The 57,033-nt window shown below is 35.9% G+C and carries 66 protein-coding genes and 1 pseudogene; 43 read left to right on the top strand and 24 right to left on the bottom strand.

The genetic code is table 11. The features are described 5' to 3' along the window. Nucleotides 1-117: 117 nt before the first annotated feature. The 7 genes from ACJ2A9_RS12125 to ACJ2A9_RS12095 all read right to left on the bottom strand — a co-directional run bounded on the left by ACJ2A9_RS12125 (nt 118) and on the right by ACJ2A9_RS12095 (nt 6,834). Complete coding sequence (locus tag ACJ2A9_RS12125; protein ID WP_441421925.1) at nt 118-249, bottom strand: DUF3941 domain-containing protein; 132 nt, start codon at nt 247-249, stop codon at nt 118-120. A 119-nt stretch (nt 250-368) separates the two neighbouring features. After that, complete coding sequence (locus ACJ2A9_RS12120; protein WP_441421924.1) at nt 369-542, bottom strand: hypothetical protein; 174 nt, start codon at nt 540-542, stop codon at nt 369-371. 146 nt (nt 543-688) lie between these two features. Continuing rightward, entirely contained in the window at nt 689-859 is a 171-nt protein-coding gene (locus ACJ2A9_RS12115) for a hypothetical protein (RefSeq protein WP_441421923.1), read from the bottom strand. A 16-nt stretch (nt 860-875) separates the two neighbouring features. After that, entirely contained in the window at nt 876-3,926 is a 3,051-nt protein-coding gene (locus ACJ2A9_RS12110) for a DEAD/DEAH box helicase (RefSeq protein WP_441422185.1), read from the bottom strand. Further along, nucleotides 3,919-5,544 (bottom strand): SWIM zinc finger family protein, encoded by a 1,626-nt coding sequence (locus tag ACJ2A9_RS12105; RefSeq protein ID WP_441421922.1) that lies wholly within the window; start codon nt 5,542-5,544, stop codon nt 3,919-3,921. The genes ACJ2A9_RS12110 and ACJ2A9_RS12105 overlap by 8 nt, the downstream gene beginning before the upstream one ends. Nucleotides 5,545-5,747: 203 nt before the next feature. Beyond that, nucleotides 5,748-6,056, bottom strand: a complete 309-nt coding sequence (locus ACJ2A9_RS12100) for an AzlD domain-containing protein (protein WP_441421921.1) — start codon at nt 6,054-6,056, stop codon at nt 5,748-5,750. Nucleotides 6,057-6,108: 52 nt separating this feature from the next. Further along, on the bottom strand, nt 6,109-6,834 hold the full coding sequence (locus ACJ2A9_RS12095; RefSeq protein ID WP_441421920.1) for an AzlC family ABC transporter permease: 726 nt from the start codon (nt 6,832-6,834) through the stop codon (nt 6,109-6,111). A gap of 288 nt (nt 6,835-7,122) precedes the next feature. Here ACJ2A9_RS12095 and ACJ2A9_RS12090 point away from each other — a divergent pair, with 288 nt between their 5' ends. Beyond that, nucleotides 7,123-7,380, top strand: coding sequence for a DUF6154 family protein (locus tag ACJ2A9_RS12090; RefSeq protein ID WP_441421919.1), 258 nt, complete (start codon nt 7,123-7,125; stop codon nt 7,378-7,380). 50 nt (nt 7,381-7,430) lie between these two features. Here ACJ2A9_RS12090 and ACJ2A9_RS12085 read toward each other — a convergent pair whose 3' ends face one another. From ACJ2A9_RS12085 to ACJ2A9_RS12075, 3 genes are all read right to left on the bottom strand, one after another. Then, nucleotides 7,431-7,976, bottom strand: a complete 546-nt coding sequence (locus tag ACJ2A9_RS12085) for a hemerythrin domain-containing protein (RefSeq protein WP_441421918.1) — start codon at nt 7,974-7,976, stop codon at nt 7,431-7,433. A 17-nt stretch (nt 7,977-7,993) separates the two neighbouring features. Further along, entirely contained in the window at nt 7,994-8,284 is a 291-nt protein-coding gene (locus tag ACJ2A9_RS12080) for a CGCGG family putative rSAM-modified RiPP protein (RefSeq protein ID WP_441421917.1), read from the bottom strand. A 119-nt stretch (nt 8,285-8,403) separates the two neighbouring features. Next, nucleotides 8,404-8,667 (bottom strand): hypothetical protein, encoded by a 264-nt coding sequence (locus ACJ2A9_RS12075; RefSeq protein WP_441421916.1) that lies wholly within the window; start codon nt 8,665-8,667, stop codon nt 8,404-8,406. A gap of 176 nt (nt 8,668-8,843) precedes the next feature. On the opposite strand from ACJ2A9_RS12075, the gene ACJ2A9_RS12070 reads away from it, so the two are divergent. Beyond that, nucleotides 8,844-9,038, top strand: coding sequence for a hypothetical protein (locus ACJ2A9_RS12070; RefSeq protein WP_441421915.1), 195 nt, complete (start codon nt 8,844-8,846; stop codon nt 9,036-9,038). Here the strand turns inward: ACJ2A9_RS12070 and ACJ2A9_RS12065 are convergent, their stop codons facing one another. The 7 genes from ACJ2A9_RS12065 to ACJ2A9_RS12035 form a co-directional block, all read right to left on the bottom strand. Next, nucleotides 9,039-9,398, bottom strand: coding sequence for a DUF1360 domain-containing protein (locus ACJ2A9_RS12065; RefSeq protein WP_441422184.1), 360 nt, complete (start codon nt 9,396-9,398; stop codon nt 9,039-9,041). Between the two features lie 141 nt (nt 9,399-9,539). Further along, nucleotides 9,540-9,809 (bottom strand): NifU N-terminal domain-containing protein, encoded by a 270-nt coding sequence (locus tag ACJ2A9_RS12060; RefSeq protein WP_441421914.1) that lies wholly within the window; start codon nt 9,807-9,809, stop codon nt 9,540-9,542. 77 nt (nt 9,810-9,886) lie between these two features. After that, nucleotides 9,887-10,483: a hypothetical protein gene (locus tag ACJ2A9_RS12055; protein ID WP_441421913.1), complete on the bottom strand. Its 597-nt coding sequence runs from the start codon at nt 10,481-10,483 to the stop codon at nt 9,887-9,889. 249 nt (nt 10,484-10,732) lie between these two features. Further along, on the bottom strand, nt 10,733-11,188 hold the full coding sequence (locus tag ACJ2A9_RS12050) for a GNAT family N-acetyltransferase (RefSeq protein ID WP_441421912.1): 456 nt from the start codon (nt 11,186-11,188) through the stop codon (nt 10,733-10,735). Between the two features lie 139 nt (nt 11,189-11,327). Then, entirely contained in the window at nt 11,328-11,549 is a 222-nt protein-coding gene (locus tag ACJ2A9_RS12045; RefSeq protein ID WP_441421911.1) for a DUF3813 domain-containing protein, read from the bottom strand. Continuing rightward, entirely contained in the window at nt 11,539-11,706 is a 168-nt protein-coding gene (locus tag ACJ2A9_RS12040) for a hypothetical protein (protein ID WP_441421910.1), read from the bottom strand. The genes ACJ2A9_RS12045 and ACJ2A9_RS12040 overlap by 11 nt, the downstream gene beginning before the upstream one ends. Before the next feature lie 59 nt (nt 11,707-11,765). Further along, entirely contained in the window at nt 11,766-12,578 is an 813-nt protein-coding gene (locus ACJ2A9_RS12035; protein ID WP_441421909.1) for a Cof-type HAD-IIB family hydrolase, read from the bottom strand. A gap of 168 nt (nt 12,579-12,746) precedes the next feature. Here ACJ2A9_RS12035 and ACJ2A9_RS12030 point away from each other — a divergent pair, with 168 nt between their 5' ends. The 6 genes from ACJ2A9_RS12030 to moaD all read left to right on the top strand — a co-directional run bounded on the left by ACJ2A9_RS12030 (nt 12,747) and on the right by moaD (nt 16,501). Further along, entirely contained in the window at nt 12,747-13,361 is a 615-nt protein-coding gene (locus ACJ2A9_RS12030; protein ID WP_441421908.1) for an SCO family protein, read from the top strand. A 24-nt stretch (nt 13,362-13,385) separates the two neighbouring features. Continuing rightward, on the top strand, nt 13,386-13,826 hold the full coding sequence (locus tag ACJ2A9_RS12025; RefSeq protein ID WP_441421907.1) for a FixH family protein: 441 nt from the start codon (nt 13,386-13,388) through the stop codon (nt 13,824-13,826). A gap of 189 nt (nt 13,827-14,015) precedes the next feature. Then, on the top strand, nt 14,016-15,281 hold the full coding sequence (locus ACJ2A9_RS12020) for a molybdopterin molybdotransferase MoeA (protein WP_441421906.1): 1,266 nt from the start codon (nt 14,016-14,018) through the stop codon (nt 15,279-15,281). Then, nucleotides 15,266-15,805 carry a molybdopterin-guanine dinucleotide biosynthesis protein B gene (gene mobB / locus ACJ2A9_RS12015; protein WP_441421905.1) on the top strand — a complete coding sequence of 180 codons (540 nt, stop codon included), beginning with the start codon at nt 15,266-15,268 and terminating at the stop codon, nt 15,803-15,805. The genes ACJ2A9_RS12020 and mobB overlap by 16 nt, the downstream gene beginning before the upstream one ends. Continuing rightward, nucleotides 15,798-16,268, top strand: coding sequence for a molybdenum cofactor biosynthesis protein MoaE (locus ACJ2A9_RS12010; protein WP_441421904.1), 471 nt, complete (start codon nt 15,798-15,800; stop codon nt 16,266-16,268). The genes mobB and ACJ2A9_RS12010 overlap by 8 nt, the downstream gene beginning before the upstream one ends. Continuing rightward, the gene (gene moaD / locus ACJ2A9_RS12005) at nt 16,265-16,501 is read left to right on the top strand and encodes a molybdopterin converting factor subunit 1 (protein WP_441421903.1); all 237 of its coding nucleotides are present in this window, start codon (nt 16,265-16,267) and stop codon (nt 16,499-16,501) included. Before ACJ2A9_RS12010 ends, moaD begins: the two co-directional genes overlap by 4 nt. A 65-nt stretch (nt 16,502-16,566) precedes the next feature. On the opposite strand, the gene ACJ2A9_RS12000 is transcribed toward moaD, so the two are convergent. From ACJ2A9_RS12000 to ACJ2A9_RS11990, 3 genes are read right to left on the bottom strand one after another with little or no spacing between them, the layout of a single operon-like run. After that, a complete protein-coding gene (locus ACJ2A9_RS12000; protein WP_441421902.1) occupies nt 16,567-16,881 on the bottom strand; it encodes a metal-sulfur cluster assembly factor in 315 nt (104 codons plus the stop codon). 19 nt (nt 16,882-16,900) lie between these two features. After that, nucleotides 16,901-18,187, bottom strand: coding sequence for a hypothetical protein (locus ACJ2A9_RS11995; protein WP_441421901.1), 1,287 nt, complete (start codon nt 18,185-18,187; stop codon nt 16,901-16,903). A gap of 4 nt (nt 18,188-18,191) precedes the next feature. Beyond that, complete coding sequence (locus tag ACJ2A9_RS11990) at nt 18,192-18,770, bottom strand: DUF2249 domain-containing protein (RefSeq protein WP_441421900.1); 579 nt, start codon at nt 18,768-18,770, stop codon at nt 18,192-18,194. A 241-nt stretch (nt 18,771-19,011) separates the two neighbouring features. Here ACJ2A9_RS11990 and ACJ2A9_RS11985 point away from each other — a divergent pair, with 241 nt between their 5' ends. The 8 genes from ACJ2A9_RS11985 to argF all read left to right on the top strand — a co-directional run bounded on the left by ACJ2A9_RS11985 (nt 19,012) and on the right by argF (nt 29,327). Continuing rightward, nucleotides 19,012-19,332 (top strand): hypothetical protein, encoded by a 321-nt coding sequence (locus ACJ2A9_RS11985; RefSeq protein WP_441421899.1) that lies wholly within the window; start codon nt 19,012-19,014, stop codon nt 19,330-19,332. Between the two features lie 164 nt (nt 19,333-19,496). Next, nucleotides 19,497-20,534 (top strand): N-acetyl-gamma-glutamyl-phosphate reductase, encoded by a 1,038-nt coding sequence (gene argC, locus ACJ2A9_RS11980; protein WP_441421898.1) that lies wholly within the window; start codon nt 19,497-19,499, stop codon nt 20,532-20,534. A 29-nt stretch (nt 20,535-20,563) separates the two neighbouring features. Further along, on the top strand, nt 20,564-21,796 hold the full coding sequence (gene argJ, locus ACJ2A9_RS11975; protein ID WP_441421897.1) for a bifunctional ornithine acetyltransferase/N-acetylglutamate synthase: 1,233 nt from the start codon (nt 20,564-20,566) through the stop codon (nt 21,794-21,796). 139 nt (nt 21,797-21,935) lie between these two features. Further along, nucleotides 21,936-22,727, top strand: a complete 792-nt coding sequence (gene argB, locus ACJ2A9_RS11970; protein ID WP_441421896.1) for an acetylglutamate kinase — start codon at nt 21,936-21,938, stop codon at nt 22,725-22,727. A gap of 19 nt (nt 22,728-22,746) precedes the next feature. Beyond that, nucleotides 22,747-23,886, top strand: coding sequence for an acetylornithine transaminase (locus tag ACJ2A9_RS11965; RefSeq protein ID WP_441421895.1), 1,140 nt, complete (start codon nt 22,747-22,749; stop codon nt 23,884-23,886). A gap of 81 nt (nt 23,887-23,967) precedes the next feature. After that, entirely contained in the window at nt 23,968-25,047 is a 1,080-nt protein-coding gene (locus ACJ2A9_RS11960) for a carbamoyl phosphate synthase small subunit (RefSeq protein ID WP_441421894.1), read from the top strand. Further along, nucleotides 25,040-28,234 (top strand): carbamoyl phosphate synthase large subunit, encoded by a 3,195-nt coding sequence (locus tag ACJ2A9_RS11955; protein ID WP_441421893.1) that lies wholly within the window; start codon nt 25,040-25,042, stop codon nt 28,232-28,234. The genes ACJ2A9_RS11960 and ACJ2A9_RS11955 overlap by 8 nt, the downstream gene beginning before the upstream one ends. A 139-nt stretch (nt 28,235-28,373) precedes the next feature. Next, the gene (argF, locus tag ACJ2A9_RS11950; RefSeq protein ID WP_441421892.1) at nt 28,374-29,327 is read left to right on the top strand and encodes an ornithine carbamoyltransferase; all 954 of its coding nucleotides are present in this window, start codon (nt 28,374-28,376) and stop codon (nt 29,325-29,327) included. Nucleotides 29,328-29,493: 166 nt separating this feature from the next. On the opposite strand, the gene ACJ2A9_RS11945 is transcribed toward argF, so the two are convergent. Next, nucleotides 29,494-30,267: an Mrp/NBP35 family ATP-binding protein gene (locus tag ACJ2A9_RS11945; RefSeq protein WP_441422183.1), complete on the bottom strand. Its 774-nt coding sequence runs from the start codon at nt 30,265-30,267 to the stop codon at nt 29,494-29,496. 735 nt (nt 30,268-31,002) lie between these two features. Here ACJ2A9_RS11945 and ACJ2A9_RS11940 point away from each other — a divergent pair. From ACJ2A9_RS11940 to ACJ2A9_RS11910, 7 genes are all read left to right on the top strand, one after another. After that, a complete protein-coding gene (locus tag ACJ2A9_RS11940; protein ID WP_441421891.1) occupies nt 31,003-31,449 on the top strand; it encodes a c-type cytochrome in 447 nt (148 codons plus the stop codon). Between the two features lie 19 nt (nt 31,450-31,468). Then, nucleotides 31,469-33,334, top strand: a complete 1,866-nt coding sequence (gene nosZ / locus ACJ2A9_RS11935) for a Sec-dependent nitrous-oxide reductase (protein ID WP_441422182.1) — start codon at nt 31,469-31,471, stop codon at nt 33,332-33,334. A 68-nt stretch (nt 33,335-33,402) separates the two neighbouring features. Then, nucleotides 33,403-33,966: a hypothetical protein gene (locus ACJ2A9_RS11930; protein ID WP_441421890.1), complete on the top strand. Its 564-nt coding sequence runs from the start codon at nt 33,403-33,405 to the stop codon at nt 33,964-33,966. After that, the gene (gene nosD / locus ACJ2A9_RS11925) at nt 33,963-35,270 is read left to right on the top strand and encodes a nitrous oxide reductase family maturation protein NosD (RefSeq protein ID WP_441421889.1); all 1,308 of its coding nucleotides are present in this window, start codon (nt 33,963-33,965) and stop codon (nt 35,268-35,270) included. Before ACJ2A9_RS11930 ends, nosD begins: the two co-directional genes overlap by 4 nt. Continuing rightward, nucleotides 35,267-36,064 carry an ABC transporter permease subunit gene (locus ACJ2A9_RS11920; RefSeq protein WP_441421888.1) on the top strand — a complete coding sequence of 266 codons (798 nt, stop codon included), beginning with the start codon at nt 35,267-35,269 and terminating at the stop codon, nt 36,062-36,064. The genes nosD and ACJ2A9_RS11920 overlap by 4 nt, the downstream gene beginning before the upstream one ends. Beyond that, a complete protein-coding gene (locus tag ACJ2A9_RS11915) occupies nt 36,061-36,729 on the top strand; it encodes an ABC transporter ATP-binding protein (RefSeq protein ID WP_441421887.1) in 669 nt (222 codons plus the stop codon). The genes ACJ2A9_RS11920 and ACJ2A9_RS11915 overlap by 4 nt, the downstream gene beginning before the upstream one ends. Then, on the top strand, nt 36,730-37,656 hold the full coding sequence (locus ACJ2A9_RS11910) for a FixH family protein (protein ID WP_441421886.1): 927 nt from the start codon (nt 36,730-36,732) through the stop codon (nt 37,654-37,656). It begins immediately after the preceding gene. 69 nt (nt 37,657-37,725) lie between these two features. Here the strand turns inward: ACJ2A9_RS11910 and ACJ2A9_RS11905 are convergent, their stop codons facing one another. After that, nucleotides 37,726-37,959, bottom strand: a complete 234-nt coding sequence (locus ACJ2A9_RS11905; protein ID WP_441421885.1) for a DUF2535 family protein — start codon at nt 37,957-37,959, stop codon at nt 37,726-37,728. Nucleotides 37,960-38,197: 238 nt separating this feature from the next. Continuing rightward, complete coding sequence (locus ACJ2A9_RS11900) at nt 38,198-38,440, bottom strand: DUF2249 domain-containing protein (protein WP_441421884.1); 243 nt, start codon at nt 38,438-38,440, stop codon at nt 38,198-38,200. Nucleotides 38,441-38,814: 374 nt separating this feature from the next. On the opposite strand from ACJ2A9_RS11900, the gene ACJ2A9_RS11895 reads away from it, so the two are divergent. The 6 genes from ACJ2A9_RS11895 to cyoE all read left to right on the top strand — a co-directional run bounded on the left by ACJ2A9_RS11895 (nt 38,815) and on the right by cyoE (nt 43,472). After that, complete coding sequence (locus ACJ2A9_RS11895; protein WP_441421883.1) at nt 38,815-38,958, top strand: hypothetical protein; 144 nt, start codon at nt 38,815-38,817, stop codon at nt 38,956-38,958. Between the two features lie 9 nt (nt 38,959-38,967). Next, a complete protein-coding gene (locus ACJ2A9_RS11890; RefSeq protein WP_441421882.1) occupies nt 38,968-39,435 on the top strand; it encodes a cytochrome c oxidase subunit II in 468 nt (155 codons plus the stop codon). Between the two features lie 59 nt (nt 39,436-39,494). Next, on the top strand, nt 39,495-41,129 hold the full coding sequence (locus tag ACJ2A9_RS11885) for a cbb3-type cytochrome c oxidase subunit I (protein ID WP_441422181.1): 1,635 nt from the start codon (nt 39,495-39,497) through the stop codon (nt 41,127-41,129). A 103-nt stretch (nt 41,130-41,232) separates the two neighbouring features. Then, nucleotides 41,233-41,865 carry an SCO family protein gene (locus ACJ2A9_RS11880; RefSeq protein ID WP_441421881.1) on the top strand — a complete coding sequence of 211 codons (633 nt, stop codon included), beginning with the start codon at nt 41,233-41,235 and terminating at the stop codon, nt 41,863-41,865. A 3-nt stretch (nt 41,866-41,868) separates the two neighbouring features. After that, nucleotides 41,869-42,426, top strand: a complete 558-nt coding sequence (locus tag ACJ2A9_RS11875) for a hypothetical protein (RefSeq protein WP_441421880.1) — start codon at nt 41,869-41,871, stop codon at nt 42,424-42,426. A gap of 98 nt (nt 42,427-42,524) precedes the next feature. Further along, nucleotides 42,525-43,472, top strand: a complete 948-nt coding sequence (gene cyoE / locus ACJ2A9_RS11870) for a heme o synthase (RefSeq protein ID WP_441421879.1) — start codon at nt 42,525-42,527, stop codon at nt 43,470-43,472. Between the two features lie 177 nt (nt 43,473-43,649). Here cyoE and ACJ2A9_RS11865 read toward each other — a convergent pair whose 3' ends face one another. Then, the gene (locus ACJ2A9_RS11865; protein WP_441421878.1) at nt 43,650-44,336 is read right to left on the bottom strand and encodes a Crp/Fnr family transcriptional regulator; all 687 of its coding nucleotides are present in this window, start codon (nt 44,334-44,336) and stop codon (nt 43,650-43,652) included. 304 nt (nt 44,337-44,640) lie between these two features. On the opposite strand from ACJ2A9_RS11865, the gene ACJ2A9_RS11860 reads away from it, so the two are divergent. From ACJ2A9_RS11860 to ACJ2A9_RS11795, 14 genes and pseudogenes are all read left to right on the top strand, one after another. Continuing rightward, nucleotides 44,641-45,747: a TIGR04053 family radical SAM/SPASM domain-containing protein gene (locus ACJ2A9_RS11860; protein WP_441421877.1), complete on the top strand. Its 1,107-nt coding sequence runs from the start codon at nt 44,641-44,643 to the stop codon at nt 45,745-45,747. A 138-nt stretch (nt 45,748-45,885) separates the two neighbouring features. After that, nucleotides 45,886-46,293, top strand: coding sequence for a hypothetical protein (locus ACJ2A9_RS11855; RefSeq protein WP_441421876.1), 408 nt, complete (start codon nt 45,886-45,888; stop codon nt 46,291-46,293). A 31-nt stretch (nt 46,294-46,324) separates the two neighbouring features. Continuing rightward, a complete protein-coding gene (locus tag ACJ2A9_RS11850) occupies nt 46,325-46,507 on the top strand; it encodes a DUF542 domain-containing protein (RefSeq protein WP_441421875.1) in 183 nt (60 codons plus the stop codon). 284 nt (nt 46,508-46,791) lie between these two features. Beyond that, entirely contained in the window at nt 46,792-47,253 is a 462-nt protein-coding gene (locus ACJ2A9_RS11845; protein WP_441421874.1) for a hypothetical protein, read from the top strand. Between the two features lie 190 nt (nt 47,254-47,443). Continuing rightward, entirely contained in the window at nt 47,444-48,718 is a 1,275-nt protein-coding gene (locus ACJ2A9_RS11840; protein ID WP_441421873.1) for a 4Fe-4S binding protein, read from the top strand. Nucleotides 48,719-48,741: 23 nt separating this feature from the next. Then, nucleotides 48,742-49,131, top strand: coding sequence for a c-type cytochrome (locus ACJ2A9_RS11835; RefSeq protein WP_441421872.1), 390 nt, complete (start codon nt 48,742-48,744; stop codon nt 49,129-49,131). A 24-nt stretch (nt 49,132-49,155) separates the two neighbouring features. Then, nucleotides 49,156-50,571: a cbb3-type cytochrome c oxidase subunit I gene (locus tag ACJ2A9_RS11830; RefSeq protein ID WP_441421871.1), complete on the top strand. Its 1,416-nt coding sequence runs from the start codon at nt 49,156-49,158 to the stop codon at nt 50,569-50,571. Nucleotides 50,572-50,892: 321 nt separating this feature from the next. Next, nucleotides 50,893-52,041, top strand: coding sequence for an ABC transporter permease (locus tag ACJ2A9_RS11825; protein WP_441421870.1), 1,149 nt, complete (start codon nt 50,893-50,895; stop codon nt 52,039-52,041). Nucleotides 52,042-52,054: 13 nt separating this feature from the next. After that, nucleotides 52,055-52,723, top strand: coding sequence for an ABC transporter ATP-binding protein (locus ACJ2A9_RS11820; RefSeq protein WP_441421869.1), 669 nt, complete (start codon nt 52,055-52,057; stop codon nt 52,721-52,723). 4 nt (nt 52,724-52,727) lie between these two features. Then, nucleotides 52,728-53,885 (top strand): ABC transporter permease, encoded by a 1,158-nt coding sequence (locus ACJ2A9_RS11815; RefSeq protein WP_441421868.1) that lies wholly within the window; start codon nt 52,728-52,730, stop codon nt 53,883-53,885. Nucleotides 53,886-53,907: 22 nt separating this feature from the next. Further along, the gene (locus ACJ2A9_RS11810; RefSeq protein ID WP_441421867.1) at nt 53,908-54,156 is read left to right on the top strand and encodes a hypothetical protein; all 249 of its coding nucleotides are present in this window, start codon (nt 53,908-53,910) and stop codon (nt 54,154-54,156) included. 222 nt (nt 54,157-54,378) lie between these two features. Next, complete coding sequence (locus ACJ2A9_RS11805; RefSeq protein WP_441421866.1) at nt 54,379-55,620, top strand: hypothetical protein; 1,242 nt, start codon at nt 54,379-54,381, stop codon at nt 55,618-55,620. A 191-nt stretch (nt 55,621-55,811) separates the two neighbouring features. Beyond that, entirely contained in the window at nt 55,812-56,462 is a 651-nt protein-coding gene (locus tag ACJ2A9_RS11800) for a Crp/Fnr family transcriptional regulator (protein WP_441421865.1), read from the top strand. Nucleotides 56,463-56,829: 367 nt separating this feature from the next. Further along, nucleotides 56,830-57,033: pseudogene (locus ACJ2A9_RS11795) on the top strand (hypothetical protein); the annotation flags it as partial.

Raw genomic sequence — 57,033 nt, 5'->3', positions numbered from 1 at the left:
TAAAATGTAAAATTAAAGTGGGACAACTCAAAGTAGAAATAGTAAAGCAGCTTAACGTAAATCGTTAGCTGCTTTTTTTTTCTTCTTTGATTAGCTTCGAAGTCAATTTTAAATTTTTTAGAGGTGATCTGTTTTTTTGGAAAATTGTCTTTCGCCGCGTTGAGCATTTTTTTCTCTTAGTTCATTTTTTTGCTGAAGCTTAGCGTTGTTATCTTTCTTCTTTTTATCATCATCTTTTGTAACCGGCATAAGATTGAACCTCCTCTAACATCGAAATCATTATATAGAATAAGCAGCATTGAGTGTCACTATACGAGGGAATTCATAAACAAATAAGAAAAAAATGCTTCCATCTGGAAGCATTTTTTTTATCCGTTAAAATGGTATTCTGACTTGGGGTCGGCAACATAATCGATCTCATCAATTTGTTTTTGAAGGCTTAACATAATTTCAAATGAATCACATTCATCATTGTTGACGGGAACATTTGTAATAATAACCTTTTTTCCGCTACGATGATAGACTTCAATTGATTTTTTCAAAAAGAAATCCTCCCTTAATAAGAATTCTTTTACATGACCTTCTATCAGTTGCAGACAGTTCACAAGTTGTTCACATTTCTATTATTATAATAATTTTCTGAAAAGTCAAGATCAAGCCTCCACATTTTTGAAATGTAGAGGTTAAATCATTTCCAATTTTTGTTAGCTGCTTCATGGATCGATTGTAAAAATTGTTTCCAAGGATCACTCATATTTTCATGAATTGTTAGTTTGTGATGCTTTTTCACTGGCCATTCTTTGTTTTGAGATTGCCAAAACTGTTTAAAGCGAGGAGGCATGTCTTCAGCTTTTTTCATTTCAACTCACCTTTCGTTATGCATCAACGGTTCTTAGCATTAACAACTGCTCGAGTTGTTTTGTCGTTAATTCTGAGATTCTTGTATCATTGGCGTTAAGTATTTGTTCTGACAGGTGCTGTTTTCGCTCAAGCATTTCATCAATTTTTTCCTCCAAAGTTCCAACTGTTACCATTTTATGAACGGTAACATCCTGTGACTGACCGATACGGTAGGCACGGTCTGTTGCTTGATTTTCAACAGCGGGGTTCCACCAACGATCATAATGGATAACATGATTTGCTGCTGTTAAATTCAAGCCTACGCCACCAGCCTTTAATGACAAGATAAAGAGGTTAGGTCCGTCTTTGTCCGCAAATTGATGAATGAGTTCCTCTCTCTTCAATGGGGGCAAGCTACCATGAAGAAAAGGCACTTTTTTATGAGAAAAATCATTAAGGCCTTGCTGCAGTAACATCCCCATTTGCTTATATTGGGTGAATAGTAACGCTTTTTCATTTTTTGCTTGAATCTGATCGAGCAATATGAGCAGCTGTTCCCATTTTTCTGAACGATGCCGAAGGGGTGCGTTTTCTTTCAAGAATTGTGCTGGATGATTACAAATTTGTTTTAATTTTGTTAAGCTGCTTAAAATAAGTGCTCTCCGTTCCATTTCTGATACCGCATCGACCTTTGTTAACAGATCATTTACAACAGCTTGATAGAGACTTGCTTGTTCAACTGTTAAGCCAACACGATAAGTGATTTCTTGCTTGCTCGGTAATTGTAAATTTAATGATTGGTCAGACTTGCTTCTTCTCAGTAGAAATGGTGATATCACCTTCTGCAATAGCTCCATTTTTTCATCACTTTTTTCATTGCCTTCTATAGGTTTAATAAAGTTTCTCTGGAATTCTTGATAACTCCCTAAATAATGATGGTTCAACAAATCGATAATTGACCACAGTTCTTTTAGGCGATTTTCGATTGGTGTTCCAGTTAGAGCAATTTTGTGTAGAGCATGTATTTTTCGTATCGCTTTTCGTTGTTTTGTTTCTACATTTTTTGTTTGCTGAGCTTCGTCAAAGATAAGTGCATTCCATTTTACTTCTGTGAACAATTTTTCATCCCTGACAATAAGCTGGTAGGTTGTAATGACAATATCATATTCATTTATTTCTTGTAAAAACTGTTCCTCATCTAACCTTTGTTTTCCATGATGTATAAAGACTCGTAACGAGGGTGCAAAGCGACTAAATTCTTGGTGCCAGTTCCCCAGTAATGACGTAGGGCAGATGAGCAAAAATGGAGAGGAGCCGTTATTGTTTTGATTTTTTGCCTCTTTGACGATTAGCAGATAGGCAATGGTTTGAATTGACTTGCCAAGCCCCATATCATCAGCTAAACATGCTCCAAATCCAGCCCGACGCATTTGAATAAGCCAAGAAACTCCCTCTTCTTGATAGGGTCTTAATTGTCCGTTTAGAGATGGAGGAATGCTGATTGTTTTCGTTTCTTTATTTTGCAGCTCTGTCAATAATGTTTCAATTTTTTCATTCCAGCTTATTTTTAACTGAACAAACTGATCATCGCTATCCAACGAGTTGTGAGCTTGTTTTATATCCATTTGCAACGCATCAAAATATGAGACAGATTCTTTTTGAGAATCTAATTGTTCTTTTAGTTTTTTTGCTTGTTTAGGATCCCATACTAACCATTTTCCATGAATTTGAATAATACCTTGTTTTCGATTGACTAACTCTGAAAATTCCTTTTCCGATAAGTGATTATCACCAATTGAAATAGAATAATCGAAATCGATAATTTTTTCCCAATTAAGAATAGGATCGACCGTGTTAGCAGACATGGCGGAATCTTCAGAGATTTGGTACTCAACAGTAACTTCCTGTTGTTTAAGATTCCACCAGGAAGGGACTAGGACGGTTAAGCCAGCTTCTTCCAGACGCGAACTGTCATGGGATAAAAATGAATACACTTCTTCTAACGTTACATGTATAGCCGGATTTGTTAATGTTAATTTCTGCAACAGTGGAACAGCAGCTTTTGCTTTTTGTAAATCCTGCTTTAGTTTTACGATTGGATTTTCTCTCCAAGGGTGATTTCCATGCTGTAACTCAGCTACAGAAAACATAATGGAAGGGTCATAGCGATCTTTAATAAATAATTGCAAAGACCATGTACCTTCCGCGTGTTTTGGCTCCTGAACAGTAATACCTGTTTGAAAAGGTGATGTAGCAACTGCTCCAATTTCTTCAAGCAGATTGGTAGTAATGCCTTTTTGAACAGCAATTGGGCGTTTTTTCTCGAGATGATTTAGTAATGAACGAGTTGTGCCCGTGACCGTTTTTCTTACGTTTTTAAAGGATTCTTTCACTTTCGATTCACGGTTCAGTAAATCCCTGATTAACGCATCAGCGATCTCATTACCGATCTGTGTAATATACTGTATTTTGTTAACTTGTTCTTTTTGTTGTTGCAGTGGTTTTAGTGGGAGATTAGGGTTTTCAAGTGCTAAACTAGCATTCGGAAGAGATGCTGCCCATAACTCCCAATCCATTTTTGTTAGTTCCCATTTACCAAGTTGATTTGGTACAATTCGTCCTGCTCGAATTTCTTCTTGAATTTGCTTAATAAAGGAAATCCAAAAAGATAGGTCTGAGCTAATAATCCATTCACTCGTCTCATTTTCCCATGCTGCCATCGTATTTAAGTGTTGAGGTAATTCCTCCAGCGTAATTCCAATGCCTTGTAAAGGGAAGAGGTAGTACTCTTTCTTAGGTGAAGCATGATAAACCGGTACACTTCCTACTTCAGAATAGAACATCCTGTCTTGGAGCGGAACTTCAAGCGAGGCTTCAATTGTATTAATAAACGTACCGTAATAGGAAGGGCGGTCAAACCGAAATAACGCCAACTTTAATTCGAAAGGTGAGAAGAGAAAAGGGTAGCTGAAATTAATAATGTCACGATATCGTTTTTGTTCTTTTCGTTCACCCCAAATGAATAAAGTTAATGAATCAAGGTCTAACCAGCCACCGTGAACGATGATTGGATTAGGATTATACATGTAGTTCAATCTTTTTCAACTCCTGTATTAAAGCACGATACGATTTGTATTGTTTTCTTAAACGTTCGACATAGGTTATAAATTGATCATCTTTTTGCAGTTTATGATAAACGCCTTTTAATTCTTTAATATAACTTACAGCATCTTGATAATGGGTGCGAGATTTTTTCTGAATAAGTCTTTCAATCATTTGATGATAGAAAGGAAGCAATGCTTCAGGTTCGATTTTTTTGGCTGCATTTATTATTTTCTTTTTTTCTTCGTTTAGTAAGTGCGGTTCATTTTCTCGTAACAATAAAGAATAAATGGCATCGTTATATTTTTTCTCATGATGAAGAATCTGATAATAAACTTTTTCAATACTTGGATTATAGAGCTGTTCCTCAAGTTGAGTTAATAAATAATTGATAGTGATCTCTTTTTCTTCATGTGTTGATAACATTTCCATCCTTTGCTCATAGATAGTAAAAGTGGGATGTTGTAACCAAGAATCCCAAATTTCTTTCATATAGATGGCAGCGTCCTTTTTTGTTTTAATAAGCATCTCTTCATAGAAGGGTTGGATATCTTGCAGGTCCTTTGATGTCCATTTCGGAAGAAAGAGATCAAACCAATGTTTCATCATCTCCCAATCATGTCGATCCTTTAATATTTGAAAATGAGGCGCCAAGTCATTGGGTCTTATAGGGTGTTTTAGTTGACGAATGAGCGCCAGTGACTTAGCTCCTTCCTCACAGTGAAGGGCGATAATACTTGCCAAATAAAGAAGAGGATAAGGAGTCTTCTTTCTCTCAATTTCTTCTATAAATTTCACCAAGTATTTTTTTTTGTAAGTTTCATCTTTCTCAGCAAAAATCCATGTCATTAGTAACTGTTCCCAAGGATTAAATTTTGCTTTGAGTGCTTCGAAAAAATTCTTCTCAATTTTTGTTGAAAACCAATGATGGAAAATCGGATGATGATTAGCTGACTCTTCTGTAATGATTTCACTATGCAGTTCGATTGCCCGTTTAAAAATAAGAGTATACCTTCTTGAAAAGGATTGCAGAGTTTCAAATCTTTGAGCTAACGCATAGATCTGTTCGATAAATAATGTCAATATAATTAATTGCTCATAGACCGATAACTTTCGTTCATTTTTTATAATCGGTAAAGTTTGTACAATTCTCTCAGCACTATGATGATTAAAAAATTGATTACTTGTTACTTTTCGATAACAATGGATGAAATATGGCTCTAGAGCTTGTCTTAATTGTGCATCAACACTATCAAGATTTGAAAGAGATTGATCAAGTGGAGCGATTTCCTTTTGACAGGCTGTTTGAATAATCTTCGCGTGTTCTTTTATTTCAAGTAACACAGCCACAATATGCTTACAAGTGTCCTCATAGGGACAAGTACAAGTACTGTATTCAAATGCGTTCAAGTCGATGATGGCTTGATAATCTTCTGTTCCCTCTACAATGGCCTCAACCGTATCATTAGGCAGGAAATGTAAAGATTGAACGGTTCCTTTTTCAAAATATTGATTCCCTCTGTGAATAATTCGTTCAAGAACATAGTCTTTAAGAAACAGGTCGATTTTATTTGAAGCGTCAGCTATTAAAGTTCTCTTCATAATATCCCTAACCTTCTTTTCATAGTTCATCCCTTTATTGTACAACTGTAGAAGCTAGAAAACCAATCTTTGTAAGAAAAAATTTACATTCATCGATTGATCTTGATTTTTAACTTGCTCGTGTGAATTTATAACATCAGTCAAAAAATCAACCAGATTAATAAATAAAAAACCAACAACTAGCGTTGTTGGTTTTTACTTAGTTATCCTATTAAATATGAATAAAGGGTGAGTACCACGATTGAACTTAAGACAACAAAGATGAGATTGGCACCAAAGTAAGCAACGATTAAAGCTACGAGTCCACCAATAATCCCGAACCAAATGTCTTCATTGACTAAAAGTATACCGGGAAAAATTAATGCACCTAATGCTGCATAGGGAACATTTCTAAGTATCGCCTGCAAACGTGGTGGGATTTTTTTTGCATCAAAGGCTACTAACGGCATCATTCTTGGAATATATGTAACGACTGCCATTCCGGCAATGATCCAAAACATCGTCGTATTCATGGTATTTGCTCCTTTCAGGAAACCCTAGTTAATTATTTAATGAGTGTTTTCTTTAAGCTGCAGAACTAGAGTTATCGGTTTGTTTAGGGGCAATTAATTCAATGGCTATTGCAGAGCATAGTGTAGCTAATATAATTGACCACCCACTTGCAAACCAAAGTTGGAATAAACTATTTAACAGGGCAGAAAAGATCGCTAGTGAGACAATTTTGCGATGTTTTTTTAATGATGGCATAAGTAATGCGATAAACATAGCATATAGTGCTATGGCCATACTTTGCTGCAGCATTTCTGGTAAAGCTGTACCGATGGCAAAACCCAAGCCTGAATTAATAACCCAACTTCCGTAAGCCATTGTTCCTACTCCAAGGATAAAACTAGTCGATAATTTACCTTCTCTTGTAGCTGTTACAGCAAAGACCTCATCAGTAATACCAAATGCAGTGATTGCCTTCTTAAGTGGGTGTTCATCTTCGAGTTTTTCACTTAAGGCTGCACTCATTAGTAAATGGCGGATATTTACAATAAATGTTGTGAATATAATTTCTAAAGCTCCTGTACCAATCGCAATAAGATTTAAAGCCATATATTGTGCTGCTCCGGCAAAGACAAATACACTCATCGCTACAGTCTCGATAAAGGTGAGACCGGTTGCCTTTGCTAACAGTCCAAATGTTAAAGCAGCAGGGAAATAGCCTATAGCAATACTAACCCCGGCGATGATCCCTCGTGAATAATCTGACTTGGCTTGGAGGACTGATGTAGTGATCACTCTCATTTACTCCTTTCTTTCTGTCTTACTTTCTATTTTACTATCTATTATCCAAAATAATAATATATGAAAATAGTATATATTTTTTTATCTAATTGTATGGCATAACTGAAAATTGGGCAAGAGTGTGTATAAGGTATTTACCATTTTGATTCTAGCAGATTATTGGAAAAGATTGCTACTTTTTTTATGATGATTATTTATGAGCAATAATGATATTTTCATTTTGTATGAAAGATACTACTGTTAGTAACCTGTTTGTGTTCTTATTGTATTAGCAAGGAGGAGAGTCTGTTGAAATTGATTAATGAGTTGTTTCAATTATATCGTCATCATTTTACTGGTGACGAAGAGGATGCTGCAGTCATTGTATATGGAATCTTACAAGATTATGATCAGGAAGACTTAATTGATCTTGTAAAAGAAATGGACGTAGAACAACAATTTGAAATGGTATCTGTCTATTTAACGATAAAGCTAAAGGAGAAAATGGATGAAGAGGGGATAGGACAAACAACAATGGAGGATGAGTTTCCTAAATTTATTAATTAGGGAGTACTAATTGAAAGAATGTCCAAACAAAAAACCGCATTTTTGCGGTTTTATATTTGTTGCATTTTCTTTAACAGCTCTTGTTTTTCCTCATCGGATAGCAGCTCTTCAGCCATTGGGAACAGAATTCTTTCTTCTTTTAAAAAGTGGTTAATTAACGTAATATAAGCAACATGTAAGCTGGTTAATAATGATGTAGCTTCATTTTTATCAATTGGGTCATCTAATTGTTCTGCACCGTTCATAAAGACAGTCAAATTGTCCTGGGCTAATCCATGTTCAAATTCCATGACCATTAAAGGTTTATTATCATAGCCAAGATGCTTTGCCATTAATGGGAAGAGAGCATCATCTTCTTTACTTGCATGAAGCTCGAGCTCTTTTACAAAAACGGTAAGCTTATCATAAATTTGCTTTATTGGTTCATTCCAGTTTTCTATGAAAGGGGTATTTTGGACATCTAATACCATTTCATTTAATTCATGCAATTTTTCTCTTAATGGGATATGCTCTTCAAATAATCTTAAAATCGCAGGACAAAAGGTCATATTTGAGATGTCATATCCACCTTCATGTTCACACTCGTGAGTTTGCATCATTGTACCTCCCCAGATTAGCATGTGATCCTTGTAACATAGCCGCCGCAGCCGCACATGTCAATAAATCGAATTTCAGTTATTTGCTTGCTTGCTGCAGTCAGCCTGTTTGTTAGCTCTGGAATAAACCATTCATGCGGATCGCCGCATTGTTCAGGAGTAATAATGTTCACATAGCGTCCTGCTTTTGTTTGATTTATGGCTGATAGAGCCTCTGCAAATAATTCATTTCTATTTTCTGCATATTCTTCATCCTCAAGGCTTAATGACCAATCCCCTTCTTTCAACTGTGTAGGGTTGATATCCATCTACAGCACCTCCTACAGTAAGTGTACAAAAATCACCAGAAAACTGCGGTGATTGATATCACTAAAAGAAGGAAGAAAACTGTTGCTTTACAGGCATTTCAGAAAAGCGCAAATATTGATCAAGGGAAGTATAATTCTACTTTTGAAAGTTCATTCTCGAAAGCATAATAATGATTAAAGTCATCCAAAACTTTAAATTGATACATTGAACTGTCAAAAGAAAAAATAATTATGTCGTCTTTAATAAGTTGGACTTGATCGGAGAGGATAGTAATCTTATCGAATGCAAATCCTTCTTTCTCTATTAAGCATTCCTCTTCATACGTATTAATAATGACTTGTCTGTTATAATAATTGGTTAACAAAGTTTTAGTTAGAGTCATACGATTTTCCCCTTATAAAATTAACATTACCTTTACAATAATTTTACGTATGTAGGCTTAACAAAACAAGGTAAAGTTCAAGGGCTCTTATTTTAAAACTTTAGATAATCTAAAAGGGAAAAAGTAACTGCATCATAAATATGAGCTAGGGTAAAATGTAGTTGAGGTGATTCTAAATGGATAGAAGTGATTATCTTAAAGAAAAGCTAAAGCAATCGTTAGAAAACGAAGAAGATTTAATGAGATCGTATTTAATTATTGCTGAGAAAGTTCATAATAACGAGGAGTTACAAACAAGGCTTAGAGAGTTTGCAGAAGGAAATGCAAAACGTTCACAGCAATTGATACATGAATTAAACCAATTCCATTAATTATTTACCGTCATGACGTGCCAAGAAGGCAATTGCTTTTGTACCGACTCCAACGAATGTTTCAATGATGGTTTGAGCACCTGCAATGGCAAAAATAAAGATGACAGGTACAGCAATTTGTGGAATAAATAAGTAGCCTAAACCTAAAATAATTGCACTCCATACACCTGCACACCAATAACAATTTAATAAGTAACCAAACATTGAAGAGGGTACTTTTTTTGTTTTTGTATGTCCTTCATCATCTAGTGGTACCATTTTTTTCTTCATAAACGGATCTCGAATAAATTGTGTGATTTTATCAAACACAATTAAGTGAGTAAAACGATAACTTGCTAAAATTAACATAATAAACGTCATCCAGTTAATCTCAATGTATGGCAAATTAATTCCTCCCGAACCTTAGTCACTATCCATTTGTTTACAATTGATGACTGTTTCATACTTCGGGATATGAAAAAAAAGTCGAGGCAAAATTGCTCGACTTTTTCGGTATTCAATTTACTCATAAACTTCTTCAAATGCTTTTTGTGCATCAGCTAAGATTTGGTCCCAATTTCCGTCAGCGGTCTTGTTGATTGTTACAAAATCATTGAAGCCAAAGATGTTATCTACGCCGTCTATTTTGAGTAGGGCGTTTGCTAAAGGATGATCAGTTTCTTGACCTTGGCGTACAGAGGTACTTCCAGAACCCTCAAACAGGGTGCGATTCGCTGTGAGTTTCATTGCGTTTGGATTCGGTGTTGGATCAATAGTTATATCGATTGGCATATATATCCTCCTAGTAATAAAAAATTCCTTTTTACTATCATAGCATGTCTCGTTTAAATTTTAAAATGCATGTTGTTTTACAATAGTTGTTCGACTTGTCTTCGGCGTCTTATAAGTTTTTGCAAACGTTTTTTGTGTTTCGTTACTTTCTGCTTGTCTGAATTTGTGAGTGCCTCATAAAGCTCCATGAGCTCGTAATCAATCTCCATATTCATAATGTTATAGATTGTCTTTGGTTCAAGGTTATGGTCATAGTCCGTGTACTCAACAATCGCTCCGTTTTGATTCATCATTATTTTTTCACTCCCATCAATTTCAATAATGGATTGAATCGTTCCCGTTTTGTAGGACGTGATGTAGAGGGGACCACCGGTAAACTTCTTTACAATTCCATTGCCACTAAATTGTGAAATAATAATCTCAATTGCTTCCCCAATTGCTTCATCGTTAACGATTAAATGATCTAAATTAATTGTCAGTGTTTTTCCTTTTTTTGAAAAAGGGATCTCGTAAACATTTTGATTTGAATCGATCATCAGAAAAATTTTCTCTTCATCGTATCGCCAAAATAATGAAACGTCTTTGTCGATCATTTGTTTAAGAAATTGTTGAAGCCCATTTCTAGATAATTCAATATAAACATTATTGAATTCCGCTTCATAGGAAAATGGCATAAGTTTTCCACCCCTTTACTAAACATATGTGTTTGTGAAATAAACGAAGCGGGTAGTCTTTTCCTTTGAGAAAGGGATAATTAACTTACATCTATCGTATGAAGAAACTGAGGAGAAAAGAAGTGATAATCTCAATATGATAAAATATTTATCAATATCAATCTTATGAGCTATTCCTATATATTATGTAGAAAAAGAAAAGTGATCATGAAAATGTCATGATCACTTAACGTAATAATCTTGTTACTGTTAGGAGAAGGTAAAACCATAGCGTTTTGAAATAATATCATAAAAACCGAGCGAGTTATAAAGACTTTTTGTTGCTAAGTTATTAATGCCAGTCTCCGTTTCAATTACTTTAATATTTTCGGTTTCAGCCCAATGAATAACCTGTAATAGTAATCGTTTTGCAATCCCTTGATTTCGATGTTCTTTATGAACATAGAGGTCGTTCAGCCACATATAATAGCCGCCTTTTTCAAGACTAATACCGATGTTGAAAAACGCTACCCCAACAATGACCTCTTCATCCTCAACAACAAACATGTGTGCCAAAGAGTTGTCTTTAAGTGTTAGATCAATACTAGCAATAAGCAGCTCATATGCATTATCTGCTCCAATAGATTCCATTTGTCCCATCATAAGATCCGCAATTTTTAGTCGCAACGATTGATCAGCATCGTTGGGTACTTTGTATACTTTCATTTGTTTTACCTCCCCATGAAAATTACCAATTCAAAAAAACATTTTCTATATTTTCAATCTCATCCAAGAATAGAGTACCACAAAAAAAGCAGGGTGAGTAAAATCTCCACTGCTTTTTTAACAAATTATTATTAATTTATTAAGTTAAGTGATCATATAAGTCTTGAATCTGATCTTGATATTTTGCCAATTGTTCTTTTTCAGCTGTTGTAGAGTTTGCAAATGCAGACGATAGATTATTTTTTGCTTTTTCGATCTCAGCTATAGCATCTTCGAATTGTTCAGGAGTGGTAGCCAACATGACTTTTTGCTCGGCAATTTCTACGGCTTTTCTAGCTTCTTGAAAGAGTTTATTCCCCATTACGCCCTCCAGAATGATTTGATTTGGTTCGATCGTCATCAACCATGTTCGGTATTACTTCGTAGCGTTCTTTTGAATACTGACCAGGTTGTCCGGCGCCTTTTTTTGCTTTTGGTTTTTTAGCCATTTTATCTACCTCCATAACGGTTTTGCTCATTTCAAATGTTAGCATCCCCAGATAAAACAGCGTTATAACGTAGAAAATGTTGGATGAACTTATTTAAGGTTAAAGATGTCCTCTAAAAAGATGGCAATCCCATCTTCTTCGTTAGATTTCGTCGTTGTATTTGCAATGTTTTTCAGCTCGGGGATTGCATTCCCCATTGCAACTCCCAGGCCTGCATATTCAATCATTTCTAAATCATTATCTTCGTCACCAAAGGCAATGATTCTTTCTTTTGGGATTGAATAATAATTAGCTACTTTTTGTATGCCAACGGCTTTATTTAGCCCAGATCTAACAATTTCAATCATGTTCCATGGAGCAGCCCATACACGTTGATCTACCACTTCAGCATGAGATTCCTTTAGAAGCTGTCGTAAATCATGCAAATGATGATCATGAGGATGAACGAGAATTGATGTTGGATTTTCATCTAGGATTAAATGCAAATTGCCATAATCTACAGGGGATTGCCCCATATTAAAAGTATTAATAATGACTTCATCATGATAACGCAGGTAAAAATCATCAATAATTTCAACCATAATATTTTGAACTCGGAAAGCTTCACATGTTTCAATAATTGTTTTGGCAGTTCTTAAATCCATTGGCGAATGAAATGTACCAAAGTCTTTATGAAGGGGATGGTGAACAAATGCGCCATTAAAATTAACAATCGGTGTTGTTAACCCGAGCTCTTCATAATACATTTTACTTGCGCGATATGGACGTCCAGTAGCAATCATGATAAGGTGGCCCTGCTCCCTGGCTTTTGCAAGGGCTAGTTTTGAACGGTTTGAAATCGTTTTTTCATTTCTTAGCAGTGTCCCATCTAAATCAAGTACAATTAGGTGTTGTTTTTGCATAACGACTCCTTTTTTAATGAATTTTAGAATTAGTGATCATTTTTACGATTTTTCCTGCTGTATACGTTGTTTTCGACAATGTATGAAAAATTTTGACTTTGTACAGGTAATCTTTATTTTTTCATGTTATAGTAATAACCGAACATGTATGAATGGAGGAGCAGTTCAATGAACAAATATTTTCTGAAAAAGAACTTTATTATGTGCATTATTCTTATTGGTTTATTAGTGATAGCAGGATGTTCTTCTGAAGCTGAGCAAGAACCTGATCCGAATGATATTTCACAATTAGGCAAGTATGTTCCAGAATTCTCGTATACAAATCAACATGGAGAACCATTTGGGTCTGAAGATTTGGCAGGTCAATATTGGATTGCCAACATGATTTTTACAAATTGTAATACGGTTTGTCCGCCGATGACAATAAATATGGCTCGACTTCAAGAAATGCTGCGTGACTCTGGGTTGAGTGAAGTTCAACTCGTTTCTTTTTCTGTTGATCCTGCGAATGACACACCAGCATCTTTAAAAGAGTTTGGTGAGAAACTAAATGCAGACTTTAGTAACTGGAATTTTCTAACAGGTTACGAGCAGGAAGAGTTTGCTGATATGGCGTACGAAACGTTTATGACAATTGTAGAAAATGAACCAGACTCAGATCAAGTACAACATGGAACGAGCTTTTATTTAATCGATCCTACTGGCTTGGTTGTTCGATTAATTGGCGGACTTGATCAGCCAGATGAGGAATTGATAAATACGATTGCCAAAATAGTAAAATAATAAAAAAGTAGGTGTGCCCTCATAATGAAAAGATACAGTATTATTCTATTCATAATTTTCCTGTTTATTTCTGGATGTTCTTCAAATGAGAATTCTACACCAAATACATTGGCTCCTTTAGATGTTGAATTTGAAATGGTTCCTGAGCAAGTTCAACCTGGAGATGTAGCTCAAATAAAAGTTTTTTTATCCCAGGATGATAAACCAGTGACTGATGCACGGGAGGTATTATTTGAAGTTTGGAAGCATAACGGTGGGGAAGAACATGAAATGATCGAGGCAGAAAATAATGGAGATGGCTCTTACTCGATCGAATGGCAATTTGAAGAAGAATGGGTTTACTACGTGTATTATCATGTAACAGCAGCGGATGCACATCGTATGCAAAAATTTATCATTGGTGTTGGTGATGTGAATGTTGACGAAATTGTTGATTCAGGTGAAGCGGGCCGAACACAGTGGTAAAAGATAATTTAGAATTGAGAATGTAGAATATAGAACTATAAAAGCAAAGAATGGGGAAGTAATTTTGAATTATGATCTTACTTTTTTCCGTTCTTTTTTGTATAGGAGGATTTTGTGAAATATTTAACAGTCCGATTTTGTTTTTTTGATACAATTAGGGAAAGATGAAAGAAAGGGTGAAGAGGATACATGTTAACTGAACGAAAAGTCATACCTGTAAAAGAAGCTGTAAAAAAAGTATTAGCTTATTCAAAAAAAGGTGAAATTGAATACATATCGATTGATGAGTGTGATAATCGTTACTTAGCAGAACCAATTAGGGCTGATCATGACGTGCCTCCTTTTGATCGTTCTCCTCTTGATGGTTTTGCGATCCGAGCTGAGGATACGCAAGGTGCATCAATGAATAATCCTGTTGAATTGGAAGTAATCGAGGAAATTGGTGCAGGTACAGTTGCAAAAAAAGTTCCGCAAAAAGGACAGGCCATTCGGACGATGACCGGCGCTAAGATGGCAGAAGGAACGGACGCAATTGTTATGTTTGAGTTAACAAAGGAAGTAAAACGAGACGGAAAAACCTATGTCATTATCAAACGATCGTTCCAGCCAGGGGACAATATTTCTTTTCAAGGGGAAGACACGAAAAAAGGAACGGATCTCGTTGAGCGAGGGAGGCAAATTGATCCTGGTGTAAAAGCGTTATTAGCGACATTTGGATATGCGAAAGTTCCTGTATATAAAAAGCCCCTTGTTGGCATTTATGCAACAGGAACAGAATTATTAGATGTTCATGAAGAACTGCAACCCGGAAAAATCCGTAACAGTAATGCTTATATGGTTGCTTCGCAAATTAAAAAGGTTGGTGCAGAACCAAAGTATTTTGGGAAATTAGCCGATGATTTTGACAGCTGCTATACAGCGATTTCTAACGCATTAGCTGAAGTTGATGTTCTTATTACAACAGGTGGAGTTTCAGTCGGAGATTATGACTTTCTACCGGAGATTTATGAAAAACTTGGTGCCAATGTATTGTTTAACAAAATTGCAATGCGTCCTGGAAGTGTGACAACAGTTGCTGAGTGGAATGGTAAATTACTTTTTGGATTATCTGGTAATCCGTCAGCATGCTATGTTGGGTTTGAACTCTATACGCGACCATGGTTAAAAACGTATTTTGGTTCAAATAAGCCACACCTAGAAAAAGTACAGGCCGTACTAGGAAAAGATTTTTTAAAACCAAATCCGTTCACACGGTTCGTCCGCGGCAAAGTGAGTGTAAAAGAAGGAAGGCTATATGTAACACCGGTCGGATTAGATAAATCAGGTGTTGTTACTTCTTTAGCAGATGCCAATGCACTGATTACTCTCCCTGGTGGAACAAGGGGTTATGAAGAAGGGACCACCGTAGATGCCCTATTGCTCAGTGGAGATGGAAGTGAATGGCCTTGGGAATAAAAAATAAAATCATTCAAATTGCTGGTTACAGTAATAGCGGGAAAACAACACTTGTAGAAAAGCTTGTTTCCTATTGCTCCAATGATGGCCTACTTGTTGGAACGCTAAAACATCATGGTCATGGGAGAACATTAAAGTCTTTAGATAAAGGCAAGGACTCATGGAAGCACCGTAATGCAGGTGCGATGGTAACAGGAGTAGCCAGCAACCATCAGTTTCAACTTCATTTAGCAACATTGCCTACTGACTGGAGCCTGGAAAAGATGTTAGAGTTTTATGATAAGCTTCCATTAGATCTTATACTGATAGAAGGATTTAAACGAGAGCCTTTTCCAAAAGTAGTCATAGTTCGTACTGAGGAAGGGTTAGAGCTGCTTGAACAATTAACGAATATTATAGCTGTTATTACGTGGATACGACTTGAGGAAATAAAAGAAAAAATGAAGGTTCCTGTCTTTTCAATCGAAGAGGAACAAGAGTACTTAAATTGGATAAAAGAACAGGTGAATAAAGAAGATGAGTGAAAAAGATTTTCTAATTACTAGTGAAGTAATCTCAATTCAAGAAGTTGTCGATAAGGTTGTTCATCCCAATGCTGGCGCCATTAATACATTTATTGGAACTGTTCGTGAATTAACAAAAGGAAAACGAACATTGTATTTAGAATATGATGCCTACGTACCGATGGCTGAAAAGAAACTTGCCCAAATTGGTGAGGAAATTAAAGAGCAATGGCCGGAAACAAGAGTAGCGATTACGCATCGAATAGGAAGGTTAGAGATAACTGATACCGCTGTTGTAATTGCTGTCTCAACTCCACATCGTGCTGATTCATATGAAGCAAGCCGTTTTGCGATTGAGCGTATAAAGGAAATCGTACCAATATGGAAAAAAGAACATTGGGAAGATGGGGAGAAATGGATTGGTGATCAATTAGAGAGAACACCTTACCCGACAGGTAAGCCAGAAGAGGAGCATTTATCATGATTAAAGTATTATTATTTGCTGCCTTTGAAGAGGCATTAGGGAAAAGAGAATTAAGCATGGAAGCAAGTTCACTAACTGTTGCACAATTACGTGAAAAACTTTCGGCAGAGTATTCTTCTCTTCCTTCACTCGACAACGTCATGATCGCTGTAAATGAGGAGTTTGTTGAGGATAATGCCATTTTGCATGAAAATGATGTTGTGGCGATCATCCCGCCTGTAAGTGGGGGGTAAGTTAATAGTTAATAGTTAATAGTTGAAAGTTAAAAACCTCTCCTAAAGTGGAGAGGTTTTGTTTTTCATTCGCCGCCGAATCGGCTGCGAATCTTTTCGCTCATCATTTTTGGTGTCCATTGCGGTTCCCAAACAACTTCAACATTAACAGCATTAACAGTTGGTAATGTTTGAACTGCAGACCTTACACCAGTTGTCATCATATCGTGAAGCGGGCAGCCAGGAGTTGTCAATGTCATTTTAATATCTACAACACCATCGTTTTCAATCTTTACGTCATAAATTAACCCTAGATTGACAACATCTACACCTAGCTCAGGATCGATTACTGTTTCTAATACTTTTAATACTTCCTCATTATTTAATACGAATTCAGCCATCTGAAATTCCTCCTTTGAATTATGAATGCGTAAATACAGCTAATACATGGACTAAATAATAGATGGTAGCAAGTCCAAAACTAATTTGTCCGATAATTATGAGAAGAGGTAATTGAATCGCCATACCGACTGCAAGAATAAGTAATGTCACTACACAACCGATAAAGCGGACGTATACCTTTTGTTCATCAATTAAATCATGCAATGATGGCACCTGTTCTCTTCCAACTTGATTTCCAAAGCGGAATGTCCACCATAAAAATGGAACAATTTTAGATGTATATCCTAAAATTGTTAAGCTAACCCATCCAAATAAATAAACTAAACTAATGATTGAAAGGAATGTTAAATTAGAAAAAAGTTGCGGTTGAATCATTAAAAGAACAATCGCGATACCTGTTAAACCAATAAATCCATCAAGAATTCGAACCGTAACTAATATTCCTTTACCAGGGTTCTTTTTGAAGCGGGTTTTAATAATCTGCTGTACATGGACTCTGTAAACAAGTAAGCCGGCAAGAAACACGACAAAACCAATCCAAGTCAACATAAATCCTGCTTGAAGAAAGAAGTTTGCAGTAATAATCAGTAGTGCAACATGGAACAAAATTAAAATCCATTTTTGTAAGTTTGTTGGAAAGTCATGTGACAAATAAAACATAGGTAACATCTTAAAGCTGTAGCCAACAATTAAAAAAAGAAACCAGCCAACTAATCCAAACCAAATGTGTGCTGCCAATATTGACGTGTGCAAACCATTTAAAAACGGATGTCCAAAGTTTATCGCCATAAGCAATCCGGAAACAACAGTTAGAAGTAGATAAAACAAAGCGCTATACGTTGCAAAAATAATCGTATTGAAGTTTTTTGTTTTTATAATTGTGATGACGATATTAGTTATAAAAAGCAGAACTCCAATAACGACAAGTGATGCTGAAATTGCCAGCGTAATTAAATTAAATTGAAAGAAACCGAGTAGCATACCGACTAGGCCGCCAGTAAACGCAAAATAATGAATCATTCCTAGCTTTGTGCTATATAATTCACTTTGAATGACTACAGGAACAAGTTGGTAGACTGCCCCCATCACGAGCATTGTCGCCCATCCTAAAATGAATAAATGGACTATTCCTATTGCAAATGGTAATCGAACTTCTGTGAAACTAAACGTATCACCGGAAAAGACAATCAGCACAGAGAAAATGAGCAGTGATAGGAATCCTGTAATCATAAAAGCAAATGGTAAGTAAAATGCACCTTTTGAATTCTGTAAGGCACCTTGACCCATTCCACCGCCGAAGTTCATGATCTTATCCCTCTCTCTTAATTATAGTAATTTCAACCGAGCCATCGTCCATTTCCATATGTGAATATCCATAACCTAATTGCTTTAATTCCTCGATGAGAAAGACGGGCACCCGGTCATTTCGAATAATAAGTGTTTCACCATCATTCATTTTTTCTAATTGACTTAATGTGCGCATCATTGGTTGTGGTGGCTCTAAACCACGATTATCTAAGCGATATGGTTCCATTGCAGAAACCTCCTTTATTTTTACTGGATCGGGAACTTTAGCTGGTGGCTTTAAGTTATCCCAGTCCGTGTTATCTTTTTTCTTTTTTCTAAAGAATGAGAACAAACCTTTCTTCTCTTCCTTTTTAATAAAAGTTGTTATAAAGTGATCGTCAGCAATTTTTTCAACGTCATTAGTAAAGCCTTTTGTCCTTAATAACGTTTGGAGGGGCTTTGGTTTAAAGGTTGAATGTAGTATGAAAGTGTCCCCAGCTTCAACTTGTTTAACAACTGCCATGATCTTTTGAAAAGGTTCTAATTTATTTTTCAAATCTTCACGGACATCTAGTTCATATACCTTTCCTTTACTACCCATAAGATAACCCCCTTTCTATTCATCATCTTATAGAAAAGAATTGCATCCTTAGTATGAAATGTTTTTGCTTTTCTGAGATAAGTATAGTTTAAAATGTAATAACCATTCAGTGATACTTATCACAATTGATTCCCATTATCAATTAAGTGCGTATTATTTGCATTTTTTACTATTCTGTGATAGTTTTCACATCTTGAAAAGGGGTTGTTTGGTAAATTATGAGTTAAAGGGGGTATGAAAAGTGATTTCTTGTAATCGAATCCGTACTGGTGAGGATGACGTTATTGTAGTTACGGGGGGGACAAAGCCTCACATAGGGGCAGTTGTTATAGCTAACTGGATAAATGATCGCGTCAATATTATCAGTCATGGTTTCCCGCATCATAAAGAGGAAGAGTTGTTTATTGATTTGGCAAAAGTATGGTGTGGAATTAATAAGAAGACAACTGTCATAACTGGTGGTATCCATATTGATGATGCAACAAAAGAACAAATTAACAAACTGGTTGATGAAACATGGCTCTCTTTTTTTCAACTTATCTCTGATAAAAATGAAGTGTGAAAAAATCAGGTAACTCTTTTTCTTATGCAAAAAAGAGTTACCTGATTTTTTTATTACTTGTTTTATAATGAAAATTCTAATAAAAAATAAAAATACAGTTGATTTTATTTTTATTCATCCTTATAATAAACTTCACATACAAATTTATTAAGAGGGTGAAAAAAATGAAAGTAGCAATTATCGGAGCAACTGGATATGGGGGAGCGGAATTAATACGGTTATTACATAATCATCCAGAAGTTGAGCTTTCGTCAATTCACTCATCATCCCAATACGGTGTGCCGATTCAAGATAGTTATGGCCACCTTATAAATAAAACGGATCTTATATTAGAAAAGATTGATACAGATCAGATTGCGAAAACGGTGGATGTAGTGTTTATGGCTACACCATCAGGTATCTCAACTGAGTTAAGTCCAGAGCTTATAAATAAAGGTGTAAAAGTAATCGACCTCTCGGGGGATTTACGGATAAAGGATCGTTCTTTGTATGAAAAATGGTACAAAAAAAATGCAGCGAATGATGAAACGTTAAAAGAAGCGATCTATGGTTTGCCAGAGTGGTGTAAAGAAGAGATTAAGACTGCTAGTCTATTAGCTAACCCTGGTTGTTATCCTACAGCAGTATTGCTAGGTTTAGCACCACTAATTCAAAATAAATTAATTGAAAGAGATTCGCTGATCATTGATGCGAAATCTGGGGTAACAGGGGCTGGACGTTCACCGTCAGCGGTTACTCACTACAGTGAGATGAATGATAATTTTAAAATATATAAAGTGAATGCTCATCAGCATATTCCTGAAATTGAGCAAATGTTAAATAGATGGGATCAATTGGATTCCCCAATTACGTTCAGTACACATCTAGTTCCGATGACTAGAGGAATTATGGCTACCATGTATGGAAAAGCAACAAAAGAAATGACAGAAGAACAATTACGAGAATTGTATAACGAGCAATACGGTAAAGAGCCGTTTGTCCGTATTCGTAAGCAAGGAGCATATCCGTCTACTAAAGAAGTTTACGGCTCTAATTATTGCGATATTGGCGTTACGTATGATGAAAGAACCGGCCGCATAATGGTTGTGTCGGTCATTGATAATTTAATGAAAGGTGCGGCCGGGCAGGCTGTACAAAATTTAAATATCATGATGGGAATTGATGAAAAAACAGGACTTGATTTAATTCCAGTTTATCCATAAAAAGAAAGTATTTTCAGAGGTGATTTACGGTGGGAACGAAGAAAGAACAAGCTGAAGTCAGAGTAGTGGAAGATGGTAGTATTACAGCACCGAAAGGATTCTCGGCTACAGGAGTCTATGCTGGAATTAAGAAAGATAAATTAGATTTGGGCGCCATATATTGTGAAGTACCCGCTAGCAGTGCGGCTGTATATACATTGAATAAAATACAGGCAGCTCCTTTAAAAGTGACGAAAGAAAGTATCGCCAAAGAAGGAAAGCTGCAAGCTGTAATCGTAAATAGCGGAAATGCCAATGCATGCACAGGAAAACAAGGAGAAAACGATGCGTATGAAATGAGAAAGCAAGGGGCATTAACCTTGAACGTACCGGAACATTATGTAGCGGTCACATCAACTGGAGTCATCGGTGAACCAATGCCAATGGATAAAGTAACGGCAGGGATTTCTCAGTTACAACCAGAATCATCAGTTGAAGGAGCTGAATTATTCAGCAAAGCGATTTTAACAACGGATTTAGTTATAAAGAATGCTTGCTTTCAAACCGATATTGATGGAAAAGAAGTGACGATTGCCGGTGCTGCAAAAGGATCAGGAATGATTCATCCGAACATGGCTACAATGCTTGGCTTTATTACAACGGATGCCAATATTGAGCCAGAATGGCTTCAAGTCGCACTAAGCGAAGTGACAAATAAAACATTTAACCGTATTACAGTTGACGGTGATACATCAACAAATGACATGGTTGTTGTCATGGCAAGTGGATTAGCTGAGAATAAGCCGCTAACTAAAGAACATCCAGATTGGGAAACGTTCGTATTAGTTTTAGAAAAGACGGCTCAATCATTAGCGAAGAAAATTGCTCGCGATGGTGAAGGGGCGACAAAACTAATAGAAGTTCAAGTGAATGGTGCAATAAATGATGAGGAAGCAGGAAAGGTTGCCAAACAAATCGTAGGTTCAGATCTTGTGAAAACTGCAATTTTTGGAACTGATGCAAACTGGGGCCGAATCATTTGTGCAGTGGGTTACAGCGGGGCAGAAATTAACCCTGAAACGATTGACATTGCACTTGGGCCGATTGTTACATTAAAAAACAGCCAACCAGTTGCTTTTTCTGAAGAAGAAGCAAAAGAATATCTTCAAAATGAAAACATTACGATTATTGTAGATTTACACGTAGGGAACGGTAGCGGCTTAGCTTGGGGCTGCGACCTCTCGTATGATTACGTGAGAATCAATGCAGGGTATAGAACGTAATTAATTTAGAATTTATAATTTATAATTTAGAATTGTTGTTTGTGTTTCAGGGAGGTATTGAATTACTTCTCTGAAATATCTTAGAAGGTTTTAATTATTCATTATAAACTATCAATTATACATTAAAGAAGGTGAGCTCATGGGCGAGATTGTTGTTGTGAAATGTGGAGGGAGTACGATCAGTAACCTCTCTGACAGTTTTTTTGAAAGTATTAAAGCGTTAAAAGAGAATGAACAGATTCCGATTATCGTTCATGGCGGTGGACCGGAAATAAACCAAATGTTAACGACGTTACACGTTGAAAGTGAATTTATTGATGGTTTACGAAAAACAACGGGAGAAGTACTAGATGTTGCTGAAATGGTATTATGCGGCAAGGTAAATAAACATTTGGTTCATAAGTTACAAGTTGCAGGATTAAATAGTATCGGATTGTCAGGCTGTGATGGTCAGCTACTTAAGGCAACGCCAATTAATAAAGAAAAGCTCGGTTTAGTTGGTGATGTTGAATCAGTAAATGTTAGCTTTCTTACGTTAATGATCGACAATGATTATGTACCGATTATTGCACCAATTGGGCTAGGTGAAAACGGAGATCGCTATAACATTAATGCAGATAGTGTTGCCGGATCTGTTGCCGATGCAATTGGGGCACAGCAATTATTGTTCGTAACTGATGTTGACGGAATCTTAAATAAAGAAGGTAAATTGATTGAGAAATTGACAACTGAAGATGTTGAATCTCTGATCTTGGACGGGACAATATACGGTGGAATGATTCCAAAAGTAAAAGCAGCCTTAAAAAGTTTACAAGGAAAGATTCAAGAAGTCGTTATTATTAACGGAAAAGGAACAACATTATTTGAAAATGGTGAGCTAGTCGGAACAAAGATTGTAAAAGTCAGTGAATTGACTCCGCTAAATCAATAATAAAGTAGGTGTAATCAAAATGAGTTCGTTATTTCCAACATACGCCAGATGGGACATCGCTGTTGAAGAGGCACATGGGACAACAGTGATTGACCGAAATGGAAAAGAATATTTAGATTTTGTTTCTGGGATAGCTGTTTGTAACTTAGGTCATTGCCATCCAAAGGTGGTAGGAGCAGTTCAGGAACAATTAAATAAAGTATGGCATGTTTCAAATCTATTTCATATTCCACTACAAGAGGAAGTTGCTCAATTACTAGTAGAAAACTCATCTGGGGATTATGTGTTTTTCTGTAATAGTGGAGCTGAAGCTAATGAAGCAGCTATTAAATTAGCTCGTAAATATACAGGGAAGAAAAAAATTCTTTCATTTAAACAATCATTTCATGGTCGAACAATGGCGACGTTATCGGCAACAGGACAAGAAAAAGTTCAGCTAGGCTTTGCTCCTTTACTGGAAGGATTTGAATACCTTCCATATAACGATGCTGCATCAGCAATGGAAGCAATTAATGAAGATGTTGCTGCTGTTATGATAGAAGTCATTCAAGGTGAAGGCGGAGTAAATCCAGGGGAACAGGAATTTATTGAAGCCGTAGCAAAAAGCTGTAATGAACATAATGTTCTCTTAATCATTGATGAAATCCAAACTGGAATTGGTCGTACAGGTAAGCCTTTTGCTTATCAGCATTATAGTATCTCACCTGATATTGTGACAGTGGCTAAAGGGTTAGGAAATGGTTTTCCGGTAGGTGCATTAATTGGTAAAGAGAAATTAAAAGAAGCGTTTGGTCCTGGCAGTCACGGATCAACATTTGGTGGAAATCCATTAGCAATGGCTGCAGCAAAAGCAACCTTAACAGAGATATTTAATGAACAATTTTTACAGGATGTTGAAGAAAAAGGCATTTATTTAATGAATCAATTAAAGGAAAAGCTTAGTAAAAGTAACATTGTAGAAAATGTTCGTGGTAAGGGGCTAATGATTGGAATTGCTTGTAAAGAAGAAGTAGCGAATCAAGTGACACAACTACGACAAGAAGGACTACTTGTTTTGAATGCTGGCCCTAATGTTATTCGCTTACTACCAGCATTAATCATTTCGAAAGAAGAAATTGATCAGGCTGTCTCGTTATTAGAAAAAGAATTGGTAAAGTAACGATTCTTTTTTTGGATATAAATGAATAAAAATACTTATGGAAATATAAATATACGGAAATGGTTGTTAGGAGGGAGAATGGTGAAAGGTTATCTTGTACTTTCAACAGGAGAGATTTTTGAGGGTGAATGGGTAGGCAGTAATGAAGAAGTATACGGTGAAGTGGTTTTCTTTACAGGGATGACTGGATATCAAGAGGTTATTACTGATCCTTCTTTTAAAGGTCAAATTGTCGTCTTCACTTACCCGTTAATTGGAAATTATGGAATTAATGATATAGATAATGAGAGTAAAGAACCGCAAGTATCTGGTGTGATTATGAGCGAGTGTAGTCAGAGTGGTTTTCACTATGAATCAACGACTTCCTTCGGGCAGTGTCTGACTGAGAAAAATACTCCGATGTTAGTTGGTATTGATACAAGAGCGGTAGTTAAACGAATTCGTGAACTTGGAGACATGGGCGCAATTATGACGACTGACCTTAGTGAAGTTGACTTTACAACGAAGAAGCCTATTGGAACGAGAAATTTAGTTGATGAAGTATCGACGAAAACAATCGAAACATTTGGTTCTGGTGACCTTCACGTTATTCTAGTAGACTTTGGTTACAAAGCATCGATGGTGACTGCATTAGTAGAAATGGGCTGCAAAGTGACAATCGTGCCATATAATACAGACTATGAAACTGTAAAAAGCTTCTCACCTGACGGAATCTTATTTTCTAATGGGCCAGGGAATCCAAAACAGCTAGTCAATCAATTAGTAGAAATCAAGAAAATTGCAGAAAGCTATCCTTCGTTAGGAATTTGTTTAGGCCATCAATTGCTTGCTTTAGCCTTTGGAGGGGAAACAGAAAAATTACGTTTTGGTCACCGTGGAGCAAATCAGCCTGTTCAAGATTTAATGACAAATCAAGTGTATATGACATCGCAAAATCATAGTTATGTAGTAACAGATGAAAGTATTGCGGAAACAGGTTTTTCTATTCGCTACAAAAATATTAATGATGGATCAGTTGAAGGGATGGTACACAACAGTTTACCAATAACGTCTGTTCAATTTCACCCTGAAGCACATCCAGGACCAAGTGATAGTCATGCAATCTTTACCCACTTTATTCAAGAAATGAGCAGCAAGAGGAGAGAGAAAGTATATGCCTAAACGAACAGATATAAAAAAAGTACTCGTTATTGGTTCGGGACCAATTGTAATAGGGCAGGCCGCAGAATTTGACTATGCAGGAACACAGGCATGCCTGGCATTACGAGAAGAAGGAATTAAAGTTATTCTTATTAATAATAATCCGGCTACGGTAATGACGGATGAAGCTTGTGCGGATGTTGTTTATTTTGAACCTTTAACTGTTGAAAGTATTGAAAAGATTATTCAAAAGGAAAAGCCAGATGGCATTCTTGCAACGTTAGGTGGTCAAACAGGATTAAATCTAGCATTGTCACTTCATAAACAAGGCGTTCTTGAAAAGTATAATGTTCCACTCCTCGGCACACCAATCGAATCGATAATGAAAGGTGAGGATCGTGAAGAGTTTCGTGCTCTTATGCAAGAATTAAATGAGCCAGTTCCGGAAAGTCAAATTGTAGATAATGTTCAAGATGCAGTTTCCTTTGCAAATGAAGTAGGTTACCCAATGATTATTCGTCCAGCTTATACATTAGGGGGAGCTGGTGGAGGTATTGCTAACAATGAGCAGGAGTTCCGAGAAATCGTTGAGGGCGGGCTTGATGCAAGTCCAATTACACAATGTTTAATTGAAAAAAGTATCGCTGGCTTTAAAGAAATTGAATATGAAGTGATGCGTGATGATAATGACACATGCATTACAGTATGTAACATGGAAAACATCGATCCGGTAGGTGTTCATACAGGCGATTCGATTGTAGTTGCACCATCACAAACGTTAACGGATGTTGAATACCAAATGTTACGTTCCGTTTCATTAAAAATTATTCGTGCACTGGGTATTGTTGGTGGCTGCAACATTCAATTTGCACTGGATCCATATAGTAAGCAATATTATTTAATTGAAGTTAACCCACGTGTAAGCCGTTCTTCTGCATTGGCTTCAAAAGCAACAGGCTATCCAATTGCAAGAATGGCAGCGAAATTAAGTGTAGGTTATCATTTGCATGAGCTATTAAACCCAGTAACTGGTCATACGTATGCAAGTTTTGAGCCTGCACTAGATTATGTCGTTGTAAAGTTTCCGCGTTGGCCATTTGATAAATTTTTTGATGCAGACCGTAAGCTTGGTACACAAATGAAAGCGACTGGTGAAGTAATGGCGATTGAGCGTAACTTAGAAAGTGCTTTTCAAAAGGCTGTTCGTTCATTAGAGCAAAAAACAATCGGTCTTGAACTTCCTAAGTTAAAAGGCTGGAGTAATGAGCAACTGTGGAAAAGTGTTACGATTGCCGATGATCGCCGTTATTTTGCCATTTTAGAATTAATCCGTCGCGGTGTCGAGATTGATGAAATTCATCAGGCAACTGGCATCAATTACTTTTTCCTTGTAAGCTGGAAAAAGCTTATCGGCCTTGAAAATGAAGCGAAACAAACAAATTTAAATGATGTGACAACTGATTTATTAAATACGTTAAAGAAAAACGGTTTTAATGATGAATGGTTAGCTCACATTTGGGGAGTAAGTGTCCTTGACGTACGCTCAAAACGAAAAGAATTGAATATCGTACCATCATTTAAAATGGTTGATACGTGTGCTGGAGAATTTACTGCATCAACAGCTTATTATTATTCGAGCTGGAGCGGCGAGAACGATGTTGATGTAACGACTGATAAGAAGAAAATTCTAATCATTGGATCTGGACCAATTCGAATTGGACAAGGAATCGAATTTGATTATTGCTCTGTACATGGTACATTAAGCTTAAAAAATGAAGGCTATGAAGCAATCATTATTAATAATAATCCTGAAACAGTAAGTACCGACTTCTCAGTTGCTGATCGTTTATACTTTGAACCGTTGACATTAGAAGATGTCCTTAATGTTATTGAACTTGAAAAAGTAGAAGGTGTGATTGTGCAACTTGGAGGACAAACAGCTATTTCTCTTGTCCAAGGCTTAGAAGAAGCCGGAATACATTTGTATGGAACAAATAACGATACAATTGATATGCTCGAGGACCGCGGCCGTTTCTATGATTTTATGAAAGCTGTGGAGGTTCCTCATATCCCTGGAGTAACTGCCTATGATGCTTCAGAACTCGTAGAAAATGCTGCGAACATTGGTTATCCAGTCTTACTTAGACCATCATATGTTATAGGTGGGCAAGGGATGGTCATTTTATCAAGCGAACAGGAACTCGTTGAGTATATTAATGATGACGGACAAACAATCGCCTATCCAATATTAATTGATGCTTATCTGCCTGGTACAGAAGTAGAAGTCGATGCCCTTACAGATGGCAAAGAGGTACTTATCCCTGGAATGTTTGAACATATTGAAAAAGCAGGTGTTCACTCTGGTGATAGTATGGCGATTACACCACCATTTTCATTAACAGCTGAACAAAAAGAAACAATTTGTACGTATACAAAGAAAATTACACTAGGAATGGACTTCAAAGGTGTATTTAATATTCAATTTGTTATCTATGAAGGCGAGATTTACGTTATTGAAATCAATCCAAGGGCTTCAAGAACGGTTCCGATTTTAAGTAAAGTTACGAATATTCCAATGGTTGCGTTAACAACAAAACTCTTACTTGGTTATTCATTAAATGAGATTGTTAATGTTGCGGGCTATTTACCTGAAACACCATATTACACAGTAAAAGCACCAGTCTTCTCAAGTTCTAAACTTCCAGGAGTAGATCCGCTGCTAGAAGCAGAAATGAAGTCAACCGGAGAATTAATTGGAATTGCCGGAACAAAAGAAGAGGCGCTAAAGAAAGCATTTGCATGGAGTGAAGGACAAATTCCAGCTCTATATCGCAAGTCAGGTTCAATCTATTGCCAAGTAGCTGCTGACGAATGGAAGGCATTTGAAAATGATGCAAAAGTAATGCAAACACTTGGTTTCACACTTGCCGTTGACCAAATTCCAAATGAGACATCATTAACTAATCTTTCGGAATTGTCTTTTGAACAGTGGCTATCAGAGGAAGATTCACTTGCATTCATCAGCATCCCAAGCAAAGGACAAAAAACAGGCAAACAAGAGCGTTTACAAGCATTAAAGCACCGCTTAACTGTCATTACAGAACTATCAACATTAAAAATGATGCTAGAAAGTCTAGCAGTAGAACAAACGGATGTAAAACCAATTCAGCACTGGTTAGAAACTAAAGAAAATGTAAAAACAATGTAAAATGTAAATAAATACATTTTGAAAAGAGAATTCATCGAGGGTATACTTCGATGAATTGTCTCTTTCTTCTAGAAAATACATTCACTAATTATACATTTTACATTATAAATTTTAAATTAAGGGTAAGAGGTGACACTTGATGTTAAACCAAACAAACATAGATGCTAAAGACTTAAAGGGTAAGGACTTTTTAACTTTACGAGATTTTACGAAGGAAGAAATTTTCTATTTTCTTGATTCAGCAATTTCACTTAAGAAAGCTCAAAAAGAGGGAAATTGTCCTCAATTACTTAAAGGAAAAACTCTTGGAATGATCTTTGAAAAATCATCCACTCGAACTCGAGTTTCTTTCGAAGTTGGGATGAGCCAACTTGGTGGGCATGCATTATTTTTGAGCCCGCGAGATTTGCAAATCGGTCGCGGGGAACCAATCTCTGATACAGCAAAAGTCCTTTCGCGTTACGTGGATGGAATAATGATTCGTACTTTTGCTCATCAAACGATTGAGGAGTTTGCTGAATATGCAACTGTTCCAGTGATTAATGCTTTAACTGATGATTATCATCCGTGCCAAGTACTAGCTGATTTAATGACGATCTATGAGCAAAAAGGAACATTTGAAGGACTTAAGCTAACATATATTGGTGACGGAAACAATATGGCTCATTCCTTATTAATTGGTGCGGCCAAGGTTGGAATGGATGTTGCGATTGCTTGTCCTAAGAATTATGAACCAAAGGATGAAATTGTTGCTGCTGCTAAAGAAATTGCCAAAGAAACTGGGGCAACTGTAACGATTACGAACGATCCAATTGAAGCAGTTACAGATGCAGATGTAATCTATACTGATGTGTGGGCGAGCATGGGCTTTGAAGAAGAGCAAGAAGAACGTGAAAAAGCATTTTCTACGTATCAAGTGAATCAAGAGCTTGTCTCACATGCGAAGGAAACATATATTTTCCTTCATTGTTTACCAGCACATCGTGGAGAGGAAGTTTCTGCCGATGTGATTGATGGCCCTCACTCTGTTGTATTTGATGAAGCAGAAAATCGCCTTCATGTCCAAAAAGCAATTATGGCTGCAACGATGTAAGAAATAAAAAACGTGGGGATGTCACTTATGAGACATCCCCACGTTTTTTTGTATGTATTGTGAGTAAAGAGTTAAGAATTTAGAGTTTAGAGTTAAAGTCTTCAAAAATAAACAATGAAGCCTCCTTAAAAAACCTAAAACAACTCTAAACTCTACACTTTAAACTCTAAACTAATTCAATTACTTTCTTCGCTAAATCATTATAGTAAGGATAAAGATTTGTTCCTTCTTCAAAAATTGTGGCAGTTTCACCATCATCATTAGGCATCGCAAATGGAATTGAAGCAAGAATGTCAGTATTTAAGGCTTCAGCTAACTGATCACCGCCACCTTTACCAAAAAGGTAGTATTTTTCCTCAGACTCAGGAGGTGTAAAGTAGGCCATATTTTCTACGACACCGATGATTTCATGGTTTGTTTTTTGAGCCATTGTTCCAGCTCGTTCAGCAACATGTGTCGCTGTTTTGTGAGGTGTTGTCACAATAATTTCTTTACAACTTGGCAGCATTTGATGCATATCAAGTGTGACGTCCCCAGTTCCTGGCGGTAAATCTAAAATTGTATAATCTAATCCTCCCCATATAACATCTTTGAAGAAGTGCTCTAGCATTTTCCCAAGCATCGGTCCGCGCCAAACAATGGGCTCATTTCCTTTTACTAAAAAGCCCATACTCATGACACTTACACCGTGTGATTCAACAGGAATAATTTTTCCGTTCATTGTTTTTGGTCTATCATTAATATTTAATATTTTTGGTACGCTAAAACCATAAATATCTAGATCAATAATCGCTGTTCTTTTTCCAAGACGTGCAAGACTAAGTGCTAAATTAACGGAAACCGTAGATTTACCAACCCCGCCTTTTCCGCTCGTTACAGCAATAACATTTCCTTTAAGCAAATATTCCACTCTCCTTTTAACACTAACGCTGTTTTCCATTGTAAATAAAGTGTTTATTCCTAGTCTGTGAAAAATATCACTAATATTGCTAACAGTCCTATTAACTTCCCCTAAAATACCAAGTTTAACAGAGACAAGAAAAATGGATATTGTCAATATAGTTGTTACTTTGTCACAAAAAGTATAAATAAAGACGGCGAAATTTTAAAAGTGTGAGTATCCTCACATTATTAACGTTGTTTTAGTTATAAACTATAGCTGTAGGTAATGCCTACTGGTTAATGAATGGAGTGGTTTAAGGTACTCTGTATCCGCTAATAATTATGTAATGGAATTGTATAATTTTGAAGTGTTAGATATTTGTGTGTGCAGACACAAATAGTATAGTTTCCCACTTCATCTTTAAATCCGATCGCCCAAAGGATAGCAGTTTTCACTTGTCATTTCTTTCATTAATATTAATTTTAAGAAATTTGATTCCCCCTAAGAATCGAATTTTTATAGAACTGCCAAAGCAGAAGCTTTGGTAGTTTTTTTATATAAAAATAAAGCTATATTTAAAAAGAAATATTTACAATTTTAAGGAGGAATTATGTCGAAAAAATGACATATGATTGACGAAATGTGAAAGAGTGATAAAAGTCACACTTCTATTTTTTGTAAAGGTGTAATGTTGCATCTGTAAGAAATATTACAGTTCTTTTACAACGGAAGGGATATTTACCATTTAGCTTATTTTCTTACATATCAAACAGCTTGAAAGGAGGGAAAAAAGTGAAAAATACTGTACTTATATTCTTTCTAACATTTTTTGTAGCTTTTGGAGGTGGATATTTATTCTATCAAAGTAAAGCACCCGCAGATGTAACGGCTGATAGTCCTCCACCTGTAACTGAGGCTGAGGAAACGGAAAACAATGATGCTGAACCTACTGAGGTAGCGACTGAAGGGGAGTCAATTCCAGAGGAAGCTAGAGCGATTCGGGATTTTGGCTGTCTTCAATGTCATAGGGTGTCAACTGTAGGTATGGGAGAGGCAATGACTGGTCCAGATTTATCAGATGCTTTTAACGTTGTTGAAGGCAAGCATGGTAAATCAATTGAAGAGTATCTTAAAGAACCTACTACGGCTGTAATGTCTTCAGTAATGGACACAGTTACTTTATCAGATGAGCAAATTCAAGCTATTGTGGATGCTTTACAATATGTGAGCGAAAATTAAAAATTAATAGGAGGTGCTTATTTTGAAGAAAGCGCTAACTGCAGTAGGGGGAGCGGTTGCCGGCTTTTTAATGGCGACTGTATTTTTTGCGGAAGTTGCACCAAATGTAACTCCACAAAGTTCAGCTAATCTTGAAAGTATAGCAGAGCAAGTATATGTTCCGCATGGGGAACTGGATGATTATTATTTATTTAATTCAGGAGGACACTCTGGACAGTTGTTTGTATATGGTGTCCCGTCAATGAGACATATCCGAACTGTACCTATTTTCACTCCAGATCCTGCAACAGGGTATGGGTACGATAAAGAATCAAAAGAAATGTTAGGCGGCTATACTTGGGGAGATTTCCACCACCCAGCTTTATCAGAAACAAATGGTGATTATGATGGAAAATGGCTATTCGCAACTGATGTTGCGAACAACCGTGTAGCGGCAATGGATTTAGGGGATTTCCACACTGTTGATATCCTAAAAGTACCTAACTCTGGTGGTCCTCACTGTGCTGCGTTTGTAACTGAAAATACAGAGTATGTATTCTTCCCAACACGATTTGCCCGACCACTGGACGGGTTCGCTGGCTTAGATGAGTACAGTGAAAAATATCGTGGTGTAATGTCAGCAGTAACATTTGATGAAGAAACGAAAAAACTTGATATTGCTTATCAAGTGGCTCTTCCTCCATGGTCGTATGATCTGTCTGATGCAGGGAAAGGTCCATCAGCTGATTGGTCATTATTAACGACCTATAACACAGAAGAAGCAACAACAAACCTAGAAATTAATGCTTCACAAGCTGACAAAGACTTTATCGTTTTATTTAATTGGAAAGAGCTGGCAGATAAAGTTACCAATGGAGAATATGAAGACTTTAATGGTCAAAAAATGATTTTCCCTGAGAACTTAGATGGTGGAATGTACTTAGTTCCAGTTGCTAAATCTCCTCATGGTGTCGACGTTACTCCGGACGGAACACGTTTTATCGCATCTGGTAAATTAGCACCTGCAATGACGGTTTTCTCATTTGAAAAAGCATTCGAAGCAATTGCGAATGAAGATTTCTCTGGAGAAAGAAATGGGATTCCAATTTTAAACTATGAATCTGTTATGGAAAGAGAAGTTGATCCTCCGGGAGCACTCGGACCACTTCATACACAATTCGATGATCGCGGCAATGCTTATACAACAATGTTTATCTCTTCTGAGGTTGTTAAATGGGATGTAAACACTGGTGAAGTATTAGACCGTGCTGACACATTCTATTCACCAGGTCACTTAGTTGGATCACATGGGGATACTGCTGCACCTACTGGAGAGTATTTAGTTTCATTAAATAAGATTGCAAAAGACAACTATTTATCTGTTGGACCATCACACCCTGAATCAATGGATTTATTTGATATTTCCGGTGATACAATGGTTCATTTATCTTCAACACCGGTAAATCCAGAGCCTCACTACGGCCAAATGGTTCATCGTGATGTGTTAAAACCATTCACAGTTTATGAAAAAGATGAAAACAATCCACTAGCAGTTTACGATCAAGCAGATACTCGTATCGAGCGTGATGGTAATCATGTAAGTGTCTTTGGTATTACAATGCGTTCGAAGTTTATCTTTGATGCAAACTCAGCTAGACCAGATGTAATTGAGGTAAATGAAGGTGACCTCGTTTCAATTCACTTAACGAACACTGACTTTGACCAAGATATTACTCACGGTTTTGGAATAATGGACTATGACCTAAACTTTGAGCAACAACCAGGTCAAACGAAAACATTAGAGTTTGTTGCAGATAAACCAGGAGTATATCCAATTTATTGTACAAACTTCTGTTCTGCATTACACCAAGAAATGACTGGATATTTAATCGTTAACCCTAAATAAGAAGAGAAAAACAAAAAGGGTATTATTATAATACCCTTTTTGGATTATGTTTTAGGAGATGAAACGGAATGTCTAAGAAACTATCAGTAGTTTCAGTATTGAGTTTATTTGGTTCAGCAGGTTTACTCATTATTTCTTTATTTCTTCCTTGGTGGGGAATGAGATTTTTTGCTCCTCAATACCGGGAAGGCTTGAATATCATTGTCTATCCAAATAAGTTGGATGGGGAAATTGATATTGTTAATAATCTGAATCATTATATTGGTATGGCGAACTTTAGTGAAGCAACTTTTCCAGAATTACAATATCTTCCTTATATCATAGTTGCTTTTGCAGTAATGATTATAATTGTTGCTCTACTTAGAAATAAGAAGTTAATATACGGACTTCTCTCACTCTTTGTCATTGGTGGTGTGATTGGGATTGTCCGGATGAATTATTGGTTAACAGAATTTGGAACAAATCTTGATCCGAAAGCTCCAATTAAAATAGATCCATTTGTTCCGCCTATTATTGGAGAAAATACATTAGCAAACTTTGTTACACACAGTTATTTTACGTATGGGGCATACCTGCTCGTATTGGCATTTATATTGATGGTATATCCGCTTTGGAGGGAGCGAAAGAGATGAAAAAAGTAGTGGCTTTGTGGTTTTTTATCTTCGTATTGCAAGTGAATATAACGGCATTTGCAGAAACAAATGTTAACTTACAGCAACTCATCGATCAAACTCCAGAGTATGGAGTGATTGAGCTAGACAATCAAACCTACATTGGGAATCTTTCAATCACAAAGCCTCTAACGATTATCGGTAGTGAAAAGAGTGTTATCAGAGGAGATGGAACTGATAATGTGATTTCAATACATGCAGAAGGTGTTCGAGTCGAAAATGTGAAAATCGAGAATAGTGGAAAAAGCCGTAACACAGAAGAAGAACATGCAGGTATAAAAATTCATTCCAATCACAATGTTTTAAAGGATATTATGATTGATGACTCATTTCATGGAGTTTATTTAAGTCAAGCTCATTATAATGAGTTACATAATATTTCAGTTACTGGGATGGGTGGAAATACTGTTGCTGCACAAGGAAATGGAATCCATGTTTATTATTCAAACAGCAACCAATTAATTGATATTAATGTTACAGGGACAAGGGATGGCCTTTTTTTTGATTATTCTAATGACAATGAGGTTGTCGGTAATGTATTGAGTGAAACGAGATACGGTCTTCATTTTATGTATTCGAATAATAACCGATTTTACAACAATCGTTTTGTTTTTAATACTGGTGGAGCAGCGATTATGAATTCACATCAAAATGAAGTAATAGGCAATGAATTTTCATTTAATCAAAGTACACGTTCATTTGGATTACTATTACAAATGGCGAATGAAAATACAATTTGTGACAATACATTTTTTCAAAATCAGCGAGGCCTTTTTATTGACCAATCCCAATTAAACCGTATTGAGAATAATCAAATCTTTCAAAACCAAATAGGTGTAGAAATATGGGCGAGTGCAAAACATCAAACATTCACAAATAATCACTTCTTCAAAAATACGGCAGCTGTTATTACAGCTGGCGGCCGTAGTGAAAATAACTGGAGTGAAAATGGACTTGGAAATTATTGGGGGAACACCGTTCCTCAGCTAGATTTAAATCAAGATGGAATCGGTGATTTTCCTGTTGAATATACTTCATCGTTATATCAACTGATTGAAGAGAATGAGTTAGCTTATCTGTTCTTAAATAGCCCGACCATTGCTATCTATGAAAAGATGAATGAGTTATTAAGTAGACAACAAGTGATGTTCGTAGATGACTACCCGTTATTAAACAACAAAGAAGAAAAAAATAACTGGCTCATTGTCTTGTTCGTTCTAGTAAGTACAGGTTGGATTTTGTATAGGAGGTGGAAGAGGGGATGAATTATATTGTTAAAGAGTGGAAAGAGCTTTCACGGGGAAAAGGACTATGGCTATCAATCGCAATGGTGGCACTTGTCTCTGTTTTTCTGTTGCTGGAGGCAAGAACTTTTCCCTTAGAGCAAGGTTTTGAAGTCTATTTACTGTCTCTTTACGATATGAATGTCTATTTATTGCCGTTATTAAGCTTATTTCTATCAGCATTTGCAATTATGCAGGAAAAGGAAATGAAAACCTTAATGATGGTAATGACAAAAAAGGAATCCTATCGAAGCTTTCTTTTGAAAAAAAGTCTATCAATACACGTGATTACACTCGGGCTTTTTATTGGACTTTATTTTATAATGGCTGTTCCGATGAAACTATATTTGTCCTTTTCAGTCACCAGCTTTTTAACCTTTTTATTAACTGTAATAATTTATCTGCTTATTTTTAATCAGATAGGGATTTTCATAGGCAGTATTTGTACAAGTAGGATGCAATTAGTTGGAGCAGCTGTGTTTACGTGGTTCTTTTTTATTTTTCTGGTGGATCTTATTTTCCTCTATTATTTACCGGCTGTTTCTTATGATAATGTTACTATGTTTTCGGTGTTTTATTTCTTAGACCCGCTTCATGCGATTCGGTTTTTCTTTGAGACATCGTTGGGTATTTTTTCATTAGAGTATATGTCAAGGTTAATGGAAAAATTGGTTTGGATGTCGCCTGCAAAGTTTTTACTGGTTAACGTCATCATTTGGATTATTGTTGCTTTTGAATTAGCGGTCCAGCTTCATAGCAAGGGGGAGAAATTTTGATTGAAATTAGTGGGTTAACTAAGACGTTTCAGAAGAAAAAGGTATTAGATGATGTTCACCTAGTTGTGGAAAGAAACGAATGTTGTGCATTAGTTGGAAGAAATGGTGCTGGAAAATCAACGTTAATTCACGCGATGTTAAGCATTCTACCTGTTAATAGTGGAACAGTTAAATTAAATGGAGTAGTAAATACAAAAAATAATTGGAAAAAATCTGTAGCCTATCTACCAGAAAAATTTCAATTATATCCTCACTTGACAGGAATGGAAAATATTCAATTTTTTGCAGAGTTAGGCGAAAAGAAAGTGAATGAAAAGCGTATAGAAGAAATGCTTGGCAAAGTGAGTCTCTGGGATGATCGAAATCACCAAGTGAAGGGGTATTCAAAAGGGATGCTTCAACGATTGGGACTTGCGATCATGCTTTATTATGATACGGAAATTTTAATTTTGGACGAGCCGACAAGTGGACTCGATCCAATGGGAAGAGAAGAGGTATTAGCTATTTTAAAATCCCTGACAGATAAAACAGTTTTTCTATCTTCTCATCATATGGACGAAATAAAGCAAATATGTTCGCATGTAGCTTTTTTAGAAAATGGCAAAATAACGAAATATACAGTTGATGATTTTACAAAAAAATTAACTTTAGGAGGATCGTATTAAGTGAAAAAATTTATTTTCTTTTTATGTTTGTTATTAATTATTGCGACAGGGTGCAGTACAAATGCTGATATCGATGTTCAAATGAAACAAGAGCCGACTCATATGAATGATGAGTTAACTATTAGTGTAGAGCAAGGAGGAGAGCCATTATCAAATTTAGAGGTGATAGGAACGTTTGAAATGGCGCAAATGGACCATGGGACAGTTGATTTTTCCTTTGAAGAAACGGATGCAGGAATATACAATGCCAATCTCGAACTGCCGATGCCGGGTGAATGGGTTGTATATTTAACGTTGATTGATGGGGATAATCAGTTGGAGCATATTTTAAACTTTGATGTCCCAGTCAGCCAAAAGAGTGTATTAGCTCCTGAAGTGGATGGTGCAATTGCTGCAATTAATGGTGACTATATTATGGAGGAAGATTTAGAGTTTTATCAATTTATTAATTTGCTGCAAGTAGCACTTTACCGTGAGTCAGATAAACAAACGTATGAAGGGGAAGATTTAGAGAATGCCATGAACTTCTGGGATCTTCAAGAGAAGGATGCTAGAAATGTTAATTCATTATTAACACAGATTATTAGGCTAAGAGCTGTTGCCTTATTATCATTGGAAAAAGGTCATGAAGCAACTCAAGAAGAAATTGATGATGAAGTAAACAAAATCAGACAGGAATTAGAAGCTGAACCGATAGCAAAAGTTATGATTGAGCAGTATGGTGAAAATAAATTCTGGAATAAGCAGCTAAGTCAGTATGAATTGATCGTATTAGCCAATAAAGTACAACAAGACATGATTGATAGTGTTCGGGAAGAAAATCCTGAAGCAGATAATCAAGAGGTTAACTTCTTAGCACAGAAACAATATGAAGATTTATTAGTTTCTCAAGTCGAATCTTTAGATATTGATATTTATTTAAATTAAACAATATAAAGCAACACAACAGTAGCCTTGCCCTGTGTGTTGCTTTATTTTTTGTTTTATGTTGTTTGCTTAATAGAAGATTCTTGGTCTGGCAGTAGAGAAACCGCTTTCATAAATGTAGTCTTTTAATGAATACTTTTTTGAAGGATTATTGACTAAGTTAATGTCATCCACTAGCTGTTCAATACTAACGATTACTGATAATGCATAGTCTTTGTTTTCTGGGGTGTACTCAATGTTTGGAATGTCTTCAATTACTATTTTTGTCCCATTGTGATGCTCAAATTCAATTGATTGGTACATAGAAATTCCCCTCCCTAGTTCTGCATACTTTCATTCTAGTAGAAAATTATCTACATTTACCGTGATAAATGGTACAAAATTAGTAAATTGATTAAATGTTCACAAAATTTCCTCAATTAAATTTAATTCAGTATATCATAACGTTGCTTTCTAGGAAAGACGGAATTTGAAATGAAGATATTAAATATCAATATAAAAAAAGAATCTGCACAGTACAGATTCTTTCTCTTTATTATAATTAAAGTTCTCTTTTAAAAGTAGTAATGTAATGAACATTCTCGACTTCAGTAGCCACTTCATTAGAATAGCCCTTATTTTTCATTACTTTTAACAAAGGCTCAGGAATAAATGGAGTATGGAGTACGAATACATCATTTTCATTTAATGAATCAACTGCCCCCATAATTTTTTGGAAAGGTTCAACTTTATTCTTTAAATCCTCACGTACATCTAATTCAACAACTTTTGATTCTGTTGCCATATATATTCCTCCTTCAGAAAAAACTTCTTCTTTCATGTTAAAGTATACAAATTTTAATTAAATGATGAAGTGATGACCGTCACGAATGGGAAAGATCTTATGAATTATAAAAATAAATGAAGCCATTCTGTTCTCATCCTATAGTTATGCCTGCATATTCATATGGGAAAAAAGATGTATTTAATAAAATTATTTTATTTAGTGACGTTCCTCACAGAAGATACTTTTATAAAACAATATAATCAACTTGTAAAGATAAATAAGGGGAAATTTCGAAAGACAACCTAAGTCATTTATTCTTGTCTGTAGTTTCTCTTTATTTGAGAATAAGATTCATTTTCATTGATAAATCACTAAGGGGAGGTTGAAAATCAATGGCAGCTACAAGACCAGATCAAAAAGAAAAGCATGAAAAGGAAACATCGATGGTAGGGACAGCGATTGGTGTTGGATTTGTTGGAGTAGTAATTTTGATCTCGTATATTACGTTATACGGCCTGTATTTGGCTAGAGTATAGAAAGGGGATATGACAATGCATAAATCAGAAAAAGTCTGGCTTACATTAAGCTTCGGAATGATCATGGCCTTTATGATTGCAACAGGTTATCAAGCATTTGCGTTAGGAATGGCACCTCCGGGAGGAACGGAAACGATTGATCCACAAAAAGTAGATGAAACAGCACCATTTGATCAACCGGGAATTACACAAATTGGGGAAAACGAATATGAAGTGGTAATGACATTACAGATCTTTAGTTTTACACCAATGGAAATTGAAGTTCCTGCTGGTTCTACTGTTCATTTTAAATTAACTTCAAAAGACGTTGTACACGGATTTCAAATTGTTGATACAAATGCAAATGGAATGGTTATGCCGGGACACGTTCTAAACATTACGCAAACTTTTAATGAGCCTGGTGAGTATTTAGTATTATGTAATGAATATTGTGGTACTGGTCACCAATTTATGAGTACAACAATTACAGTGAAATAAAGGGGTGAGTGAAATTGGCAACAGCTAACATACAGTCTTTAAAAAATAAAACAGATCAAATGTTGGGAGTTAATCCTGAGGATGCTAAATTAACGAAATCATATTTATTTGTCGCTTTTATCGCATTACTTCTTGGGGGAATTTTCGGACTTTTACAAGGGTTAAATCGTGCTGGTCTACTTGAATTACCTATATGGCTTAATTATTATCAAGTTCTTACTGCTCACGGTTTAATGTTAGTCGTTATCTTCTCTGGGTTCTTTATGATTGGTTACTTTCAATCAAGTCTTTCACATACATTAGGTGGTCTTCTTCCTAAAGTTAGAAAGATGTCATGGATTGGTTTTGGATTAGGCATGTTCGGTACCGTTTTAGTCGTTATTATGGTATTAATGAATGAAGCATCAGTCATGTATACATTTTATCCGCCGATGAAGGCAAATCCAATCTTTTATTTTGGCTTAGTATTTGTCGTATTAGGAATTTGGATGAACTGTTTTGGAGCATTTATTCAAGTAGCGAATTGGAGAAAGAAACATAAAGGTGAGCATCTTCCAATTCTAGCTTTCTTTGCAACAGGAGCGTTTGTCCTATTAATGGGTGCAACTTCATTTGTAGCAGTAGAAGTTCTTTTCCTTATCCTTCCTTGGTCACTTGGCTGGGTGGATACAATTAATGTCATGCTTGCACGTACACTATTTTGGGCTTTTGGACATACAGCAGTTAATATTTGGTATTTAACGGCGGTATCCGCATGGTATGTTGTTGTACCTAGAGTAATTGGTGGAACACTTTGGAATGATACGTTAACTCGTGTTGTAGTTATTGCACTTGTCATCATGAACATTACAGGTGGATTCCATCACCAAATCGTTGACCCGGGTATCACAGATTCAATTAAATATATGCACGTATTTATGAGTTTGGCAATCGGTTTCCCATCATTAATGACTGCTTATGCTTTATTTGCAGTAATGGAGCGTACTGGCAGACGCAAAGGCGGAAAAGGTGCTCTTGGTTGGTTGAAGAAGTTACCATGGGGCGATGTTCGTTTCTTAGCTCCATTTATCGCTATGCTTGCTTTTGCTCCAGCTGGTGCAGGCGGTATTGCTCAAACAACATTCCAATTAGATTCAGTCGTTCATAACACAATGTGGATCGTTGGACACTTCCACTTAACGTTAGGGATGTCCGTTGCAATGACATTCTTTGGAATTAGTTATTGGTTAATTCCTTATTTATCAGGACGTGTATTAACACCAGCAATGAACAAATTAGGTGTTATTCAAACGATCATTTGGACAGTCGCGATGATTATTATGTCATTCTCTATGCACACTGCGGGACTTTTTGGATCACCGCGAAGAACTTCGTATACAACATATGGAGACCATGCAGCAGCATTAGGCTGGGATCCATACATGATGGCTGTAGGTGTTGGAGCTGTTCTTCTATTAATCGGGGTTATCATTCAAGTGTACGCAGTTATTAATTTAATGTTCTTTGCACCGAAAGGCCAAACAGAATTCCCAATTGCAGAAAAAGAGCCGGGAGATGTTTCTGGGTATTGGACAGAAAGATGGGGAGTATGGGTTGTTCTTATGATCATCGTAGTTGCAATGGCCTATGTTGTCCCTATGGTTGACATGATTGTTAATGCACCACCAGGATCACCACCATTTAAAACTTGGTAAACTTATTTGAAAAAAAGAGATAGCTCGTGTAGCACGGCTATCTCTTTACTCTTAGTTTGGTACTGTTAAAGTATCAAAATTATAGATTTAGGAAGTGACCTACATGAATAAAAATCGGCATAATACAATTGCTGTCATTGTTGTTTTATTATTTGGATGTATCTTGTTTTATGTAGGAACAGATGGATTTCGTGCGTATACAGCAGAAACCGCAAGAGTAAATCAATTAATGAAAGATCAACCTCAATTTCCAGATGTAACTTTTGAGGATAGTAATGGTCGAACATATTCTTTTACTGAATTCGAAAATAAATATGTATTTATTACATTTATGTATACATCATGTAAAACAGTCTGCTTAACGTTAGAAAAGAATATGGCAGATGTTTACGAACTTATTCCTGAACAATATATCGGGGAAGACATTGTCTTTCTAAGTATCAGCTTTGATCCAGAGAAAGACGATCCTGCAACGTTAAATCAATATAAAGAACTTTTTAATAGTGACGGAGAAACGTGGAGAATGGCAAGAATTCAAGATCAGAAAGAATTAGATGCATTGTTAAATGAGTTTGGAGTTATCGTGATTCCTGATGAGTATGGAAACTTCGCTCATAATTCTGCGTTCTATTTAGTCGATAGAGAAGGTACGTTAACGAATGTAATGGATTATATGGAGATTGAAGAAGCTGCAAATACTGTTGTTAACATACTCGAAAACGATAAGGGGGAGTAATCTATGGATCAATTTAAATTAGGGTTAGCGCTATTTATTTTCTTAGTAATTCCCCCTATTGCTAATTTTATGGAATCAATCATGGTTATTCATATGCATATGCAAATGCCTATGCTCGTTATTGCAGGACTATTAATGGCACCATTCTTTCAAAAACGGTTCCCGCAATTTTTTGAAAAATGGAATGGCACAGGATTTCCAGGACTTCTTTTGTTTATCATTATTATGGGTTACTGGCTCCTGCCTAGAACGATGGATGAGGCACTTACGTTAACAAGTGTGGAAGTATTTAAATTTATCAGTTTACCTTTTTTGGCAGGGGTTCCGTTGCGTGACAGCTGGAAGAAAATTAGTAAGTTTGGGAAAAATATTCTGATTGCGATATTTACAGTAATATTTTTGGGAATGGGATTTTTATATATTTATGCACCATTCCAATTATGCAACAATTACCTGATGATTGAACAGTTAACGCTTGGTTGGGGATTTCTGTTAACAGCGATCGGAATGATCATTTATCTGTTGTATGTAGCATTTGTTGACCCTTCAGAATATGAGTAGAAATCATTGGCAAATTTATTTTAGGAAAGAATCATGACTGATCTGCTAAGATGGTATACAATATAGATGTTTAAGACAACTTCTTAGGGGAGGTTAAAATGAATAAACAAGAAATACTTTCTCCGCAGAATGTTGGGAAAGCTGAGGTTTCTATACCTAATAAACTAAGTGCGCCGACACTGATATCTGATTTGAAGTCATTGTTAAAAGCGCCTGTTTTAATTGCAAATGTTCTACCGGTGTTTACTGGTTTTTGGTTAGCGTTGTATTTTTCAAATGCCTCTTTCTATGAATACTGGGATATGTTCCTGTTAACAATCTTGGGAAGTACATTTGTTATGGCAGGTGCACTTGTACTTAATAATTGGTACGATGTTGATATTGACTCCATCATGGCAAGGACGAAACAACGTCCAACAGTAACGGGGAATATTCCACTAAAAATTGTTTTGATATTGGGAATTTCGCTAACGGTTATTGGATTCATTCTGTTACTTTTTACTACTATTGAAGCAACGATCTATGCATTTATAGGATGGTTTACTTATGTCATTTTATACACAATGTGGTCAAAACGTAAATATACGTTAAATACAGTGATTGGGAGTATTTCAGGTGCAGTTACGCCGTTAATTGGTTGGACAGTTATTTCATCCGGTTTTCATATCGTTCCAATAATGCTATTTGCTATTTTGTTTATTTGGCAAATGCCACATACATTTGCGATTGCAATGAGGAAATATGAAGAGTATAAAGCAGCAGGCGTTGCGATGCTTCCTGTTGTTCATGGATTTAATATGACAAAACGTCAGATGATCGTTTATGTAGCATGTCTATTGCCTTTACCATTTTATTTAATTCAGCTTGGTACAACCTTTGTTGTGATTGCTACATTATTGAATCTAGCATGGCTAGGAATTAGCATTAGAGGCTTATTTACGAAAGATAACCAAAAATATGCCTATATCAGCTTTCTCTATTCAGTAAACTATATAACGATTTTATTCCTATTAATGGTCATTGTTACATTGCCAGTATTTAAGTAGTAAAACGTAATCTCTCTCTGTGAACAGTGAGAGATTTTTTAATATATTGTAATCGGTATATATTAAGGATCAACATCAAACGATTACTAGGCAAATTTAAAAAGAGTAAATAAAAAGCACTCGCTGCCATTTGACATTGAATGCTTATAAGGGCGAAATGTATTTGGTATTAAATCATTAACTAAGAAAAGACTTTAATTCATCTACTTCATGGATAGTTATATAACCTTTATTAACTGAGAGAATATCTTTTCCTTTTAAATTACTAATCATTCGGTTAACACTTTCTCTTGTTGCCCCAAAAAAGTTACCGAGATCTTGATTTGTCAATTTCAAATTGATTTTCACGCCAGTGCTTGTTTGCTCGCCATATTCTTTGGCAAGTCTTAGTAAAGTGGATGCCAGTGAACCGAGATTACCATATAAAACAACATCTCGTAATGTTGTTTGAGCAGCACGAAGTCGGTCAGCCATCACCCGGAAAATTTCCATTGCCAAGTCAGGTCGATTTGAGATAAATTTTTCTAAGTCTTCATTTTGGATATAAGAAACACTCCCCTGCTCCAAAATAGTTGCAGTAGCAGGATATGTCATTTCTGATTTTGCAAATAAAGCTACCTCCGCAAACATTTGTCCGCTCATTCGAATGCCTAGTGTAATCTCTTTTCCGTCAGATGTACATTTACTTAAGCGCACTTTTCCTTTGTTAATAAAAAAGATTGCACTAGCTTTGTCATAATCTTGAAAAAGAACCTCACCTTTTCTCACAGTCTTAACTTTGACAATGTCATTTAGAGCCATCGTTGTGTCTTCTGATAGTCCTTTAAAAAGTGGGATTTGACCAACAATATCTTTCACTAACATGATCATCACTCCAAACTCAAATGAAAGTATTTTCTCATAATTTTATCTATACGTATGGTTTTTTCTTATTCTAACAGTGGAGAGCATGGAACACTGTGATTTTTTACACAATTATCTTAGAAAATAATTGTTTTAAAAAGAGAGTATTTTGTTAAAAAAAATGTTTAGTAATTTCTTCTTTTTAGATGGGTTTGTGACTATTCTCACAGTCATTACCTCATTTCTTTTCTATGATTAGTACAGGAATACATCACGCTTTCCGTTCTCAAAAAGTTGTAAGTAACGGGAGCCAGGAGGGAATTCTATGAGACATATATTTACAGAACGAGACTATAATGAAAATCCGTTTATTGTTATTTGGGAAGTAACTAGAGCATGTGCCTTAAAATGCTTGCACTGTCGTGCAGAAGCTCAATATACAGCAGATCCAAGACAACTTTCTTTTGAAGAAGGTAAGAAATTGATAGATGATATTGCCGAAATGAAAAACCCGTTATTTGTTTTTACAGGTGGCGATCCATTAATGCGCCCAGATCTATATGATCTAGCAAAATATGCGATTGAAGAAAAAGGTTTGCCTGTATCGATGACGCCCAGTGCAACACCTAAAGTAACAAGGGATGCGATCGAAAAGGCAAAGGATGTTGGCTTATCTCGTTGGGCATTTAGTTTAGATGGATCATGTGCAGAAATTCATGATCATTTCCGTGGAACGAAAGGCTCGTATGATACAACAATGAGAGGGATTGAATATTTAAAGGAGTTAAATATCCCGATTCAGGTAAATACGGTTGTATCAAACTACAATATTAATGATTTAGAAGCAATTTCTGAAAAGGTAAAAGATATGGGAGCGGTGTTATGGAGCGTATTTTTCCTTATTCCAACAGGTAGAGGAATGGAAAAGGATATGGTATCTCCTGAGCAGCATGAAGAAGTATTGAAGTGGTTGTTCAAAATTCAAAAAGAAATGCCGTACGATGTGAAAACAACTGAGGCCCCTCACTATCGTCGTGTTTTCTTACAGGAAAAGAAACGACATGGAATCGAGGATACAAATAGCAATAAACGTTTTGATACGTTGGGCCGAGCACCAAAAGGTGTTAATGATGGTGATGGTTTCGTATTCATTAGTCATATCGGTGATGTGTATCCAAGTGGATTTTTACCAGTAAAATGCGGGAATGTCCGTGAAGAGCCTTTATCAAAAATTTACCGCGAATCTCCAATTATGAAAGATCTTCGAAATAAATCTTTACTAAAAGGAAAATGTGGTGTTTGTGAGTTTAAAGAAATTTGTGGCGGTTCGAGAGCAAGAGCATATGCAACGACTGGTGATTATTTAGAGAGTGATCCTTACTGCTCTTATATTCCAAAAGCATACGAAAAAGAGCTTGCTAATTTAAAATAAAAACAAAAATTTGATGACGTGATTATGCTCACTGAATATCATGCGGGTTAACACTATAATCAAAGTATAAAGTTAATTAAAGAGACTCAATGCAAGGGTCTCTTTTCATTACTAACACTACGAGTAAGAGGAGGAGTCATGAAGGGCTATACTAAAATACTAATTGTTCTAAGCATCATCTATTTAGTTATTGGAACTTTTCTAGGAACGTTATTTTTCTTTGAACCTAGCTTGATGAAACTTAAGCCTGTTCATGTTCATCTTAACTTATTAGGATTTATGTCAATGATGATCTATGGTGTTCTGTATCATGTTCTGCCGCGATTTATTGGTGTTCCGCTCCATAGTGAGAAAATGGCCTGGTTTCATTTATACGCAGGGAATATTTCCCTGATACTTTTATTAATTGCAATGGCTTTGTTTTACACCGGAACAATGAATGGAGCGTTTGACTGGGCAAAGTGGGTAGCGTTAGGACATTGGTTAACGATTGTTGTTTTTGCATATAACATATTCCGAACAGTAAGAAGTGCATCAAAAAAATAAATAAAACAAACGCAAAGAAAGGATGAAAGTTATGAAATATACAAAAGAGATGACAGTTGAGCAAATTATGGAGAGTTCACGCGAAGCCATGCAAATATTAACGCAATTTAACGTTGATACATGTTGTGGAGCCAAGAATTCATTAGAACACCAGGCAAAAGCAGACAATGCCGATTTAGAAGAGGTACTGGCAAAGTTAAATGCAATTGGGTAAAGATAATTTAGGATTTAAAATGTAGAATTTAGAATTAACTTTAATAATTCATAGATGTTACTAAGAACAAAGGGCACTTCATTATTTTAATGAGGATGCCCTTTTTAAATTCTAACCTTCAATAAAACGAGCCAAAAATCAACATCAAACGATAACACAGCTAAATTAGTAACTGGGTTTGCTAGAAAAAATTATAAATTTTTGTGATCATGCTCACGGTGAAGTTCATTATCAACGATTAAAATGAAATTAAATTAAACAATATCTTAATAGGTTAATCTTCAATGAAAGGATTTGATAAGATGATTAAACGTGTCGTCCTTATGTATTTGTTCATATTTACGTTTGGCTTTATTTACATGTTTATTGCGGGACTTCATCAAAGTTGGTTTTATTCATTCGGGTGGTTTATTGCGGCTGTGGCAATAGGAACTTTTCTTGCAAAGTTTCCAGTGCCGATTATGCAAAGGTGGGTAGGGATCATTATTCAGTTCTTTGCACTGTTTATTCCAATCAAAATATTAATGATTATTCATGATGCCGGAATCGTTCATTTTCCACGTATCGCGGAACTTAATCCATTATTAATTTTAGGTCAACTGTACTTAGTCATTGTTGTGTTAATTTCAAGCTTCTCGATCGTAGTTTGGTTAGGGTATCGAGCTGAAAAAAAAAGGTCAGCAGCTAGCGGCTATATTCACGCTGAAGGAATTGGAGAAGAAAAAGCTAAGAAAATTTCTGGCTAAATATACAGAAATTTCTAATGTCTAGGTTCAATTTTTAAGAAAATGTGACGAAAATGCAACTTTTGTGTAAACGTGATACATCTCACAACTTTTCATTATCGGATCACCTATAATGAATTCAGACAAAGGCATTGAGAAGTAATATAGATTCATAGAGAGAAAAAAGAATCATTAGGAGATGAAACTTAAAATGTCTACAATATGGATTCGTCGGTTTAGACGATCAACACAGCTGTTATCATTGCTGCTCTTAACATTGATGCCATGGCTCGATATTTTTAGGTTAGATTTAGCCGGTGGCTATTTTGTTATCGCAGGTAAATCGTTTCTTATCAGTCAATTATTTTTACTTATTCTGGCATTTGGGATTGCGCTAACAATCTTGGCACTGTTTGCAAGAACAATGGGCCGATTGTTTTGCGGCTGGCTTTGTCCACAAACTACGTGGTCAGAGCTTGGTGGAAAAATCGTTGAAAGAATATCAAAGTATAAAAAAATAAAAAATCCAAGTAGTAAGAAAACAAAATTACTTATTAATATTATAACACGATTACTTATTGCAGTTCCACTAATGTGGCTTTTCTATACCGTTCTTGTCAGTTACTTCATTTCACCAGAAAAAATTGTTGCTTGGTATACACATGAAGGGCTGCCAATGTGGTATGTAGCATTAGGCGCAAAATTTTCCGTATTAGCTTTTATTGATTTAGTTGTTATCCGTCATAGCTATTGTCAATCACTTTGTCCTTATGGATTAATGCAGAAGGTAGTACAAAAGAACAAAGTTTTCAAAGTTACCTTTAATCCCGATGCTTGTATTGATTGTAACCTCTGTGACCAAGCATGTCCGATGGATCTCTATCCAAGGTCAATAACACCAAAAGACTCATGTATCAGTTGTCAACAATGCGTAGTTGCTTGTGGTACAAGGGCAGAGAAGTTCCAGGAAAAGAAAATGGATTATGGTACTGAGAATTGTTTATCAATGTCATTTAAGCCATATGAGCCGACTTTAAGAGAAAAGTTTGATAAAGTCTCTTTCGGGTTTTTAAGCTTAGCAGTTGCATTGGCTACTATATTTACGGTTGTAATTGTTCTTGATAACGGCCTTGATGTAAAGATTACACCAATCACAGCAACGCAAGCGTTTGCACAAGAAGGAGAAGAGCAAGTCGTTGAAGATGATGTTTATTATCGTGAGTATCAACTGAAAATTGCCAATACAACAAGTGAAGAAAAAGAATTTTCTTTTGAAATTCGAAGTGAAGTTGAAGGACTATCATTTGTGACAGTGCCAGAAAAAGTTACTGTATCTCCTACATCAGAATGGGAGGAAGAAATTGAAATTGGATTGTTTACTAATGAAGTGAATCATGGAAGATTTATTATTTGGGTTGATGTTTACTCTCAAGGGGAGGTGGTTGAGTCAATAAAGAGCGTCTTTTATTATCAACCTAGGTCATAAACAATGAAGAAAGGATGAAACAGATGAGAAACTTATTTATGTACGTCGGATTCGGCGTAGTCTTGTTATTAGTTACTTTAGTCGTATCATTTACAACTGTGGATTGGGGATTAGCAGAAGATCATGGGGAGCCTTACTGGGCAATGAATGAAGATTCAATGGCATGGCAGGGTCAGAGAGTAATTACAGAAGCAGGTTGTTTACAATGTCATAGTTACCGTGGACAGTTAGGTCAAGCAACAGGACCAACACTGGATGCTGTAGGACTTCGTTTGCCAGAGCAAGCAATTGAAACATTTATTCGTCATGGTAGTGGTGTAATGCCAGCTTACCAAGATAGACTTTCTGAAGATGAAATCAAATTATTAGCCGAGTGGTTAAGTACATTTGATGTTCCATACGAAGAACGCTAAGAGTGAATTAAGGGGGAGTTAATCATGGCAAAAGGTAATACAGTCACAGTTCGTTTTGATAATTCGAACAGTGTGGCCAGTAAGTTTTTATTAACAAGTGCGTTTTACTTAGTTGTTGTCGCATTAGTTGGTGTACTGATGAGTTTTATGTTAGTGAAACCAGGAACACTTCCAGCATTTATTGATTTTGTAGCATTACGTGGTATTCACTTACAGGCTATTATTTTTGGTTGGTTATCAATGGCGTTAATGGGTGCTATCTATCATGTTGTACCACGAATTGTAAAAAGGGACTTATATTCTAAAGCATTAGGAAACTTACACTATGCTTTAATGCATGTAGGTATTGCAGTAGTTGTTGTTACATTATTAATGGGGTTTAACACAGGTCGTGAATATCTTGAGCCTGTACCATTAGTAGCAGTAGCAGTGGTTGTTATTTGGTTAATTTTTTTCAGTAACATTTTAATGACAATTTTAAAAGGTGATGTGCCTAAATTTTCACCGGCTTTAAACTTTATCTTATTATCTATCTTATATCTTGGTATTAACTATCTTTGGGCTAACTTTGGTTTCTGGAATGGAGTAAGAGATAATTTATCTGTTTGGACTTTTGCGCATAATGCCGTTAATGGTTGGTTTATGTTCTCAATGGTTGGTATTTTCTATTATTTTATCCCTAAGATGACTGGCTTAGAAGGAAAAGATAAGCCTTATCCGGAGTTTTTAAGTAAAGTTCACTTTGCATTTGTATGTATTTTCATTCCACCTTCTGCACTACACCACTTACTATATGCAGAAGCTCCAGTTAACATGTTCTGGAAGCTCGCAGGTGAATGGACATCAGTAGGTATGTTAATTCCTACATTCATCTGGTTCTATATCATTGCAGTAAGTATTAAAAACAGTAAAAAACGTATTGGTGTACCTGGTATGTTTGTTGTAGCAACAATGGTATTCTATGTAATGAACTGTGTACAAGGGTCATCACAATCAATCCGTTTTATCAACGACTTTACACACCAAACTCAATGGGTTGTAGGTCATGCTCACTTAGCTTTACTCGGATTTATTTCATTCGGTGTATTCGCAATCACATATTGGATTCTTGGACAGTTCTATGGAGCAAATGCATTTAATCCTAATTTAGGAAAAGGTCATTTCTGGTTAGTTATTGCTGGTTTCCTTGGAATGTTTATTCCACTGACTATTGCAGGTCTTATTGAAGGATCAATGAGAGGTACAGGTGCTGATTTCTACACAATGCGTGAAGCAATTCAAGGCTACTTATGGGCACGCTTATGGTTTGGACTATTAACAATGGCATCTTTCGTTGTATTCTTAATGAATATCTGGAAAGTTATTTCAAAAGCAAAGCAGACGAATTTCGAGCCTGTTACAGCTGAAGAACGTGAAATGACATTCACAAAAGAAGCTTAATTAATAACAAATTGAAGTGTAATATATACAGTAAAACGTTCACCTTTATAAAAATAGTGGTGGGCGTTTTTCTATTTATTACTAGCTTACCATTTCAAAACCATGTTCTGGAAGATGTAACAAACTATCAATTTCACTTTAGTACTATTATAACAGTGTTTATGCCTGAATGTAAAGGTTTATTAGGTTTTTCTTTAAGTGATTTTGTGATGATTGTCATAGAGGCAAAACCATTCTGCCTATATACTTTACGCTATAGGGTACTTAAAAAAAAGTGACATCGAGAAGTGAGTCATAGAAAGGTAGTAAGGAGGTGGAGAGGTGTCCATCAAATCATTAATTTTTAAGCATTTATGGCGTTATAAACGTAAAATGATTGGGATGTTTTTATGTTTGGTTATCGTTATCACAACGATTACTGCCCTTTATCATTTAATTGAGGGCATGAATGAAAGTTTAAGTGTTACATTTGATGAGGTTGGTCCAAATGTGATTATTACACCAAAACAAGAGGATTTAAGTCTTACGTTTGCTCACATTACGATTGAGGGGGAAACAAAGTCAATCGCAATGGATGAAATTAAGAAGATTGATCAAATAGAGTATGCAGACTATATCGCTTATTTATCTCCAAAACTATTGGAAGTAGATCAGATAAATGGTGAGCAAGTTGCTTTAATTGGTGTACTCTTTGAAAATGAGAAAACTGTAAAAACAAAAATAAGTTATGAAGGGGAATATCCAGAAGCCGATCATCAAATCATGGTCGGTTCTCTACTGGCAGACGAAATGAATTTTTCGCTTGGTCAGTTCATCGACATTAAGGGTGAGCAATTTGAAATTACAGCAATCATGAAGCCTCAAGGTAATGAACAAGATCAATTTCTCTTTATTGATTTAAATAAAACTCAGCAACTATTTAATCGTGAAAATGAGATTTCTCTCATTGAGATAGCAGCGCATTGTTATTCGTGTCCTATCTATGACATTGTCAGTCAGGTTCGTGTAGCGATTCCGTCAGTAGATGTAAAACCATTAATGGATGTTGCCTTAGCGAGAGAGGCGACGTTAGATCGATTTAAAATATTCTTCTATTCAGTGGCAATCATGCTTTTCTTGTCAGGATCTTATTTACTAATGTACTTTATGTCTTCATTCACTAGTAAACGGCGACAAGAGATTGGTATCCTCCGAACAATCGGTTTTACGAATAAGCAAATTGAAAAAATGATATTTGGAGAAGCATTAATCCTTGGTGTTGTAGGAGGACTGCTTGGCTACTTATTAGGTATTGGTTTTGTATGGCTTAGTAAATTACTATGGTTCAATGAATCTGTTATATTATCGTTGCCACTACTTAACTTCTTGCTTATTATTGGTCTTTCAATCTCAATGATGATAATCGCAGTAATAGGACCGATGAGATATGCGTCAACGTTAGATCCGGTTCAGGCAATCAAAAAGTTATAGGTGGTGAACAACAATGATCGAAGTAAAGGATCTATGCAAGCAGTTTAAAGATGGGGAGAAAATGATTGATGTGTTGAAAAAGATCTCTTTTACGATTAATGAAGGTGACTTTGTCTCAATAGTTGGTGCCTCAGGCTCCGGGAAAAGTACGTTATTGACAATTATCGGTGGTCTCCAGGAACCGACATCAGGACATGTATATTTTAAAGGTCAGGATATTTTTGCTGATTCAAAAGAAGACTTAGCGATTTTTAGACAAAAACATATTGGCTTTGTCTTTCAGCAAATGCATCTTATCCCATATTTAACAGCACTAGAAAATGTCCTATTACCATTAGTTCCTTTAAATATGTCAATTGAAGAACAACTAGAAAGAGGAAGGTGGGCACTTGAGAAGGTTGGTTTAAAAGGAAAGGAAAACCGGTATCCTGATCAGCTTTCTGGTGGTGAGCAAGGTCGTGTTGCATTAGCACGTGCCATTGTGAATAAACCACCACTCATTCTAGCGGATGAACCAACGGGAAATCTTGATTCAAAAACAGGAAAAACAATTATGGACCTATTTAAAGAGCTGAATAACGAGGGACAAACAATTTTGTTTATTACTCATCATCCTGAACATGCAAATTACGGGAATCGCGTCTTTGATATGCAAGATGGATTGATCGTCGAATCGAGGTGATGGTATGAATTGGTTCCATTTAGTAAAAAAAAGCTTACTCAAGCGTAAGAAAAAATCAATGATACTCCTTACAGCTATTGCAATGGGTGTTTTCATCATTAGTGCATTTATCTCTTCTTATCAAGGGATGGTAAAGTCAGTTGAAAAGGGTGTAGAGAGCTTTGGACAATCATATGTACTGGCACCGAAACAAGAAGATCGGAAACAACATATCAGCTACCATGGGATTCCGATTGTTGTCCAGGATGAACAACCACCACTGACCCTTACAACGGAAGATTATGAAGAAATAGCTGCAGAATATAATCATGCTGTTGCGATTAGCCCAAGATCTGTTTTACGAGTATATGAGGAAGAGTTACAGCAGAATTTTGCGATTGTAGGGATAGATATTGAGTCAGAAAAAAAGATGAAGCCATGGTGGAAAATATACGGAAAATGGCCCGCGAATGAAAATGAAATAGTAATCGGACACGAAATTAGAAATCAGTATCAATTACATGCCGGAGATGAATTAACACTTACGGTAAATGGGGAAACATCGTCATTTGTTATCTCAGGTGCTTTGCACTATACAGGACTTACTGATGACCGTTTGCTATTTTTTGATTTTCATCACAATATTAAACAATCACCGTTAGACATTCACTTTGTAGAAATGGTATTACCTTTTCATCAAACTGGTATTTCTTCAACTCCTGAAGGGTGGGAATGGAAGGACGCCAAAAGTGCATTAGGGGAAGAACGACTTGAAACAGTCAATAAAATATCCGATTATGCCCCTTACATTTTGGGATTCACTGTTTTTTTAGGAGCGTTGATCATCCTTATTACGTTAATACTTCAAGTTGAGGAAAGACGTTCAGAGTTTGCTTTATGGCAGGCTGTTGGTCTAACCAAAAAACTAATTGTCCGAATGCTCATGATGGAAATTTTCATCATCGCTATTATAGGGACTGTAATAGGGGTTATTTTAGGGATTTTGTCAGCACATACCTGGTCTGCATTAATGAGTGGGTTAGAATTTTTTGCTTGGATAAGTATGGTACAAATTATCTTCATTATGGTTGGAACAATTGTCGTAACGATGCTGATATCAATATATCCGCTTATCCGAGCATTAAGACAAGAACCTATTAGTTTGTTAGGGGAACAAAATTAAAAACAGAAAGAAGGTATCTCAAATGAAAAATAATAAAAATGTAGAGGACTATAAAGCGGAAGTAAAACGGTTAAGAAAGTTTGTTAAGTTATCAGCATTTGCAATTGGAATATTAGGAATTCTAGGTGGAGCGCTGCTTTATTTTAATGGAGTAAAAGATTGGGGCGTTATTTGGACTTGTATTGGGGCATTTTTATGTGTTGCGATACCAGTAAAAGCGTTAAAAGATGAGTTCCGGGAAGACTATGATACAATGGAAGTAGCAGACTAACACTAACTAAACCCTCGGCTTTGCCGAGGGTTTTTTTGATCGTTAATAGTTTTGGCATACATTGGAAAAGGTAAAGGGGAGCTGTGTAAAGATTTATTTTCATATTAATTTTTAGGAAGAAAACTTATGTTATAATTGATAAGCAAAATCATTCAGGGAAAAATTCCATTTATAAGTGTAATTATGGTAAATGTATTTTTCCATAGATAGGGGGAGAGATGATTGCGTCGTTCTTGGGCTATAATACCATTATTCTATTTAGCTTTAACAGCACTTTCTGGCGTAGTCATGAGGTGGATGGGGATTTATCCTATTCAGACTTTAAATTATGGTCATTTGTTACATGCACATTCGCATCTAGCGATTTTAGGATGGGGATTTGTAGCGCTGTTTCTTTTTTTTGTCTATTACTTTTTCCGTCCGGAAGATCGATATTCCCGCTCTATTACTTGGCTATTCTGGATTACACAGTTAACTGTAATCGGGATGTTTATTTCATTTAGTTACCAAGGGTATGGGATTGTTTCGATTATATTTTCTACAATACATATTTTATTATCCTATTGGTTTATCATTTTAATTGTTATGTACTTCAGAAAAAGGAGTTTACTTACAGGAGAATTACAAATTCCGGCTTTATACGGATTAGGAGCAGTTGTTTGCTTATTCCTATCTTCATTTGGACCATGGATGTTAGCATATTTAAGTGCAAATAAGCTTACCCATCTTCCATTTTTTGATATGGCAGTCTACTTTTATTTGCATTTTCAATACAATGGTTGGTTTACTTTAGGTTTAATCGCTATTATTTTTGCCTTTCTTGAAAAACAACAGATAAACTATCCAAAAGGGTTGGCAAAAATACAATTTATATTCTTTATCATATCCATTCTCCCGGCGTATCTTCTTTCAGTATTATGGTATGATTTGAACTTCATTTGGCACGTAGTTGCGATTGTTGCGGGAGTCGTTCATTGGGTTTCGATGATTATCTTTTTTTATATCCTTTTTATAATAAGAAGAAGTATTCTATTAATTTTTAAAGGGTGGTCAAAGGTATTTTTGGGATTATCACTTTTTTCATTATTTATAAAAATTACGATGGAACTCGGCTCTGCAATACCGGTATTAACAAGTCTTATTTATGATACGAGAAGTGTTATTATTGGGTATCTGCATTTAACTCTATTAGGTTTTGTTAGCTTTTTGTGTTTGGCTCTTTATATGAGAAGCTCATGGTTAAGATCTCGAAATGTAATAGGGACAATTGGGTATACTTTATTTATCATTGGTTTTATTATGAATGAGTTATATTTATTCCTTCAGAGCTTACTTGTTTGGCTTAATACAGCTACATTACCTTTTTATGAGTGGACACTACTAATAAGCAGCCTCATGATGTTCCTAGGCATTGTTATATTCATTAGTGCAAATAACCAAAGACATATTACGAAAACCAACTGATCAATCAGTTGGTTTTTTCAAATGGTTAAGAAGGACCAAAACGAAATGATGTGACGATAATCACTGTCAAGGTTAAAAATTGGCTCTAAAATTTAAATAAAGAGTGACAATGATAACCAAATAAATGAGGTGGTCGAATGTGTTGTCAAAAAGGGTGTAATAACATCAAGGCATGTTTAAAAAGGGTATCATTGTTTAAAGATCTAAGTGAAGATCATTTAATGGCTATACAAGGCTCGTCAAAACAAAGTGAATACCAAAAAGGTGAAAATATTTTTGCTGAAGGTGATAAGACAGATAGTCTGTTTATCATCAGTAAGGGACGAGTAAAATTGTATTCCTGCAGTAGTCGTGGTCGTGAACAGATTTTGCGTACATTAGGTCCTGGTTCAATTATCGGTGAATACACATTATTTCGAAATGAGAGATATACTTTTTTTGCTGAAGCACTTGAAAAAACAAAAGTTTGTCAGTTAAGTAAGAAGAATTTAGTAGACGCGATTCGGATGAATTCCGAACTAGCTGTCCGATTATTAGATGTAATGAGTCAACGACTAGAGCAGGCTGAGGAAACAATAAAACAATTTGGTACGTTAAATGTGGAACAAAGAATTGCCCAATATTTATTAAATATGCCGAAAAACGAAGGGAAAGTAGTTGATGGGCAGGTTGAATTATCGATTAGTAAGAAACATTTGGCATCATTACTTGGGATGAGTCGTGAAACGTTCAGTCGTAAATTATCACAATTTCAAAAACAAGGATGGGTTACATTTGTAGGCCCAAATGTGATGAAGCTAACGGATAAAGAAGCATTAGAAAATCTCCTAAATGAACAATAGTTCGTTAGTATGTAAAGGCGTCTATATTAATAGATGCTTTTTTTCTTTGTCTATTTTTCTTGATTCTACAGATCTAGTATTATGTTATTTTTGTTACAAATTATACAAAGACTTATACTAGTAAAATTTAGAAGCATTGTGTTCATTTTGTGACACATAGAGCAAACGTGATAACAATCACGTTTTTGAAACATGATTTCAATTATATTATAAGTAAGAAATAGCTCTTAGTAGCTATAATAAAACAACATTGAGACATAAGAGCTTGTTAGAATTTTTCAAATCCCTAGTAAAAAATCTAACGATAAAAGCTCAATCCCTAGTATCTTTGTTGTTTACTTTCAAACAAATTAGGAGGGTCTTATCTATGAAAAAGGCATTAGGTTTAAGTGCAAGCGCAATGTTAGCATTAGCACTGTTAGTAGGTTGTGGTGCTCAAAGCACTTCTGAAGAGAAAGTTGAAGAGAAAGTTGATCAAAGTGTTGAAGTTGAACAAACATCAACATCAGGCGGCAGTTACAGCTATGAAGTAAATCCGGAAGACTATGAGCCGATTGAACCGCATAAAGGT

Origin of the sequence: Anaerobacillus sp. MEB173, from assembly GCF_052119505.1 — a bacterium.
In the GTDB taxonomy this organism is placed as follows: Bacteria; Bacillota; Bacilli; order Bacillales; family JBJMAU01; genus JBJMAU01.
This window is presented reverse-complemented; position numbering and strand designations above follow the sequence as displayed.

Bases quoted from the DNA above. Each gene is read 5' to 3' on its own strand.
- ACJ2A9_RS11815 (WP_441421868.1), top strand. From the start codon at position 52,728: ATGAATTGGTTCCATTTAGTAAAAAAAAGCTTACTCAAGCGTAAGAAA.
- ACJ2A9_RS11820 (WP_441421869.1), top strand. From the start codon at position 52,055: ATGATCGAAGTAAAGGATCTATGCAAGCAGTTTAAAGATGGGGAGAAA.
- ACJ2A9_RS12020 (WP_441421906.1), top strand. From the start codon at position 14,016: ATGTTAACTGAACGAAAAGTCATACCTGTAAAAGAAGCTGTAAAAAAA.
- moaD (WP_441421903.1), top strand. From the start codon at position 16,265: ATGATTAAAGTATTATTATTTGCTGCCTTTGAAGAGGCATTAGGGAAA.
- argB (WP_441421896.1), top strand. From the start codon at position 21,936: ATGGGCGAGATTGTTGTTGTGAAATGTGGAGGGAGTACGATCAGTAAC.
- ACJ2A9_RS11860 (WP_441421877.1), top strand. From the start codon at position 44,641: ATGAGACATATATTTACAGAACGAGACTATAATGAAAATCCGTTTATT.
- ACJ2A9_RS11990 (WP_441421900.1), bottom strand. From the start codon at position 18,770: ATGGGTAGTAAAGGAAAGGTATATGAACTAGATGTCCGTGAAGATTTG.
- ACJ2A9_RS11845 (WP_441421874.1), top strand. From the start codon at position 46,792: ATGAAAGGATTTGATAAGATGATTAAACGTGTCGTCCTTATGTATTTG.
- ACJ2A9_RS11900 (WP_441421884.1), bottom strand. From the start codon at position 38,440: ATGGCAACAGAATCAAAAGTTGTTGAATTAGATGTACGTGAGGATTTA.
- ACJ2A9_RS12095 (WP_441421920.1), bottom strand. From the start codon at position 6,834: ATGAGAGTGATCACTACATCAGTCCTCCAAGCCAAGTCAGATTATTCA.
- ACJ2A9_RS11895 (WP_441421883.1), top strand. From the start codon at position 38,815: ATGGCAGCTACAAGACCAGATCAAAAAGAAAAGCATGAAAAGGAAACA.
- ACJ2A9_RS12115 (WP_441421923.1), bottom strand. From the start codon at position 859: ATGAAAAAAGCTGAAGACATGCCTCCTCGCTTTAAACAGTTTTGGCAA.
- ACJ2A9_RS12050 (WP_441421912.1), bottom strand. From the start codon at position 11,188: ATGAAAGTATACAAAGTACCCAACGATGCTGATCAATCGTTGCGACTA.
- ACJ2A9_RS11945 (WP_441422183.1), bottom strand. From the start codon at position 30,267: ATGGAAAACAGCGTTAGTGTTAAAAGGAGAGTGGAATATTTGCTTAAA.
- ACJ2A9_RS12085 (WP_441421918.1), bottom strand. From the start codon at position 7,976: ATGCAAACTCACGAGTGTGAACATGAAGGTGGATATGACATCTCAAAT.
- ACJ2A9_RS12080 (WP_441421917.1), bottom strand. From the start codon at position 8,284: ATGGATATCAACCCTACACAGTTGAAAGAAGGGGATTGGTCATTAAGC.
- ACJ2A9_RS12075 (WP_441421916.1), bottom strand. From the start codon at position 8,667: ATGACTCTAACTAAAACTTTGTTAACCAATTATTATAACAGACAAGTC.
- ACJ2A9_RS12055 (WP_441421913.1), bottom strand. From the start codon at position 10,483: ATGCCATTTTCCTATGAAGCGGAATTCAATAATGTTTATATTGAATTA.
- ACJ2A9_RS11955 (WP_441421893.1), top strand. From the start codon at position 25,040: ATGCCTAAACGAACAGATATAAAAAAAGTACTCGTTATTGGTTCGGGA.
- ACJ2A9_RS11885 (WP_441422181.1), top strand. From the start codon at position 39,495: ATGTTGGGAGTTAATCCTGAGGATGCTAAATTAACGAAATCATATTTA.
- ACJ2A9_RS12100 (WP_441421921.1), bottom strand. From the start codon at position 6,056: ATGAATACGACGATGTTTTGGATCATTGCCGGAATGGCAGTCGTTACA.
- argF (WP_441421892.1), top strand. From the start codon at position 28,374: ATGTTAAACCAAACAAACATAGATGCTAAAGACTTAAAGGGTAAGGAC.
- ACJ2A9_RS12060 (WP_441421914.1), bottom strand. From the start codon at position 9,809: ATGCCAATCGATATAACTATTGATCCAACACCGAATCCAAACGCAATG.
- ACJ2A9_RS11855 (WP_441421876.1), top strand. From the start codon at position 45,886: ATGAAGGGCTATACTAAAATACTAATTGTTCTAAGCATCATCTATTTA.
- ACJ2A9_RS12125 (WP_441421925.1), bottom strand. From the start codon at position 249: ATGCCGGTTACAAAAGATGATGATAAAAAGAAGAAAGATAACAACGCT.
- ACJ2A9_RS11875 (WP_441421880.1), top strand. From the start codon at position 41,869: ATGGATCAATTTAAATTAGGGTTAGCGCTATTTATTTTCTTAGTAATT.
- ACJ2A9_RS12070 (WP_441421915.1), top strand. From the start codon at position 8,844: ATGGATAGAAGTGATTATCTTAAAGAAAAGCTAAAGCAATCGTTAGAA.
- ACJ2A9_RS12110 (WP_441422185.1), bottom strand. From the start codon at position 3,926: ATGTATAATCCTAATCCAATCATCGTTCACGGTGGCTGGTTAGACCTT.
- ACJ2A9_RS12000 (WP_441421902.1), bottom strand. From the start codon at position 16,881: ATGGCTGAATTCGTATTAAATAATGAGGAAGTATTAAAAGTATTAGAA.
- ACJ2A9_RS12065 (WP_441422184.1), bottom strand. From the start codon at position 9,398: ATGACGTTTATTATGTTAATTTTAGCAAGTTATCGTTTTACTCACTTA.
- ACJ2A9_RS11930 (WP_441421890.1), top strand. From the start codon at position 33,403: ATGTCTAAGAAACTATCAGTAGTTTCAGTATTGAGTTTATTTGGTTCA.
- ACJ2A9_RS11850 (WP_441421875.1), top strand. From the start codon at position 46,325: ATGAAATATACAAAAGAGATGACAGTTGAGCAAATTATGGAGAGTTCA.
- ACJ2A9_RS12025 (WP_441421907.1), top strand. From the start codon at position 13,386: ATGAAAAGATACAGTATTATTCTATTCATAATTTTCCTGTTTATTTCT.
- ACJ2A9_RS11890 (WP_441421882.1), top strand. From the start codon at position 38,968: ATGACAATGCATAAATCAGAAAAAGTCTGGCTTACATTAAGCTTCGGA.
- ACJ2A9_RS11835 (WP_441421872.1), top strand. From the start codon at position 48,742: ATGAGAAACTTATTTATGTACGTCGGATTCGGCGTAGTCTTGTTATTA.
- cyoE (WP_441421879.1), top strand. From the start codon at position 42,525: ATGAATAAACAAGAAATACTTTCTCCGCAGAATGTTGGGAAAGCTGAG.
- ACJ2A9_RS11865 (WP_441421878.1), bottom strand. From the start codon at position 44,336: ATGTTAGTGAAAGATATTGTTGGTCAAATCCCACTTTTTAAAGGACTA.
- ACJ2A9_RS11920 (WP_441421888.1), top strand. From the start codon at position 35,267: ATGAATTATATTGTTAAAGAGTGGAAAGAGCTTTCACGGGGAAAAGGA.
- nosD (WP_441421889.1), top strand. From the start codon at position 33,963: ATGAAAAAAGTAGTGGCTTTGTGGTTTTTTATCTTCGTATTGCAAGTG.
- ACJ2A9_RS12105 (WP_441421922.1), bottom strand. From the start codon at position 5,544: ATGAAGAGAACTTTAATAGCTGACGCTTCAAATAAAATCGACCTGTTT.
- ACJ2A9_RS11995 (WP_441421901.1), bottom strand. From the start codon at position 18,187: ATGAACTTCGGCGGTGGAATGGGTCAAGGTGCCTTACAGAATTCAAAA.
- ACJ2A9_RS12045 (WP_441421911.1), bottom strand. From the start codon at position 11,549: ATGGGGAATAAACTCTTTCAAGAAGCTAGAAAAGCCGTAGAAATTGCC.
- ACJ2A9_RS11905 (WP_441421885.1), bottom strand. From the start codon at position 37,959: ATGTACCAATCAATTGAATTTGAGCATCACAATGGGACAAAAATAGTA.
- ACJ2A9_RS11880 (WP_441421881.1), top strand. From the start codon at position 41,233: ATGAATAAAAATCGGCATAATACAATTGCTGTCATTGTTGTTTTATTA.
- ACJ2A9_RS11840 (WP_441421873.1), top strand. From the start codon at position 47,444: ATGTCTACAATATGGATTCGTCGGTTTAGACGATCAACACAGCTGTTA.
- ACJ2A9_RS11965 (WP_441421895.1), top strand. From the start codon at position 22,747: ATGAGTTCGTTATTTCCAACATACGCCAGATGGGACATCGCTGTTGAA.
- ACJ2A9_RS12030 (WP_441421908.1), top strand. From the start codon at position 12,747: ATGAACAAATATTTTCTGAAAAAGAACTTTATTATGTGCATTATTCTT.
- ACJ2A9_RS11830 (WP_441421871.1), top strand. From the start codon at position 49,156: ATGGCAAAAGGTAATACAGTCACAGTTCGTTTTGATAATTCGAACAGT.
- ACJ2A9_RS12035 (WP_441421909.1), bottom strand. From the start codon at position 12,578: ATGCAAAAACAACACCTAATTGTACTTGATTTAGATGGGACACTGCTA.
- ACJ2A9_RS12010 (WP_441421904.1), top strand. From the start codon at position 15,798: ATGAGTGAAAAAGATTTTCTAATTACTAGTGAAGTAATCTCAATTCAA.
- ACJ2A9_RS11810 (WP_441421867.1), top strand. From the start codon at position 53,908: ATGAAAAATAATAAAAATGTAGAGGACTATAAAGCGGAAGTAAAACGG.
- mobB (WP_441421905.1), top strand. From the start codon at position 15,266: ATGGCCTTGGGAATAAAAAATAAAATCATTCAAATTGCTGGTTACAGT.
- argC (WP_441421898.1), top strand. From the start codon at position 19,497: ATGAAAGTAGCAATTATCGGAGCAACTGGATATGGGGGAGCGGAATTA.
- ACJ2A9_RS12040 (WP_441421910.1), bottom strand. From the start codon at position 11,706: ATGAGCAAAACCGTTATGGAGGTAGATAAAATGGCTAAAAAACCAAAA.